The organism is Pyxidicoccus xibeiensis (genome assembly GCF_024198175.1).
In the GTDB taxonomy this organism is placed as follows: Bacteria; Myxococcota; Myxococcia; order Myxococcales; family Myxococcaceae; genus Myxococcus; species Myxococcus xibeiensis.
This window is the reverse complement of the sequence record NZ_JAJVKV010000001.1, coordinates 1-57,671: the sequence shown is the minus strand read 5'-3', so window position 1 is coordinate 57,671 and position 57,671 is coordinate 1. Positions and strand designations below refer to the sequence as shown.

43 protein-coding genes and 1 pseudogene (1 of these 44 running past the window's edge) are annotated in these 57,671 nt (G+C 71.2%); 24 read left to right on the top strand and 20 right to left on the bottom strand.

Translation table 11 applies throughout. The features are described 5' to 3' along the window. The 5 genes from LXT23_RS00215 to LXT23_RS00195 form a co-directional block, all read left to right on the top strand. On the top strand, positions 1–291 hold the 3' portion of the coding sequence (locus LXT23_RS00215; protein ID WP_253977998.1) for a cupredoxin domain-containing protein. The gene continues 849 nt to the left of window position 1, outside the view; 291 of the gene's 1,140 nt are visible here — the last part of the coding sequence; its start codon lies beyond the left edge, outside the window; its stop codon occupies positions 289–291. Continuing rightward, positions 288–863, top strand: coding sequence for an RNA polymerase sigma factor (locus LXT23_RS00210; RefSeq protein WP_253977997.1), 576 nt, complete (start codon positions 288–290; stop codon positions 861–863). Before LXT23_RS00215 ends, LXT23_RS00210 begins: the two co-directional genes overlap by 4 nt. A gap of 180 nt (positions 864–1,043) precedes the next feature. Further along, complete coding sequence (locus LXT23_RS00205) at positions 1,044–2,051, top strand: GIY-YIG nuclease family protein (protein WP_253977996.1); 1,008 nt, start codon at positions 1,044–1,046, stop codon at positions 2,049–2,051. Between the two features lie 123 nt (positions 2,052–2,174). Then, positions 2,175–4,661, top strand: coding sequence for a heavy metal translocating P-type ATPase (locus tag LXT23_RS00200; RefSeq protein WP_253977995.1), 2,487 nt, complete (start codon positions 2,175–2,177; stop codon positions 4,659–4,661). A 255-nt stretch (positions 4,662–4,916) separates the two neighbouring features. Next, positions 4,917–6,008 (top strand): aromatic ring-hydroxylating oxygenase subunit alpha, encoded by a 1,092-nt coding sequence (locus tag LXT23_RS00195; RefSeq protein ID WP_253977994.1) that lies wholly within the window; start codon positions 4,917–4,919, stop codon positions 6,006–6,008. 232 nt (positions 6,009–6,240) lie between these two features. Here the strand turns inward: LXT23_RS00195 and LXT23_RS00190 are convergent, their stop codons facing one another. The 7 genes from LXT23_RS00190 to LXT23_RS50590 all read right to left on the bottom strand — a co-directional run bounded on the left by LXT23_RS00190 (position 6,241) and on the right by LXT23_RS50590 (position 15,323). Continuing rightward, positions 6,241–8,274 (bottom strand): hypothetical protein, encoded by a 2,034-nt coding sequence (locus LXT23_RS00190; RefSeq protein ID WP_253977993.1) that lies wholly within the window; start codon positions 8,272–8,274, stop codon positions 6,241–6,243. After that, on the bottom strand, positions 8,261–9,232 hold the full coding sequence (locus LXT23_RS00185) for a hypothetical protein (protein ID WP_253977992.1): 972 nt from the start codon (positions 9,230–9,232) through the stop codon (positions 8,261–8,263). Before LXT23_RS00185 ends, LXT23_RS00190 begins: the two co-directional genes overlap by 14 nt. Before the next feature lie 32 nt (positions 9,233–9,264). Then, positions 9,265–10,707 carry an alpha/beta hydrolase gene (locus LXT23_RS00180; RefSeq protein WP_253977991.1) on the bottom strand — a complete coding sequence of 481 codons (1,443 nt, stop codon included), beginning with the start codon at positions 10,705–10,707 and terminating at the stop codon, positions 9,265–9,267. Positions 10,708–11,084: 377 nt separating this feature from the next. Then, the gene (locus LXT23_RS00175; RefSeq protein WP_253977990.1) at positions 11,085–11,861 is read right to left on the bottom strand and encodes an acetolactate decarboxylase; all 777 of its coding nucleotides are present in this window, start codon (positions 11,859–11,861) and stop codon (positions 11,085–11,087) included. Positions 11,862–11,936: 75 nt separating this feature from the next. Continuing rightward, positions 11,937–13,433 (bottom strand): multicopper oxidase family protein, encoded by a 1,497-nt coding sequence (locus LXT23_RS00170; protein ID WP_323378701.1) that lies wholly within the window; start codon positions 13,431–13,433, stop codon positions 11,937–11,939. Then, positions 13,414–14,886, bottom strand: coding sequence for a TolC family protein (locus LXT23_RS00165; RefSeq protein WP_253977989.1), 1,473 nt, complete (start codon positions 14,884–14,886; stop codon positions 13,414–13,416). Before LXT23_RS00165 ends, LXT23_RS00170 begins: the two co-directional genes overlap by 20 nt. Beyond that, positions 14,883–15,323, bottom strand: coding sequence for a heavy metal-binding domain-containing protein (locus LXT23_RS50590; RefSeq protein ID WP_407692859.1), 441 nt, complete (start codon positions 15,321–15,323; stop codon positions 14,883–14,885). The genes LXT23_RS00165 and LXT23_RS50590 overlap by 4 nt, the downstream gene beginning before the upstream one ends. A gap of 388 nt (positions 15,324–15,711) precedes the next feature. Here LXT23_RS50590 and LXT23_RS00155 point away from each other — a divergent pair, with 388 nt between their 5' ends. Beyond that, a complete protein-coding gene (locus tag LXT23_RS00155) occupies positions 15,712–16,602 on the top strand; it encodes a hypothetical protein (protein WP_253977988.1) in 891 nt (296 codons plus the stop codon). Between the two features lie 70 nt (positions 16,603–16,672). Here the strand turns inward: LXT23_RS00155 and LXT23_RS00150 are convergent, their stop codons facing one another. The 6 genes from LXT23_RS00150 to LXT23_RS00125 all read right to left on the bottom strand — a co-directional run bounded on the left by LXT23_RS00150 (position 16,673) and on the right by LXT23_RS00125 (position 24,683). Then, positions 16,673–19,801 (bottom strand): efflux RND transporter permease subunit, encoded by a 3,129-nt coding sequence (locus LXT23_RS00150; RefSeq protein ID WP_253977987.1) that lies wholly within the window; start codon positions 19,799–19,801, stop codon positions 16,673–16,675. After that, entirely contained in the window at positions 19,791–20,990 is a 1,200-nt protein-coding gene (locus LXT23_RS00145; RefSeq protein ID WP_253977986.1) for an efflux RND transporter periplasmic adaptor subunit, read from the bottom strand. Before LXT23_RS00145 ends, LXT23_RS00150 begins: the two co-directional genes overlap by 11 nt. Further along, complete coding sequence (locus LXT23_RS00140) at positions 20,987–22,216, bottom strand: TolC family protein (protein WP_253977985.1); 1,230 nt, start codon at positions 22,214–22,216, stop codon at positions 20,987–20,989. The genes LXT23_RS00145 and LXT23_RS00140 overlap by 4 nt, the downstream gene beginning before the upstream one ends. A gap of 111 nt (positions 22,217–22,327) precedes the next feature. Further along, positions 22,328–22,642, bottom strand: coding sequence for a hypothetical protein (locus LXT23_RS00135; protein WP_253977984.1), 315 nt, complete (start codon positions 22,640–22,642; stop codon positions 22,328–22,330). A 103-nt stretch (positions 22,643–22,745) separates the two neighbouring features. Next, on the bottom strand, positions 22,746–23,600 hold the full coding sequence (locus LXT23_RS00130) for a peptidoglycan recognition protein family protein (RefSeq protein WP_253977983.1): 855 nt from the start codon (positions 23,598–23,600) through the stop codon (positions 22,746–22,748). Between the two features lie 123 nt (positions 23,601–23,723). Continuing rightward, positions 23,724–24,683, bottom strand: coding sequence for a PLP-dependent cysteine synthase family protein (locus LXT23_RS00125; protein ID WP_253977982.1), 960 nt, complete (start codon positions 24,681–24,683; stop codon positions 23,724–23,726). 152 nt (positions 24,684–24,835) lie between these two features. Here LXT23_RS00125 and LXT23_RS00120 point away from each other — a divergent pair, with 152 nt between their 5' ends. Beyond that, positions 24,836–26,299: a hybrid sensor histidine kinase/response regulator gene (locus LXT23_RS00120; RefSeq protein ID WP_253977981.1), complete on the top strand. Its 1,464-nt coding sequence runs from the start codon at positions 24,836–24,838 to the stop codon at positions 26,297–26,299. A 66-nt stretch (positions 26,300–26,365) separates the two neighbouring features. Further along, on the top strand, positions 26,366–26,959 hold the full coding sequence (locus LXT23_RS00115; RefSeq protein ID WP_253977980.1) for a DUF2378 family protein: 594 nt from the start codon (positions 26,366–26,368) through the stop codon (positions 26,957–26,959). 72 nt (positions 26,960–27,031) lie between these two features. Here LXT23_RS00115 and LXT23_RS49495 read toward each other — a convergent pair whose 3' ends face one another. Then, complete coding sequence (locus LXT23_RS49495; RefSeq protein WP_256560472.1) at positions 27,032–27,157, bottom strand: hypothetical protein; 126 nt, start codon at positions 27,155–27,157, stop codon at positions 27,032–27,034. Positions 27,158–27,306: 149 nt separating this feature from the next. Here LXT23_RS49495 and LXT23_RS00110 point away from each other — a divergent pair, with 149 nt between their 5' ends. Further along, positions 27,307–31,653: a DEAD/DEAH box helicase gene (locus tag LXT23_RS00110; protein WP_253977979.1), complete on the top strand. Its 4,347-nt coding sequence runs from the start codon at positions 27,307–27,309 to the stop codon at positions 31,651–31,653. Between the two features lie 9 nt (positions 31,654–31,662). On the opposite strand, the gene sitI6 is transcribed toward LXT23_RS00110, so the two are convergent. Genes sitI6 through LXT23_RS00095 form a run of 3 tightly spaced genes read right to left on the bottom strand, consistent with a single transcriptional unit; the run spans position 31,663 to position 33,944 of the window. Beyond that, positions 31,663–32,391, bottom strand: a complete 729-nt coding sequence (gene sitI6, locus LXT23_RS00105; RefSeq protein WP_253977978.1) for a SitI6 family double-CXXCG motif immunity protein — start codon at positions 32,389–32,391, stop codon at positions 31,663–31,665. A gap of 17 nt (positions 32,392–32,408) precedes the next feature. After that, the gene (gene sitA6 / locus LXT23_RS00100) at positions 32,409–33,110 is read right to left on the bottom strand and encodes a SitA6 family polymorphic toxin lipoprotein (RefSeq protein WP_253977977.1); all 702 of its coding nucleotides are present in this window, start codon (positions 33,108–33,110) and stop codon (positions 32,409–32,411) included. Positions 33,111–33,131: 21 nt separating this feature from the next. Continuing rightward, positions 33,132–33,944 carry a metallophosphoesterase family protein gene (locus tag LXT23_RS00095; RefSeq protein WP_253977976.1) on the bottom strand — a complete coding sequence of 271 codons (813 nt, stop codon included), beginning with the start codon at positions 33,942–33,944 and terminating at the stop codon, positions 33,132–33,134. A gap of 132 nt (positions 33,945–34,076) precedes the next feature. On the opposite strand from LXT23_RS00095, the gene LXT23_RS00090 reads away from it, so the two are divergent. Genes LXT23_RS00090 through LXT23_RS00075 form a run of 4 tightly spaced genes read left to right on the top strand, consistent with a single transcriptional unit; the run spans position 34,077 to position 38,611 of the window. Continuing rightward, positions 34,077–34,715 (top strand): biliverdin-producing heme oxygenase, encoded by a 639-nt coding sequence (locus LXT23_RS00090; RefSeq protein ID WP_253977975.1) that lies wholly within the window; start codon positions 34,077–34,079, stop codon positions 34,713–34,715. Then, positions 34,696–36,978, top strand: coding sequence for an ATP-binding protein (locus LXT23_RS00085; protein WP_253977974.1), 2,283 nt, complete (start codon positions 34,696–34,698; stop codon positions 36,976–36,978). The genes LXT23_RS00090 and LXT23_RS00085 overlap by 20 nt, the downstream gene beginning before the upstream one ends. Next, entirely contained in the window at positions 36,975–37,424 is a 450-nt protein-coding gene (locus LXT23_RS00080) for a response regulator (RefSeq protein ID WP_253977973.1), read from the top strand. Before LXT23_RS00085 ends, LXT23_RS00080 begins: the two co-directional genes overlap by 4 nt. Beyond that, positions 37,421–38,611, top strand: a complete 1,191-nt coding sequence (locus LXT23_RS00075) for a hybrid sensor histidine kinase/response regulator (protein ID WP_253977972.1) — start codon at positions 37,421–37,423, stop codon at positions 38,609–38,611. Before LXT23_RS00080 ends, LXT23_RS00075 begins: the two co-directional genes overlap by 4 nt. Positions 38,612–38,614: 3 nt before the next feature. Here LXT23_RS00075 and LXT23_RS00070 read toward each other — a convergent pair whose 3' ends face one another. Then, positions 38,615–39,178, bottom strand: a complete 564-nt coding sequence (locus LXT23_RS00070; RefSeq protein ID WP_253977971.1) for a DUF420 domain-containing protein — start codon at positions 39,176–39,178, stop codon at positions 38,615–38,617. Positions 39,179–39,348: 170 nt separating this feature from the next. On the opposite strand from LXT23_RS00070, the gene LXT23_RS00065 reads away from it, so the two are divergent. From LXT23_RS00065 to LXT23_RS00040, 6 genes are all read left to right on the top strand, one after another. Next, on the top strand, positions 39,349–41,367 hold the full coding sequence (locus LXT23_RS00065; RefSeq protein WP_253977970.1) for a DUF1585 domain-containing protein: 2,019 nt from the start codon (positions 39,349–39,351) through the stop codon (positions 41,365–41,367). Further along, positions 41,367–42,062, top strand: coding sequence for a hypothetical protein (locus LXT23_RS00060; protein WP_253977969.1), 696 nt, complete (start codon positions 41,367–41,369; stop codon positions 42,060–42,062). Before LXT23_RS00065 ends, LXT23_RS00060 begins: the two co-directional genes overlap by 1 nt. Before the next feature lie 17 nt (positions 42,063–42,079). Further along, positions 42,080–43,483: a DUF1501 domain-containing protein gene (locus tag LXT23_RS00055; protein ID WP_253977968.1), complete on the top strand. Its 1,404-nt coding sequence runs from the start codon at positions 42,080–42,082 to the stop codon at positions 43,481–43,483. A gap of 13 nt (positions 43,484–43,496) precedes the next feature. Beyond that, positions 43,497–45,035 (top strand): hypothetical protein, encoded by a 1,539-nt coding sequence (locus tag LXT23_RS00050; protein WP_253977967.1) that lies wholly within the window; start codon positions 43,497–43,499, stop codon positions 45,033–45,035. A gap of 27 nt (positions 45,036–45,062) precedes the next feature. After that, a complete protein-coding gene (locus tag LXT23_RS00045) occupies positions 45,063–48,797 on the top strand; it encodes a VCBS repeat-containing protein (protein ID WP_253977966.1) in 3,735 nt (1,244 codons plus the stop codon). 76 nt (positions 48,798–48,873) lie between these two features. After that, positions 48,874–49,287 carry a hypothetical protein gene (locus LXT23_RS00040; RefSeq protein WP_253977965.1) on the top strand — a complete coding sequence of 138 codons (414 nt, stop codon included), beginning with the start codon at positions 48,874–48,876 and terminating at the stop codon, positions 49,285–49,287. Positions 49,288–49,289: 2 nt separating this feature from the next. On the opposite strand, the gene LXT23_RS00035 is transcribed toward LXT23_RS00040, so the two are convergent. Together LXT23_RS00035 and ligD are read right to left on the bottom strand one after the other, a co-directional pair. Then, positions 49,290–50,222 (bottom strand): DMT family transporter, encoded by a 933-nt coding sequence (locus LXT23_RS00035; RefSeq protein ID WP_253977964.1) that lies wholly within the window; start codon positions 50,220–50,222, stop codon positions 49,290–49,292. Between the two features lie 45 nt (positions 50,223–50,267). Beyond that, the gene (gene ligD / locus LXT23_RS00030; RefSeq protein WP_253977963.1) at positions 50,268–52,295 is read right to left on the bottom strand and encodes a DNA ligase D; all 2,028 of its coding nucleotides are present in this window, start codon (positions 52,293–52,295) and stop codon (positions 50,268–50,270) included. 290 nt (positions 52,296–52,585) lie between these two features. On the opposite strand from ligD, the gene LXT23_RS00025 reads away from it, so the two are divergent. The 5 genes and pseudogenes from LXT23_RS00025 to LXT23_RS00005 form a co-directional block, all read left to right on the top strand. After that, on the top strand, positions 52,586–52,912 hold the full coding sequence (locus tag LXT23_RS00025; RefSeq protein WP_253977962.1) for a PQ-loop repeat-containing protein: 327 nt from the start codon (positions 52,586–52,588) through the stop codon (positions 52,910–52,912). 117 nt (positions 52,913–53,029) lie between these two features. Next, positions 53,030–53,515, top strand: coding sequence for a ferritin-like domain-containing protein (locus LXT23_RS00020; protein WP_253977961.1), 486 nt, complete (start codon positions 53,030–53,032; stop codon positions 53,513–53,515). An 85-nt stretch (positions 53,516–53,600) separates the two neighbouring features. Then, on the top strand, positions 53,601–55,091 hold the full coding sequence (locus LXT23_RS00015) for a ChaN family lipoprotein (RefSeq protein WP_253977960.1): 1,491 nt from the start codon (positions 53,601–53,603) through the stop codon (positions 55,089–55,091). Positions 55,092–55,190: 99 nt separating this feature from the next. Further along, positions 55,191–56,654, top strand: a complete 1,464-nt coding sequence (locus LXT23_RS00010) for a ChaN family lipoprotein (protein ID WP_253977959.1) — start codon at positions 55,191–55,193, stop codon at positions 56,652–56,654. 95 nt (positions 56,655–56,749) lie between these two features. After that, positions 56,750–57,671: pseudogene (locus LXT23_RS00005) on the top strand (hypothetical protein); the annotation flags it as partial.

Sequence of the window (57,671 nt, the reverse complement as noted above, 5' to 3'; positions counted from 1 at the left end):
CCCACGACGGCGGCGGCGAAGGATGGCGCGGTGCAGGAGGTGACCATCACCGTGCAGGGGGGCTACCAGCCCAGCGAGGTGACGCTGAAGCAGGGCGTGCCCGCGCGCCTGCGCTTCGTGCGCAAGGACTCGGGCGGGTGCGGTGACGTGCTCCGCATCCCCGACTTCAGCATCCAGCAGCCGCTGCCCGGGCTGACGGAGACGGTGGTGGCGTTCGTCCCGGACAAGGTGGGCACGTTCACCTTCACCTGCGGCATGGAGATGATGAAGGGCACGCTGGTGGTGCGATGAGCACGGCGGAGGCCAGCGTGGAGTCGGCGACGGACGAGGCCGTGGTGCAGGCGCTGGTGGGCAATCACCGCCAGTTCCTCGGCTTCCTGGAGCGGCGCGTGGGGAGCCGGGCCGTAGCGGAGGAGTTGCTCCAGGCGGCCTTCGTGAAGACCCTGGAGAAGGGCGGGGCGCTGCACGACGGTGAGGGCGCGGTGACGTGGTTCTACCGGCTGCTGCGCAACGCGCTGGTGGACCACTACCGCAAGCAGGCCGCGGAAGGACGCGCGCTGGAGCGCGAGGCCCGTGAGGCCACGGAGGCCAGCGAGGACCCGGAGCTGAAGACCGCCGTGTGCGCCTGCGTGGGAGAGCTGCTGCCCACGCTGAAGCCCGAGTACGCGGAGCTGGTGCGCAAGGTGGACCTGGAGGAGCGCGGCGTGCCGGACGTGGCGCGGGAGGCGGGCATCACCGCCAACAACGCGGGCGTGCGACTGCACCGGGCCCGGCAGGCGCTGAAGAAGCAGCTGGAGCGGAGCTGTGGCACCTGTGCCTCGCACGGCTGCCTGGACTGCTCGTGCAAGAAGTCCCGCGCCTGAGCCGGGAGAAGGCCTTGCCGGCGGCCTCGGCCCCTCGTTATCCTTCGTGAAGGTGCCGAGGGGCGCCTGACCCGAAAAAGACGACGTCACCCTCCCGCTTCACCCCATAGCCCGACAGTTCTCGCTCAGTTCCTTCCGCGGCCCGTTTCTCGGGTAAGGGCCGCTCGTTAGGGACGTGCCATGGGAACCGTCGCACCGCTCTCCTTCCAGGAATGCAAGGTCCGCGCATCGCTCCTGCTCAAGGAGCTGTGCTCGCAGGACGCTGCGCGCTCCAGGCGGGCGGCCGAGCGGCTGCTCACGCTGCCCGTCTTCGCGTCCCTGTCGCCGGCCGAGCTGCTGTCCCGACGGGACTCGGTGCAGCGCAAGCATGTGCTGGCGCTCATCGCCCGGGAGCAGGGCTTCGCCTCCTGGGTGGACTTGAAGGCCGCGCGCGAGGCGGAGGCCGCGTCCAGCGTGGACTTCGAGGCGCTGCTGTCCCGCGTCGGCGGCGTCTTCCTCAACCGCTGGTTCAACACCTACGACGAAGCACTGGCCTCGCTGCGACGGGAGGGCGGCTACCTCGTCCCCTTCCGGCAGCAGTTCTTCGTCTGCGGGCCCGACGTGCTGACGGCACTGGGCGTGGACCTGGCGGACCCCGACTGGGCACTGGCGGGTCCCGACTGGCTGGCGCCGAAGAACGGGGCCGCCCATGACCGGCTCGCATCGCGCCTCACGCGTCTCGCCGAAGCCTCTCGCGCTTTGAAGCGCGCTCCCTCTCTCTCACGCAGGAAGGCACCCATGTCGTCGAATGAAGCGCCCATGTCCCCGCCGCCGCAGCCGGGCGGCGGCAAGCCCACGCGCGCCGAGCTGAAGCGCGCCTACAAGGAGAAGCCGCCCCCCATGGGAGTGTTCGCCGTGCGCAACCGCGCCAATGGCAAGGTCCTGGTGGGGACCAGCATGAACATCCCGGGCATGCTCAACCGCATCCGCTTCGAGCTGACCACCGGCATGGGGCGCTTCCCCGAGCTGCTGGAGGACTGGAGGCGCTACGGCGCCGACAGCTTCTCCTTCGACGTGCTCGATGTGCTGGAGCCCTCCGAGGAGCCCGGTGCGGACCCGAAGGAGGAGCTGAAGGTGCTGGAGGCGCTCTGGCTGGACCGGCTCAAGCCCTACGGTGACGCGGGCTACAACAAGCCCCCGCCAGCGTGAGTGGGCGGGACGGGGGCCTGGTCCTGCCGTCCTGGAGGATGACGATTACTTCTCCTGGAGGCTCCAGCTGTAAGAGCCGGAGAGGTGCCTCGTTTTCCCGGGCGAAAGGAGCACAGCAGCCCCATGTCCCACTCCCATTCGCACCCGCACCTGCACGGCGGTCCCACGCCGCCTCCCCCCACGAGCGAGGAGGCGCATGCCATCGACCCCATCTGCGGCATGAAGGTGGACCCACGTGCCCCGAAGGGCGGCAGCCTGGAGCACGAGGGCCGCACCTTCTACTTCTGCAACGCGAAGTGCCGGGAGCGCTTCCGCGCGGACCCGGCGCGCTACCTCACGCCCGCGCAGGCCGAGCCGCCCCCCGCGCCCGCGGCCCCCGGCACGCTGTACGTGTGCCCCATGGACCCGGAGGTGCGGCAGGACCACCCGGGGGCCTGCCCGAAGTGCGGCATGGCGCTGGAGCCCGAGTCCCCGCCCACGCTCGAGGCGCGCGTCGAGTACGTGTGCCCCATGCACCCGGAGGTGGTGCGCGAGGGGCCGGGGAGCTGCCCCATCTGCGGCATGGCGCTGGAGCCGCGCACCGTGCTGCCCGATCAGGCGCCGGACCCCGAGCTCCAGTCCATGCGGCTGCGCTTCCGCGTGGGCCTGGGGCTCACCGTGCCGCTGCTCGTGCTGGCCATGTCGGACATGATTCCCGGGCAGCCCGTGCAGCACGCGGTGCCCGCGTCGGTGCTGGCGTGGGCGCAATTGGTGCTGGCCACGCCGGTGGTGCTCTGGGGCGGCTGGCCCTTCTTCCAGCGTGGGTGGGCCTCGGTGCGCAACCGGCACCTCAACATGTTCACGCTCATCGCGCTGGGCACGGGCGCGGCGTACCTCTTCAGCGTCTTCGCCACGCTGCTGCCTGACGTGCTGCCGCACGGGCTGCGCACGGGGCATGGGGGCTCGGCGCCGCTCTACTTCGAGGCCGCCGCCGTCATCGTCACCCTGGTGGCGCTGGGACAGGTGCTGGAGCTGCGGGCCCGGCACGCCACCTCGGGAGCGCTGCGCGCGCTGCTGAGCCTGGCGCCCGCCGTGGCGCGCCGCGTGCGCGACGACGGGCACGAGGACGACGTGCCGCTCACGCACGTCCACGTGGGGGACCGGCTGCGCGTGCGCCCCGGTGAGAAGGTGCCGGTGGACGGCGTGGTGCTGGAGGGCGCCAGCGCGGTGGACGAGTCCATGGTGACGGGCGAGTCCCTCCCGGTGGAGAAGACGCCGGGCGAGAAGGTGACGGGCGGCACGGTGAATGGCACGGGCTCGCTGGTGATGCGGGCGGAGCGGGTGGGGAAGGACACGCTGCTGTCGCGCATCGTCCAGCGGGTGAGCGAGGCGCAGCGCACCCGTGCGCCGATTCAGCGGCTGGCGGACAAGGTGGCGGCGGTCTTCGTCCCGGTGGTCATCGTGGTGGCGGTGGTGACGGCGGTGGTGTGGGGCGTGTGGGGCCCGGAGCCCCGGCTGGCGCATGCGCTGGTCAACGCGGTGGCGGTGCTCATCATCGCCTGCCCGTGCGCGCTGGGCCTGGCCACGCCCATGTCCGTGATGGTGGGCACGGGGCGGGGTGCACAGGCGGGAGTCCTCATCCGCGACGCGGCGGCGCTGGAGCGACTGGAGGCGGTGGACACGCTGGTGGTGGACAAGACGGGCACGCTCACGGAGGGCAAGCCGAAGCTGGTGTCGGTGGTGCCGGCGGCGGGGCTCGACGAGGCACGCCTGCTGGCGTTGGCCGCGAGCCTGGAGCGCGGCAGCGAGCACCCGCTGGCGGCAGCCATCGTGGAGGGCGCGAAGGAGCGGGGCGTCCCGCTGTCGAAGGTGGAGGACTTCCGCTCGCACACGGGGCAGGGCGTCACGGGGCGGGTGGACGGTGCCGTGGTGGCGCTGGGGAACGCGGCGCTGATGACCACGCAGGGCGCGGGCGCGGGCGAGCTGGGGGCCCGTGCAGAGGCGCTGCGCGGCGAGGGCCAGACGGTGGTGCTGGTGGCGGTGGACGGGCGGATGGCGGGGCTGCTCGGCGTGGCGGACCCGGTGAAGGCGTCCACGCCGGAGGCGCTGGAGTTGCTGCGCGCGGAGGGCCTGCGCGTGGTGATGCTCACGGGGGACAGTGAGACGACGGCGCAGGCGGTGGCGCGGCGGCTGGGCATCTCCGACGTCATCGCCGGGGTGCTGCCGGAGGCGAAGGGCGACGTGGTGCGGAGGCTCCAGCGGGAGGGGCGGGTGGTGGCCATGGCGGGTGACGGCGTCAACGACGCGCCCGCGCTGGCGCAGGCGGACGTGGGCATCGCGATGGGGACGGGGACGGACATCGCGATGGAGAGCGCGGGCGTCACGCTGGTGAAGGGAGACCTGCGGGCCATCGCCCGGGCGCGGAGGCTGAGCCGGGGCACGCTGGGCAACATCCGGCAGAACCTCTTCTTCGCCTTCATCTACAACCTGCTGGGGGTGCCGCTGGCGGCGGGCGTGCTGTATCCGTTCTTCGGCCTGCTGCTCAGTCCCATCTTCGCCAGCGCGGCGATGAGCCTCTCGTCGGTGTCGGTCATCGCCAACGCGCTCCGGCTGCGGAAGCTGGGGCTGTAGCCCTACGAGGCGCGGCACCGGGTCCGGGCGAGGTCGTCTGCTCGTGGCCCGCCTCTTGAGGCGGCGAGCCTGGAACCCGTCCCCCGCCGCGGGCGCCTGGCCCGGTGGACGCCCGACGAGCCGCCAGCCTGCCGAGCTCGCTTCTGCTGGAGCCACACCTGTGTAGGGGCTCCGAGGGTCTCCCGGGGCCGAGGCCGCTTCCGGACGTACATCGGCAGGCGTGCATCGGCCGTCCGCCCCATTAGACTGCCCCGTATGACTTCTCGCGAGGAGGCGCGCACCCCCGGTGCGCCCGCCGGTCACGTCTCCGTCGTCCACCTGCCGAACGCCTGGTTCATCCTCTGCGCCTCGAGCGAGCTGGGAAGCAAACCCCTGGCGCGCACGCTCCAGGGCACGCCCCTGGTCCTCTTCCGGGGCGAGGGCGGCAAGCCCGCGGCCCTGGTGGACCGCTGCCCGCACCGCAACGTGCCCCTGTCCCTGGGCCGCGTGAAGGAAGGCCAGCTCCAGTGCGGCTACCACGGCTGGCGCTTCGACGGGGCAGGGCAGTGCCGCGCCATCCCCGGCTTCCTCGGCGAGCCCGGCGCGCGAGCCCGCTGCGCCACCGCGCATGCCACCCGTGAGCAGGACGGCTTCGTCTGGGTCTACTCCACCGCCGGAGTGGAGCCGACGACGGAGCCCTACCGCTTCCCGCTGCTGGACGCGCGCGAGTACACCACGGTGCGCCGCATCCTCCGCGCCCCGGGCTCGCTGCACTCCACGCTGGAGAACACGCTGGACGTGCCACACACCGCGTACCTCCACGGCGGCCTGTTCCGCACGGAGGAGAAGCGGAACGAGATTGACGTGGTGGTACGCCGGAGCGCCGACAAGGTGGAGGCCGAGTACATCGGCGAGCCGCGCCCCAGCGGCATCGTGGGCAAGCTGCTGGCGCCGGGCGGCGGGGTGGTGCAGCACTGGGACCGCTTCTTGATGCCGTCCATCGCGCAGGTGGAGTACCGCATCGGCGACGGCAGCCACATCATCGTCACCTCGGCGATGACGCCCGTGTCGGACTGGGACACGCTGGTCTACGCGGTGGTGACGTTCCGCCTGCCGCTGCCTCGCTGGCTGACGCGCGCGGTGCTCCCGCTGGCCATGCCGGTGGCGCTCCACATCTTCAGCCAGGACGTGCGCATCCTGAAGCTCCAGACGGAGACCATCCGCCGCTTCGGCACGGAGACGTACGCGTCCACCGAGATTGACGTGCTCGGGCCGGGCATCCTCCGCCTGCTGCGCGCCGCGGAGAAGGAGAAGCCCGGCGCGGTGGGCGACGCCGTCCACGAGACGCGCTTGAAGATGCGGACCTGAGGCCGAAAATCCTCCGGAGCGGGAACTGTCGAAACACTTCCCCGCATCTGGGGGCGTGGAAGCGCGCGCACCGTGGAAGCGGGAGAAATGCCATTGGGCCTTGGGCTCGATGCGCTGGCGCTTCCCCAGGCGGGCCGACTGCTCGAAGTCGCCAGGCGGCATGTCGCGATACACCCTCTGGACGGACGGTGTTGTCAGGGGTCCAGGGTTTCTCTTGGGCACCGGGGCCCAGCTACTCCTCGGTCAGCGTCCGTGGGCCACCAAGCAGCCCAGAGATGTCGCGCAGCGATGCGGAGGCAGCGCGGTAGACCGTCCCTGAGCGGTCTATCGACCAGAGCGCTGCGGACATGGCCGAGAGGGCGCCAACGGCGCTACTGGCGAGTGAGACGCTCGAAACCCGCAAGCGCTTCTTGGGGTGGCGCGACCAGTCGAGAGTGCTCTCGACGGAATGGCGATGATTGGCCAGAGCGCGCATGACAATCCCCTGTGCCTGCTCAAGTGGCAGCGGTGGGTGCTCTCCGAGCGCCTTTGCGAAAGGTCTGAGTGTAGCTACCACCTGCCGCTTGGCGACGACCCATGCTCCAAGCATCTCCTCAATCTCGTGTGCCGTAGAGCTGTAGGGCTCGGTCCAGGGCACGCTCCACTCCTGCATGAGCGCCTCCGCCCTTCGCAGGACAGCGTCGTCGGTCAGCGTAGCCCAGACGTAGCTCTCGAGCCGAAGCATCTCCTGCCGCACCTCAGGCTTGTCTGCGGTCCGGCTGTAGAGCAGCGCGCGCGTGCGGAGCGTGTGAAGCTCCTTCTGGAGCTGTCGTCCCAATCTGGGCACGGGGGCGGACAGACGGCGATCCTGCGTGGTGAGCGTCACCTGCCGTGGACGGCTGCGAGGCTGTTCCTTCGGCGATGTGCGACGCTCAGGCGTCACGAGTCCCTGGAAGAGTGCCCGGGCAGTGACATTGAACGCCCGCATCGTCTCGGCCACCTTGAGCCGGGAGTGCTGGATGACCTTTCGGCTCACGCCGAGCTGAACTGCCAGGTCGCGCGTCGTGCCTTCCCCTGAGGCTTCGGCTTCAAGCACTGCCATGTCGACCCAATTGGTCAGCCCCGTCTTGGGTAGAGCTTCCTGCGGGCTCTGCAATGACAAGGCAAGGGACGCCATGACCTCCTTTGTTTCCCAGGTCGTCCATGGCGAATCACGACGGACATGGCTCGCTAGGTCGAGAAGGTCATCGTGGAGAAGATCCTCGTTGATGGTTGCCCATTGCTGGAGGGCATCGAAGCCCCGGCGCAGCATCGGGAACTCCCTCAAGGGGGGGCCCTCCCTGGGCACTCTCTGGAACTTGAGGGCCGCACGAACCTCCAGCGCGCGTACGTCGGGGCAGTCCCCGATGAGCTCGCGCAGATGCTGGATGGCTCCATCAATGGGTCGCTCGCGCTCGAATGAGAGCGTCAGGTGCGCACCGACGAGGCCCAGCAGCGGGTTCTCGAACTTCTCCGAGAGGAGGACGTCACGCACCCTGTGCGGAATCTCTCCTGCCTCACGGAGCGAGCTCAGCCCGAGGTCGACCGCGCGCGCGGTCTCATCCGAAGGGTCGAAGGCCTTGCCACGGGGCGCAAGGAACACGGTCGCGCGCTCCAGTTCGGGTTCCTCGTCAACGGCCAGAAACACCTGTGTGCACCACCCCCGGAACACCTGGACGGGCATCGTCCTCTGCTCGGTCGTGCCGACACTCAGGCGATAGGCTGCGGCGGGAGTCGCCGTGGAGAAGGCGACCCAACGCCTGCCGTCGGTCCGCGTCAGCGTCGGGTCATCGAGGCGCAAAAGTCGGCCATCGGGAGACTGAAGCGTGACATCCCCGCCGAGCCTTCCGTTCACGCTCGCGCGAGCTCCCTTCCGCCACACGAAGATGAAGAGGTCGGGAATCGCGCTGGCTCCCGGCGCGTCTCCCGTGGTGCTGCCGCTCCACTGCACCGCTGCGGCCCTGCACTCGTCCGGAGCATCCGCATTCCCATGAAGGGGTGCTGAGGAGGTGTAGGGCGGAGGCTCGATGGGAAGCCGCGTCTCGCCCTCGTGTCTTACGAGCGTGTCCCGGACACGCGAGCCCAGGCTCGCGCGCACCTGGTAGACCCCGCGTGGAAGGTGCAACGTCTGTGGCTCCGAGCCACTCCAACGGAGATCCCCGCGGCCATCGAAAACCTCGACCCAGGAGTCACCGAGAGAGCCCTCGATGATGAGGGGGTGCGTCGCGCCCCGGCTAGAATCGGACACGTTGCCCCTCCCGCGTTGGACGGAACGAGAAGGTATGCTGGACGCCGGTCGACAACTCCCGGAGCGTATACCGGTCACGTCGGAGGCTGACGCGCCATGGGCCAGTGGCAGCTAGACCTCGTTTGAGCACGTTCAAGGAACTGTCCTCCAAAACCACCTCTCCACTGCGCTCTTTCTGGAAGACGATCTCGACCTCTGACTCGATGCCCGCAGTGCCGAAGAGACGGCTCCCGTTCAAGCCATCGATGACCTCGGGAATCTGGCCTGACCTTTTCGCCTCTTGGGCAATGAGTGGGGTCTCCTTCTGCAGGTACTCCTTGAGCCCCGCTGGACTGACTCCCCGGCCGTCCTTGACCGCGCCTCCCCAGAGGCCGGCGAGGAGCGCCTGGGTGAAGTGTCCGCGTACTACCGATGCATCTCCCTCCACCGCGGACTCCCCGGCCGGGTTGAGGAACGACGTGGCGTGAGCCAGGAAGGACCGAGAGCGCCTGGCATCCGGAGAAGCCGATGGTGGAGCGTTCCATGGCCCTTGCCCCTCGCCTCCGATTTCAGACGTGCGGCAGCAGTCGAGCCAGAAGACGATCTCGTCGAAGAGCCCGTAGTTCACGAGTGCACTCGTGTACTTGCTGCTGCTGAGCGCACAGCCACGGTACACCTTCGACCAGCGCACCATGCACAGAGCGACATCCGAGTGCATGTTCGCGAATCCGTGGCCGCCGAAGTAGAAGTAGAATCTCCGCTCGGCAGCGCCGTCGACTCGCGCCGCGTCGATGATCCGCTGAATCGCCGTGTCGATGTCAGCGTTCAGCGGCTTTTCCGGAGGGGGTTCTTTACTTGAGAGAATCAGCTCACACTGAGTCACTGCTCCGCCGCGCTCTTTGTCCACGAGCCACTCGCGGACGCGCAGGGCATCCTCGATAGCCCCCCTGAGCGGCCGGAACCAGGGATAGTGGTTCACGCCCACTACGACTGCATAGTCAAGTTGGGAGCTCATTGCGCGAGGTGCTTCAGGCTCTCCATCGTCATGACATCCTCATCGAAGGTGCCATGGTCTGCTGCATGGCACCGAAGGCCCAGGGTCGCGTCGTCACCTGTTTTCGCCAGGACGAGCCGCCCAGGCTCATCCATGAATGCCTTGACGTCGTCGAACGCGTGTCCGTCAAACGGCTTCTGACCCTTGAGAAACCGCGTCATCCCGAGCAGGGGCGTGTCCGCCTCGGCCTCGAACGCTCCAGAGACGAGGTAGAGGAGCGACCGAGGGTAGAGGAAAGGCACGTCATCGACCAGGGCGTCCGCAGCCTCGAGCTCGTCAAGCATGGTGAACATGCGGAACGACTTCCATCGGTCCTGGTGCCGAATGATGGTGTTCCGGAAGAGGTCATGGCGACACGCAGGCGCGAGCAGCACGACGTTGCGCACCTTCAGGTCGAGCTTCTCTCGGTCCAGCGCTTCGAACATATGACAAATGGCAATGGAGCCGGCGGAGTGGCCAATCACGTCGATTCTTGGCTTGGGGTCCATCGCCGAGAGCTTCCGAAGCAAGGTGAGCCCCGCACCCTCGGAGGCCTTGGGGAATGTGACCGCCGGGTTCGCCCACATCAGCTGGGCGGACCGCTTCATGCGGCCCCAGGCCCACTCGCCGACCTTTGCGAGGAACACCTGGCGGAGCACCTCCTCGAAGACCGTGGGGTAGAAGCCGTGGTCACGCGCACCCACGTAGCGTTTGATGACCCTGAACGCGACGCCGACGGTCAGCTTGAGCAAGACCGTGAGCACCACACCTCGCTGTCCCTCGGTGTCCATGGGCTGTCGGAGCTCATCATTGAGGAGGTCCTCTGGAAGTTTCTGCTGGGCCTCCTGAAGCGCCTCTTCCCACTCAGCGGGATCTTGTCCCGAGAGCTCGGCATCCAACTCCCCTTGCAGCTCGGCACGGAGAATGGGCTCGCCGGTCTGCGCGACGACCTCTGGTGCGCTCCCTCGTGCTCCATCATCGAAGGTCGAGCTTGTCTTCGCTCCGCGGATGATGGCGTCGATGTCCGCATCCGTCAGTCCCGCAGTCCCTCCACGGCCCTCGACGTCGATGCTCAGCTTGCCGGAGACCCGCTTCATGACCACCCGGACAAGCTTCTGGAAGAGCTTCGTGTTCGAGATGTCCCGAATGCTCGCGCGGATGACATCGAGCAACCCCGAATTCCAGACGAAGCTCACCGCGTAGCTCGTCTCGCCGAAGTGCTCAGTCATTGCTCGAGCTACGCGTATGCCGGAGGCCTCGGCCACAAGGCCTCCGTGGAAGTAGAGCAGCAGCCGGCGCTGTGCGTCCCCGTTGAGAGCGGCGAAAAGCGCGTCGACATCTCCGGGCGTCGTGGCGTAGTCGCTCGTAGCCGCGAACGTGCCGTCCGGAGCGATGTTGATGAAGAACGGTCGTACCCCCATGGCGCCTCCCCTCAAGCAGAGCCCACGTTTGGCGCGTGCACTGCTTTGACAGCGTGCGCGCAGCCGTCTCACCGCCAGACGAACGGAGCCTGCCGAATCACGCAGGCTACTTCAAGGCGCGTTGCCGGTTGGGTTTCGCCTTTTGGGTGCACTAGCTAACTATTTTCAGGACTGGGGCCCTTGCCGTTGTCAAGCCACTCCATGGGCAGACATTCACTCCAGCAGTGGCCGTTGCCGCCTTCGCCGGTGCGGTCCTGCCAGGACTGGCCCGGGACGATGTAAGCGGTCTGGATGCCGATTGCAGCCAGGTAAAGGAGACGCCCGGCGTGGTGGGCGAGGCCGTCCGCGAGACGCGGCTGAAGGTACGGATCTGGGTCCTACGGCCCGGCAGGGGCCGAAGGCGCCGGCAGCCGCACGCGAGCGCCCCTGCCCACGGTGACGCCGTCCACGTGCCCGGAGGCGTTCTCCTCCGCGAGCACGACGTGCACGTGGGCGTCGCTGTCGTGGTGCGTGAAGATGCCGTGGTGCTGGGTGGAGTAGAAGCCGACCAGCACACCGGTGGCGCTGTCCTTCCGGCTCTGGACTCCGGCGGTCATGTGCTCCTGGTGTGACGCGCCCTCGCGCAGCTTGCTCCCATCGACGACGTGCCACGCGAGCTCCCGGAGCGTCCCCTCCACGGTGAACGGGAAGGGACGGGTGACGTCCACGCCCCGGGCCTGCGCGAGCGCGGAGATGCGGTCCGCCAGCGCCGTGAGCGGCACGTCCTCCTCCAGCGTCACCCACTGCGCGTTCGGAAGTCGCCCCATCACCAGCAGCGTGGCGCTGTCGGACGGCGTCTTCGTGCGCACGGTGCGAGCCATCCCATCCGCCTCCGCGTAGGACAGCCACGCCTCGCCATCCAGCACGGTGACCTCACCCGTGAGCCCGGCCAGCGCTCCCACGGCGACCGAGTCCGGAGACTCCGTGGCACGAGCCACCTCCACCACGGGACCGGTGCGCCCTTCGTGCATCATCTCCCGCAGGGCACCGTGAATCTCCACGGGGGGATTCACGGATGCGCGGTGGACCTTGGGGCTCGCGGTCGCCGCGCCACCCGTGCGACATCCCACCAGGAAGACCGTCGCCACCACGAGGGGCAGGAGCCCGTCTCTCATCGTCATTGCCTCCGTTGGGCCAGGATGGTCCGCGTGGCCCCCAGCGGCAATGGTGACGTGACGGGGCTCCGGGTTTCATCCTCGCCGACGATTCTCCGGAGCGCCGGGCTCCACCTGGGGTGGAGCATTCACATCGACTCCATCCCGCCGCAGCTCGTCGCCAGTGGCCGCCACCGCGAGCGTGCCCAGCGGATTCTCGTACCAGCCCGGGTCGCCGTACCCGTCCAGCTGGTCGCGCACCTTGAGCACGGTGAACATGCCGCCCATGGTGATGGAGTCGTGCTTGCCCTTGCCGCCCACCATGGGAATGGAGTTGGGAGGCACCGCCATCCCCATGTCGCCCATGTCGGCCATGCCCGTCTGGCCCATGGTCATGTAGCCCGGCAGCAGCGTGCGCACCTTCGCGTCCAGCCCGCCCGGCTTCACGCCGACCATGTTCGGGAAGTCATGGCCCATCTGGTTCATCACGTGGTGGGTCATGTGGCAGTGGAAGGCCCAGTCCCCGGGCTCGTCCGCCACGAACTCAATCGTGCGCGTGCTGCCCACCGGCACCAGCACCGTCGTCTCCGGCCACTGCCCGGCCTCGGGGATGCGTCCGCCGTCCGTCTCGGTGATGCGGAACTGGTAGCCGTGCAGGTGGATGGGGTGGTGGTCCTGCGGGCTCATGTTGCCCAGCCGGATGCGCACCCGCTCGCCCTTGCGCACCACGAGCGGCTCGGTGCCCGGAAACGCCCGCGCGTTCATGGTGAGCAGGTTGAAGTCCGTCATCTCGTTCGGGTTCGGACGGCGGGTGCCCACGTCGATGCGCCACTCGTGCAGCATGATGGCGAAGTCGCGGTCGATGCGCGGCCCCACGGGGCGGCGCGGGTGGATGACGAACATCCCCCCCAGGCCGAGCGCAATCTGCGTCATCTCGTCATGGTGCGAGTGGTACATCGCCGTGCCCGCCTGCCGGATGGTGAACTCGTACCGGAACGTCTCGCCGGGAGCGATTGCCTTCTGGTTGAGCCCGCCCACGCCGTCCATGCCATTGGGCAGCAGGATGCCGTGCCAGTGCACCGTGGTGGGCGCGGGCAGGCGGTTGGTGACGTAGCAGCGGAACCGGTCTCCCTCCACCACCTCGATGGTGGGGCCGTGCACGCGCCCGTTGTAGCCCCAGCACAGGGCCTTCAGGCCCGGCGCGAGCTCGTGCTCCACCTCCTCGGCCACCAGGTGGAAGACCTTCACGCCGTCCACCACCTTCCACGGCAGCTTCGTGCCGTTGGGCACCACGACGGGCCGGTAGTCCCGGTTTGGCATTCCCGGGGCCTGCCAGTCCTGCTTCGCGTAACGCCGGCCCGTGTCCGCGGCGGAGCCCTCGCGCGGCCTGCGGGCACCCGGGACGTCCGCCTGCGCCTGGGCCGAAGCACCCCCGAGCAGCAGCGCGCCGCCCGCGAGCGTGGCTCCCGTCCTGGCCAGCATGCTCCGCCGCGTCAGCGTGCCCTCCGGCTGCACGCCCGAGTCCGCTGGCTCTCCCGAGAGGGCGTCCGAGGAAGGGGAGTCGGGGCCGGTGTCAGTCTTGCGTGTGCTCATGGGGACTCTCCGTTCCGTCGTCTCGGTGCTGGCCGTGTCCGGGCTGTGTCTCGGGGGGCGCGGGCTGTGCGGGGACCTGGGGTTGCTCCGCTCCGCCAGCGCTGCTGCCGGGGAGTCGGCCACCGACGAGCCGCTCCAGCTCGGCATGGGCCATCCAGTAGTCGCGGACCGCTTCGAGATACGCGCGGTACGCCTCCACCTGCTCCCGCCTCGCGGCGAGCAGCTGGAAGAGGCCCAACTGCATGGCGTTGTACTGGAGCTGTGATTGCTCGACGACCTTCTCGCGCAGCGGCAGCACCACGCGCCGGTAGCGCTCCGCCACCAGGCGCAGCGACAGCAGCCGCGCCCGCGCCGCGCGGACCTCCGAGCGCGCGTTGATGGACAGCTCCTGGAGTCGCCGCTCGCCCTGTCGGTGCTGGGCCTCCAGCCGGGCGATGAGGGACTGGCGCTGGTCGAAGATGGGCAGCTCCAGCGACAGGGTGGGGCCGAAGAGCCGGGGCCCGTCCGCGTCCCGGTGCGTGTGGACGCCCACCTCCACGCGGCCGAAGAAGCGCGTGCTGCGCGCCAGCTCCAGTGCATTCCACAGGAGCGCGGACTGCTTCCGGGCCGCGTCGATGTCCAGCCGCTGCCGGATGGCGAGCGACTCCAGCTTCTCCAGCGCGGCCTCCTCCTCGGGCACGGCCGGCAGCTTCGCGGAGAGCGTCCACTGCGTGCGCGGGCCCCAGAGGCCCAGCAGCCGGTTGAGGTGCTCGCGGTCCTCGACGAGCGCCAGCTCCTCCTGAGCCAGGTCGAGCCGGGCCTGCTCGGCGGCGGCACGCTCCGTGGCCAGGTCCAGCTCGGTGATGTTGCCCGCCTCATGCAGCCGGGTGGTCAGCTCCGCCGCCGCCTCCGCCGCCTGGAGCACCATGCGGCGCAGCTCCACGAGCTGCTGGCGCGCCTGCACCTCGCTGAACGTCTTGCGCACCTCGGCCGCGGTGGCCAGCGTCTCGTGGGCCACGCGCAGCGTGTCGGCCACGAACTGCTCCTGCGCGACGCGCTTTCGCAGCGGCAGCGTGAACAGGTCCAGGAACGACTGGACCAGCGAGAACTCGTGCTCGGAGACGCCGCGCCCGGAGATGGGAAAGCCGATGCTCCCTTCGAGCGTCGGATTGCTCAGCAGCCCGGCCTGCACCATGTCCGCCTGGGACACGCCCAGGTCCTCGTAGGTGCCCTGGAGCGCGGGGTTGTTGAGCAGGGCCACCTCCACGGCGCGGTCGGAGGTGAGGTCCTCCGCCAGCAGCGTGTCCAGGTGCCGGGCCACCTCCGCGTCCTCGGGCCTCCCCTGGTTCCACCGCGTCTTGCGGCCCAGCCGCTCCTCGACGAGCGAGGTCACCTCGGCATGGCCGCGCTCCTTCTGGATGGAGGCGCAGCCGCTCGCGAGCAGCGCCGCGAGGCCGAGGGCATGCACCCTCACGGCTGAGCTCCGTGGCCGTGCTCATGCCCTCCGGTGCCGGGCTCCTGCGCGCCCCCGTCCCGCGGCGTCTCCGGCACCAGCTTCATTCCGCACTTGGGGCAGGTGCCGGGCTTGTCGGAGCGGACCTCCGGGTGCATCGGACAGACGTACATGGCGGTGCCCGCGTCGCGGCCTCGCGCCGGAGCCGCGCTGCCAGGCTGTCCGTGTCCCGCATGCCCCGTGCTCGAAGGCTCGGAGCGCGTGCCCGCATCCTGCTGCGTCGCGAGCGGACGGGGAGGGGGAGGAGGGGGCGCCGCGAGCGTGCCCGGCAGGGCGGCAAGGGGCGCCTCGGGCGCATCGGGGCTGGACGGGTCCACTGCCGAGGGCAGCCGCTTCGGCTCGGAGACGCAGGCCGCGAGCGTGACAAGGCTCGCGAGGAAGGAGACGGTTCGGCGCATGACGGACCTCGGAGGGGAGCGTGCCGCGACGGCAGTCCGGAACGACCCCGTGTCGAGCAAGCCCCAGGCCAGGGTGTCCTCCGCTGCAACTCCACGAATCGACGAGGTGATGGAGGTCTCGACTCCCCGGTGGACGCCAGCCGCATGTAACCCGAGCCATCACACTGTGACGGAGCGGGCCGCGAGCAGGTGTTCAGCCGCTCACGGGCGCGGCGCGCCAGCGAACAGTTCACTGCGCTCGCGGTCTGACGCCTGCCGGGGCGGACTGGACCCACGGGGTTGGGCAGCTGACACCAGACCCCCGAGAGGCGGTGCCAATCGTGAGCTGCTACCGTGGCTGTCACCTCGCATCCCGAGCGAGCCCCCTCGCAATCTCCCTGGAGTCGTCATGCAGCTCTTCGTCCGCGCGGCGCTCGTCGTCTCGGCTGCCGTCACCCTCCTCGCGGCCCCCTCCGCGCAGGCCACCAACTACACGCTGTGGATTCACGGGAAGAACTCCGGTGGAACGCAGGCCGGCAACTACGCCGACTTCTCCAACTGGGGACCCAGCTCCATGGCGGCTGGCATCAACAAGAAGGCCGTCAACTGGGATGGGCGGCAGCGGATTGGCGGCCAGAACTACCGCGTGCGTGACGCGCTCGACTGCTTCTGCACCGGCACCAACTGGTGCTACGTCGCCGTGCACAGCGCGGGGGACCTCCAGATTGGCTACGCGCTGTCGCTGTACGGCGGCTCGGCGCGCTACAAGAAGAACGCGGTGCCCAACGCCAGCGGTGTGTGCGGCAACACGGACGGCACCACGCAGGTGGGCTGGAACATCAAGTGGGTGGACGTGGCGTCCGGTGCCGGCGGTGGCAGCGAGCTGGCGGACAACGGCGAGTGGGCCACGAGCGACCCCATCGTGGGCGACCTGGTGACCACCACGGCGCGCAGCCTGTACAACCACAACACCACGCGCGGCATCTGGTTCTACATGTTCGCCGGCTCCAAGGGCACGTTCTACTCGGGCATCCTCCCGGGCCAGGATGACGACGCGGTCTCCTACCACTCCACGGGCGGCGTCGCGGGCAGCGCGGGCGGGGCGTACTGCAACCCGTCCGACTGGTTCTGCAACGACCTGACCACGGGCTCTGGCGTGTGCGAGGGCAACTTCGCCAAGTGGAGCTACCACACGGTGTCGTTCCGCGATGACGGCGAGGCCTTCGGCCACGGCGCCAATGGCAACTGGGAGGGCATTGTCAGCAAGGTGCGCGCGGACGTCGTCACCTACGCGAAGTAGCTCCGCCTCCGAGCCGAGGCCCGGGCGCGGAATGGAACGTCCATTCCGCGCCGCCGGGCCCGGAGGACGCTCAGGACTCGGCCTTCCGCGCCGCCATCCGCTGGCCGAAGCGCTCCTGCAGGCCGTGCACGAGCCCGTAGAAGGTGGGCAGCACCAGCAGCGTGAAGAGGGTGGAGGTGACGAGCCCGCCCACCATCACCACGGCGAGAGGGCGCTCCACCTCCGTGCCGTGCAGCGGCAGCACCAGCAGGGGCAGCAGGCCGAGGATGGCGGTGCCCGCCGTCATCAGCTTGGGCCGGACGCGGCCGATGCTCGCCTCGCGCACGGCCTCCGCGAAGGGCTTGCCCCGCTCCATCAGCTGCTTCGTCTGCGCCACCAGCACCAGCCCGTTCTGCACGGCGATGCCGAACAGGCCGATGAGGCCCACCAGGCTGGACACGTTCCACGTCTCGCCGGCGATGAGCAGCGCGAGGATGCCGCCCACGAAGGCATCCGGCAGGGTGGCCAGGATGATGAGTGCCTCCGCGATGGAGTCGAGCGCCAGGTAGAGCAGGATGAACACCGCGAGCAGGGCCACGGCGATGGCGACCTTCATCGACTGCGCGGCGCGCTCCTGGCTCTCCACCCGGCCGCCCACGTCGAAGAAATACCCGGTGGGCAGCTTCAGCTCCGCCGCCAGTCGCTCACGCACCTCGGACGCGGTGCTGCCCAGGTCCCTCCCCGCGACGCTGGCCTCCACGGCGATGCGCCGGCTGCCGGCCTCGCGGCGGATGCTGCCCGCGCCGAACGTCTCCTCGATGTCGGCCAGCTGGCTGAGGGGAATCCGCGTGCCGTCATGTCCGTCCACCAGGAGGTTGCGGATGGCGGTGGCGTCCCCGCGACGGTGGTCGGCCAGCCGCAGCACCAGGTCATAGCGCCGCTGGCCCTTCCACACCTGGGAAGACTCCTGTCCCACCAGCCCCACCCGCACGGCGCGGATGACGTCGCCGGGCGTCAGTCCCACGCGGGCCACGGCGGCGCGATTCACCGTGATGCGCAGCTGCGGCAGGCCGGTGAGCGGCTCCGCCCGCAGGTCCTCCACACCCTCCACCTTCGCCATGACGCCGCGGGCGCGCTCCGCCAACCCGGACAGCACGTCCAGCTCCGGGCCGAAGATGCGCACGGAGATATCCGCGGGGCTGCCGCCCAGGCCCTCGTCGATGCGCATGCCCAGCGGCGTGGTGAACAGGGCCATGACCCCTGGCACCTTCGCCACCGCCTCGCGCATGGCGTGCTCCAGCTCCTCCAGGGAGCGCCCGCGCTCCGGCTTGAGGACGATGAGCACGTCCGAAATCGTGTGCGGCATCGGGTCCTCGGTGCGCTCGGCGCGGCCCGTGCGGCGCACCACGTCGTCCACCTCGGGGAACGTGAGCAGCACGTCCTCCACCAGGTGGTTGAGCCGGTCCACCTCCTCCAGTGAGGCCTCGGGAGGCAGCACCGTCTGGAGGAGGAACGCGCCTTCGTCCAGCCGGGGCATGAAGTCGCTGCCCACGACGAAGGACAGGCCCAGCGCCGGCACGGTGATGGCGAGCGCCACCAGTCGCACGAGCCCCGCCCTGCGCATGCACGCGTCCAGCAGCGGCGCGTACACGACCTTCACCTTGCGGATGAGCCACACATCCTCCGGCTGGTCCGGCCGGGGCGCGCGGAGGAAGAGGCCGGAGGCCACCGGCACCAGCGTGAGGGCCAGCCCCAGCGACGCGGCCAGGCACGCCACCACGGCGGCGGCCAGGGGCTGGTACATGCGCCCTTCGATGCCCGTCATCGCGAACAGCGGGATGAAGACGGACACGACGATGAGGGTGGCGAAGGCGATGGGCCGCCCCACCTCCAGCGAGGCCGCGAGCGCCTCCTCGCGGCGCGGACGCCGCCCCGCGCCCTCGCGCAAATCGTGGACGATGTTCTCCGTGACGATGATGGCCGCGTCCACCAGCAGGCCCACGGCGATGGCGAGCCCGCCCAGCGTCATGGTGTTGATGCCGATGCCCGAAATCTTGAGGAGCACGCCGGCGATGGCCAGCGACAGGGGCAGGGTGAGCGTGACGATGAGCGCCGCGCGCCAGTCCCCCAGCAGCAGGAAGAGGACGAGCACCACCAGCAGCGCGCCCAGGAGGATGGCCCGGCTGACGCCGCCCAGGGCGGAGTCCACCAGCTCCGACTGGTCATACACGACGCGCAGCTGCACGCCCTTGGGGAGGCTCTGGCTCAGCTCCGCAATCGCCTCGCGCACGCCCTCGGCCACCCGCTGCGTGTCCGCGCCGAACTGCTTGATGACCCGGCAGCTCACCACCTCGCCCTTGAGCCGGTGGGCGATGCCGCGCCGCACGGCGGGGGCCTCGCGCACGTCGGCCACGTCGCCCAGCAGCACGGGCGTGCCGGCGCGCAGGGCCACCACCGTGCCGTGCAGGTCCTCCACCGTCTGCGCGCGGCCCACGGCGCGCACCGTCCACTCCATGGGGCCCTGCACCACGAAGCCGCCCGACGCGTTGAGGTTCGCCCCCTCCAGCGCGTGCTCCACGTCGTTGAGGCTCACGCCGCGAGCCACCATCTGGTCCGGGTCCAGCTGCACCTGGAACTGCCGCAGGTAGCCGCCCAGCCGCTCCACGCCCGCGACGCCGGGGACGGCGAGCAGCCGGTTCTTCACCTCGAACTCGGCCAGATCCCTCAGCGTCATCAGGTCGACCGCGCCGGGCTCCGCCTCCAGGGTGAACTCGAACACCTCGTTGAGGCGCCCGGTGAGGCTGGAGACGAGCGGCGCGTCCGTGCCGGGAGGCAGCTCGGCCTGGGCCTGGGCCACGCGCTCGGCGACGTACTGGCGGCTGCGGAAGTAGTCGGCGTCCGGCTCGAACTCCACCGTGACTTGCGTCACGCCCAGCTGCGACGTGGAGCGGATGCGGCGCACGTCCGGCAGGCCCGCGAGCGCCACCTCCATGGGGATGGCGACGGCCGTCTCCAGCTCCTCCGCGCCCATGGCCGGGTTCTGCACGATGACGTTGAAGATGGGCGCGGACAGGTCCGGGAACACGTCGCGGCGCAGGCCCTGGAGCGCCACCGCGCCGAACGCGGACAGCGCCAGCGCCAGCACCACCGTGAGTCCCGGCCGGGCGAAGGACGCGCGCAGCACGCGCCCCACCCACGAGCCGCTGTCCTCAGTGCGCATGATGGCCTTCTCCTCCGCCGGTGGACTTCTCCACCTCGGCCTTGAGGAGGAAGGCACCCTCCACCACCACCATCTCTCCGGCCTTGAGGCCCGACAGCACCTCCACCTCGCCGCCGAGCGTGCGGCCCCGGCCCACCTCGCGCCGCTCGAACACGCCGCGCGTATTGGTGGGCAGGAAGGCCACCCAGCCGCCCTCCAGCCGCTGGAGCGCCGCCGCCGGCACGGTGGTGATGGCGGCGCCCGGGCCGCCCAGGGGCAGAGAGGCCGACGCGGACATGCCCGGACGCAGCAGCCCCTCCGAGTTGTCCAGCTCCAGCCGCACGGGGATGGTGCGCGAGGCGGCGTCCACGCGCTGTCCCACGTGGCCCACCCGGGCGGTGATTTCCTTGCCCGGGAAGGCGGCGAAGGTGATGCGCGCGGTGGAGCCGCGCTGGATGCGCACGGCGTCGCGCTCGAAGGCGTGGACGATGAGCCACAGCGACGTGAGGTCGCCGATGCGGAACAGCGTCTGCGAGGGGTCCGCCATCTGCCCCATCCGCGCCTCGCGCTCCACCACGGTGCCGGACAGGGGCGCGCGCAGCACGAAGCCCGGCGTGCCCTCGTCGCTGGCGCCCAGGGCCGTCAGCTCCGCGCGGGCCGCGGCGACCTCGGACTCGACGGCGGCGGCGTCGGCCTCGGCGGCCTGCACGTCCTTCTGCGCGACGATGCGCTCCTCCGCGAGGGCGCGCTTGCGCTCGGCGGCCTGGCGCGCGGCGGTGGCGCGGGCCTGGGCGCCCTGGAGGGCGGCGCGCGCCTTGCCCAGCTCGGGGCTGCGCAGCTCGGCGAGCTTGTCTCCCTCCTTCACCTGCTGGCCGGTGGTGACGAAGACGGTGCCCACGCGCGCGGAGATGGGCGACGCCACCTCGGCATAGGCATTCTCGCTGAAGGTCAGCTCACCCAGGATGGTGACGCTCTCCCCACCGGGGCGCACGCCCACGCGGGCGGTGGTGACGCGCAAGTCGCGCAGCATCTCGGAGGCGATGTGGACGGCGCGCTCGTCATGGCCGTCGCCGGAGGCCTCGTGCCCCGCACCCTCCTCGTGCGAGTGGTCGTCCGTGTGTGCCACCGGCTCCGACTTGCAGCCCGCCAGCATCAGCAACAGGCAGGCGGCCAGCAGCAGGATGAGCAGGAGTGCATGGATGGGCTTCATGGCAGGGCTCCAGTCTCCACGGCGAGCTGCACACGGGCGAGGGCAGCCTCGAGCAGGCTGTCCAGGTAGTCACTTCGGGCTTCGAGCGTGTCACGGCGGACGAGGAGGAACTCGGCGAGCCCCATCTCCCCGGCATCATAGGACCTGCGTGCGAGCGACTCATTGTCGGCCAGCAGCGGCAGGGCCTCTCGCTCCAGCAGCTCCAGCGCTTCCACCCGCTTGTGGTGCTGGACACGTGCGGCTTCCACGTAGACCTCCAGCGTGGCCCGGGCCGCGTCCAGCGCGGCCTGCAGGCGGCGCACGCGGGCCTCGCCCGTCACGCGCGCTTCCTCTCCCCGAGAGAAGAGGGGCAGCGGCACGCCGAGGGTGCCCAGGATGGCGGACTCGTCCACCTCGCGCTGGTAGCGCACGCCCACCTCGACGTCGGGCCAGGCGGCGCTTCGGCCCAGGCGCAGCTCGGCGCGGGCCTGGGCCAGCTCCGCCTCCAGCGCCTGGAGGTCCGGGCGCACCGTACCGTCCGCCGGCGGCGTCACCGGCGGGACGGCCAGGGTCCGCAGCTCGCCGCGCACGTCCAGGGGCCGCGCCAGGCCGAGTCCCAGCAGCGCGCGCAGGAGGTGCAGCAGGGACGCCGCGTCTGCCTCCGCGCCGGCCACCGCCGCGCGGGCGCGGGCGAGCGCCACGCGCGCCACGTTGACGTCCACCACGGGCACGTCTCCCGCCTCGAAGCGCCGCTGCGTGGACTGCGAGGTGCTCAGCGCGGACGCCTCGGCCTCGCGCGCCAGCGCCAGCCGCGCCCGGGCATGCAGCGCGCGCAGGAAGATGGAGGCCACCTCGCCCAGCACGCGGCGCTCCGTGTCCTTCCGCTGGGACGTCTCGTGGGCCAGGCCCGCGCGCGCGGACGCTCTGCGGGCGCCCTGCTTGCCGCCCAGCTCCAGCGGCTGGACGAGCCCCACGGACAGGTCCAGGCCGCGCGAGCCGTCCGACAGCCTTCGCGGCCCGGCCTCCAGCTCGACGGTGGGGTTGTCGCGCAGCAGGGACGCCGCGCCCGCCACGGGCCCGGCGGCCTCTTCGACGCGGCCCGCGGCGTCTACCAACGCGGGGGCGCGCTGGCGGGCCAGGGCCAGCGCATCTTCGAGTGTGAGCTCAGGTGACTGCGCCGCGCCGGAGCGCGGCAGGAGCAGGGCGGCGGCGAGCCCGAGGGCTGCCGTCGCGAGACGACGGGACATGGGAGGAGACCTCGCGGAAGTCGGCGAGCGAGCATCAGGCGTGGGCATGCCCGGAGCAGAAAGGGCACACCGGTCCTGGCGGACGCGTTCGGACGGAAGGCGGAAGAGGGCCTACGCGAGGACGGCTATGGGGACGTGCAGGATGTCGCCCACGTGGGCGGACGGCGGCTCCTTCTCTTCGTGGGCGAAGAGGGGCGGCCTGTCCGCGCGCGGCGTGAGCGAGGGCATGGGAACCGGCGCGGCCACGGAGCGCACGTGGCCACAGCAGGTGCAGTCGGTGCAGTCCGGCGCGCACTGGCCCTGCGCGTCGTCATCCGGACAGCGCTGCGAGCACACCTCCGCGGCCATGCCCGACACGGTGGCCAGCAGGCCTCCGACGCTCGGAGCGAACAGCAGCAGGCAGAGGCAGAGCCAGATTCGAAGCACGCGGGGCCCGTCCTACCACGCTTCAGGACGGAACGCGCGGGGAGGCGTCACGGTGGGTGCGACTCCCCGCCCGCGCGCCTCCCTGCCCTACGGGTGACTCAACTCAGGAGACGCCCTTGCGCAGCCGGTTCCAGTCGAAGTTGGGCGCCGGGTCGTTCTTGCGGCCCTTGGGCACGGCGACGTCGGCGTGGCCGACGATGTTCTTCAGGGGCACCTCGTACTTCTGCTTCAGGTGGCCGGTCAGCTGGGTGAGGGCCTTGTACTGCGCCTCGGTGAAGGCCGTCTTGCCGCTGCCGTCGTTCACCAGCTCGATGCCGATGGAGCGCGAGTTGATGTCGGAGGGCACGCCGTGCAGCTCGCCCTTGCCCGCGTGCCACGCGCGCTTGTCGTCCCCGACGAGCTGGTAGATCTTCCCGTCGCGGTCCACCATGTAGTGCGCGGACACCTTGCTCTTCGGGTTGCGCATCCACGCCATGTCGGCCTTGCCGTCGTTGGACGCCGTGTGGTGCAGGACGATGGTGTCGATGTCCGTGCCGCCACGCGAGTCCTGGTTGGGCGAGGGCGCGCTGATGACGGGCGGCTTGGCGAAGGTGCCCGGCTTGGGGGGCGTGGTGGTGGGCGGCTTCACCGGCCCGGCCGCGTCGGCCAGCGCCTTCTTCAGCGCCGCGGCCGTCTGCTCACCGTAGAAGCCGGTGGTGGGCAGCTTCTTGTCGGCCTGGAACTTCTTCACGGCCGCTTCCGTCTTGAGGCCGAAGCTGCCGGGGCCCGTGGCCGCCTGGGCCTTCGTCAGGTAGCCCAGCTTCACCAGGGCGTCCTGGAGCTGCTTCACCTTGGGCCCCTCGTCGCCCTTGCGCAGGCCCGCGGCGGGCGCGGTGACGGTGGTGGCCGCAGCGGCGGTCGTCTTGGTGGTCTGGGTGGTGCGGGACGTCGTGGAAGCCGGGGGGAGACGGACGCTCATGGGGACCGAGGGCGTAAGGGTGGGGAGTCTTGTCGTAATTATCGCCCCACACCGTTCCGAAGTTGCGTGCCCTGGAGGATGAGGCTCCCGGCGCTCCCCGGGTCCGTCCCGCTCCAGGCGGCTTCAGGAGGCCTGGGCGGGCTTCGGCTGCTGGATGAGCTCGGTGGAGAAGTAGCGCTCCATCCGGTCCGGGAACACCGTCACCACCTGCGAGCCCGGGCCCAGGCGCTTCGCCGCCTCCACGGCGGCGACGTAGTTGAGGCCGGAGGATGGGCCCACCGGGAAGCCCCGGCGGATGAGGGCGCGCGCGGTGCGCATGGCCAGCTCGTCCGACACGTCCAGCTCCACCCGCCCGGGCATGTCCGCGTCGCGGTACAGCTTGGACATGCCGTCCACCACGCCCGGCACCCGCGGGCTGAAGCTGCAGCACTCGATGTCGCAGCCCAGCCCGGCGATGGGCCGCGCCACGAAGGGCGTCACCGGGCAGCCGGCCTCCGCGAAGGCCTGGTACAGGCCCACCACGGTGCCGCCCGTGCCCACGCCGCTCACCACGCCGTGCACCAGCCCGCCTGGAATCTGCGAGAGGATTTCCTGCCCCGTCCACACCCGGTGCGCCTCGGCGTTGTCGGGGTTCTCGAACTGGCGCGGGGCAAATGCCTTGCGCTCGCGGGCAAGCTCCTCCGCCCGGACAATCGCGCCGCGCACGCCCGTCTCGCGCGGCACCAGCTCCACCTCGCCGCCGTAGGCGCGGATGGTGAGCACGCGCTCGCCGGTGACACCCTCCGGCATCACCGCGGTGAAGCGCAGCCCCATCTGCGCGCAGGCCAGCGCCAGGGCGATGCTCGTCGAGCCGCTGGAGGCCTCCACCACCTCGCCCCCGGGGCTCAGCTCGCCCAGGCGCCACGCCTTCTCCAGCATGTAGCGGGCGATGCGGTCCTTCGTGGAGCCGCTGGGGTTGAGGAACTCCAGCTTGCACCAGATGGTGGGGCCTTCCGGGTCCAACCGGACGGGCACCAGCGGCGTGGGACCCACGGCCTGGAGGAAACGGCCATCCGCGGGGAGCGGGCGACAGGGAGGGCGCATACGGCCTTCACTACCCCGAAACGGCCCCTTCTGGGAGCTTGGACAAGGCTTCGACGCACACTTTGCGTGCCCCCGGGCGCCCGACAGCCCGCCTGCCCTGCGAACGGACCGTTCCCCATGGGGATACGCCATGCGTTAGATAGGGCTCGCGAATGACTTCCAAGCCCGCGGTCATCCTGAACGTCAATGACGACGTCGCCAGCCGGTACGTGACTTCCCGCGTGCTGGGACTGGCCGGCTTCCGTGTGGTGGAGGCGGGCACCGGGCGCGAGGCGCTCGCGCTGGTGGACGAGCACACGGACCTCGTCATCCTCGACGTGCGCCTGCCGGACATCAGCGGGCTGGAGGTGTGTCGGCGGATGAAGGCGGCGCCGCGCACCCACAACGTGCTGGTGCTGCACCTGTCCGCGCAGGCGGTGGGGCCGGGAGACCGGGCCATGGGCCTGGAGCATGGCGCGGACGGCTACCTGGTGGCCCCGGTGGACCCGGAGGAGCTGGTGGCCCAGGTCCACGCGCTCTTGCGGCTGCGCAAGGCGGAGCGCGAGGTGCGCGCGCTGTCGCAGGAGGTGGAGCACCAGCGCCGGCTGCTGGAGATGGCCATCTCCAACGCGGCGGAGCCCATCATCCTCTATGACGGCACCGGCCGCGTCGTCTTCGCCAACCAGGCCCTGTACGCGGCGCGCGGCGCCCACTCCGTGCACGGCCCCGGCAAGACGCTGGACGGGATGCTCGCCGAGGACCCCTCGCTGGAGTCGTACACCCGGCTCGTGCGCGAGGCGCTGCGCACGGGGCAGGTGCAGCGCGGCTCCATCGTCGTGACGTCGTCGAACCAGGGCCTGCGGCACTACGACTTCGTGATTTCGCCCTCGGTGGGCCCTGGCGGCGAGGTGGTGGCGGTGATGTCCTCCTCGCGCGACGTCACCGAGGAGCGCAGCGCGGAGGAGTTCCGCGAGCAGTTCATCGGCATGCTCGGGCACGACCTGCGCAACCCGCTCAACGCCCTGTCCATGTCCGCGCAGCAGCTGCAGCGCCGGGGCGGGCTGGACGAGCGCCAGGCCATGCTCACCAGCCGCATCCTCACCAGCGCGGACCGGATGGACCGGATGATCCGCCAGCTGCTGGACTTCGCCCGGGCGCGGCTGGGCGGCGGCATCCCCGTGGTGCGCGTGCCGGGGGACATCTTCGACGTGGTGCGCCGCACGCTGGACGAGCTGCGCGCCAGCCACCCCGGCCGGGTGCTGCTCCTGGAGGTGAAGGGGGACGGCCGGGGCGAGTGGGACACGGACCGGCTGGAGCAGGCCCTGGGCAACCTGGTGGCCAACGCGCTGAAGTACAGCCCGGCGGACGGCCCCGTGCAGGTGCAGGTGGACGCGGACGAACAGGCCGCGGTGGTCCGCGTCCACAACGGGGGCCCTCCCATCCCCACCGAGGAGCTGCCGCACGTCTTCAGCGCCTGGCGCCGGGGCAAGCGCGCCCGCTCGGAGGCCGGCACGGCCGGTGGCCTGGGGCTCGGACTGTACATCACCTCACAGATTGTCCGTGGCCATGGGGGGGACGTGCAGGTCTCTTCCAGTGCGGAGGGTGGGACGACCTTCACGGTCCGTCTGCCCCGATGATGACCAGCTGACGAATGCGGTGCGTTGACCCTCGCCGCAGGGCAGGGTCGCTGCCACCTTCCGGTCATGCCGGCCGAGAAGCTCATCTTCGCGCAATCCGTGGAAGCCCTCTTCGTGCGAGCGTTGGGTCCCCACCTCACGCGGGAGGGTCGTCAGAATCTGAAGGCGGTGGGACTGGATTTGTCCGAGCCGCTGCGCCCCCACTACACGGTGGAGCAGTGGCGGGGCTTCCTCCGCGTGGCCGCGCGGGATGTGTACCCCGCGCTGCCGCCGCACGAGGCCTGCTTCGAGCTGGGCGCGCGCTACCTGCAGGGTTTCCGGCAGACGGCGGTGGGCCGGGCGAGCATGTCGCTCGTCACGCAGCTGGGGCCGCTGCGCACGCTGGAGCGGGTGCCCTACAACGTGCGCGCCGGCAACAACTTCAACGAGGTGCGGGTGGAGGAGTCCACGCAGGACTCCGCCACGCTGTGGATGAAGGACGTCACGGCGGACAACCCGTACTTCGCCGCCGGCTTCCTCGCGGAGACGCTGCGGTGCGCGGGCGCGGGGCAGGTGCAGGTGGAGCCCATCGCCTTCGACGGCACGGCCGCCACCTTCCGTCTCACCTGGGCGCGCGTCGCCGCGCGCCGCACGCCGGCCGTGTACCGCCCGGGGGCGTGAGCCTCACTCCGGAAGCCTCGGCACCAGCACCCGTCGGGGCCTCTGCGCGCCGCCCGGGCGCGTCCGCGTGCTTCACGCGGCCTGGATGACGCCGGTGGCTGTGGGTTGCTGGTGGGTGATGTCCGCCAGCACGCCCAGCACCCGGCCGATGCGTCCGTCCTCCGCGCGGGCGCGCGCTCGCAGCGTCTGCCGCGCCACGTCGCCGCACCTGGAGCGCAGGTGACAGCGCCCCGGCGGTTGCGTCCGCGGCGGAACGCGCGTTCAGGGTTTGCCCTGGCCTTGGAGCAGGTTTCCCCGCGTTGACGGCGGGCTGCACCTGTGTTCAGGCTGCTGCTGGAGAGGTGTGCATGGCCCCGCAGATCAGCCTCGACTTCGCCGCCGAGTGCGCGGCGCATCCCGCGCTGGCCCCGTTCCACCCCGTGGTGCGGCGCTGGTTCGCCGAGCGCCTGGGCGAGCCCACCCGGCCCCAGATAGAGGGCTGGCCGCTCATCCGCGCCGGGGAGGACGTGCTCATCGCCGCGCCCACCGGCAGCGGCAAGACGCTCACGGCCTTCCTCGCCGCGCTGGACTCGCTGTTCCGGCTGGCGGTGGAGGGCACGCTGCCGGACTGCACGCAGGTGCTCTACGTGTCGCCGCTCAAGGCGCTGGGCAACGACGTGCAGAAGAACCTGCTCCAGCCGCTGGAGGAGCTGCTCGCCCGGGCCCGCGCGGAGGGCTTCACGCCCCAGGAGCTGCGGGTGCAGGTGCGCAGCGGGGACACGTCCGCGTCCGAGCGCGCGCAGATGGTGCGCCGCCCGCCGCACATCCTCATCACCACGCCGGAGTCCTTCTACCTCTACCTCACCGCGGACCGCGCCCGCGCCACGCTGCGCAAGGTGCGCACCGTCATCGTGGACGAAATCCACGCCCTGGCGCGCGACAAGCGGGGCAGCCACTTCGCGCTGTCGCTGGAGCGGCTCAAGGCGCTGACAGAAGTCCGCCCGCAGCTCATCGGCCTGTCCGCCACGCAGAAGCCGCTGGACGCCATCTCCGGCTTCCTCACCGGCGCCTCCCACCGCGAGTGCCGCCGGGTGGAGGTGGGCCACCTGCGCCCGTGGGACCTCACGCTGGAGATTCCGGACGCGGAGCTGTCGTCGCTGGCCACGCACGAGATGTGGGGGCAGGTCTACGACAGGCTGGTGGAGCTGACGGGCCAGCACCGCACCACGCTCATCTTCGTCAACACGCGGAAGATGGCGGAGCGCGTGGCGCACGATTTGGGCGAGCGGTTGGGCGAGGGGACGGTGGCGGCCCACCACGGCAGCATGTCGCGCGAGATTCGCCTCGCGGCCGAGGAGAAGCTGAAGGCCGGGCAGCTGCGCGCCATGGTGGCCACCGCGTCGCTGGAGCTGGGCATCGACGTGGGCAACGTGGACCTGGTGGTGCAGCTGGGCAGCACGCGCGCCATCTCCGTGCTGCTGCAGCGCGTGGGCCGCGCCGGCCACCACAAGGCCGCCATCTCCAAGGGCATCGTCTTCGCGATGACGCGCGACGAGCTGATGGAGTGCGCCGCGCTCCTCAACGCCGTGCGCGAGGGCGACCTGGACACGGTGCTCATCCCCCAGAAGCCGCTGGACGTGCTGGCCCAGCAGATTGTCGCCGCGTGCGCCTGTGAGGAGTGGGACGAGCGCGCCCTCTTCAGCCTCTACAAGCGCGCGTACCCGTACCGCGACCTCACCTGGGAGGAGTACCAGGGCGTGCTGGAGGTGCTCTCGGAGGGCATCGCCGCCGCGAGGGGCCGCGCGGGCATCCACCTGCACCGGGACAGGGTGAACCAGCGCCTCAAGGGCCGGCGGGGCGTGCGAATCACGGCGCTCACCAACGGCGGCGCCATTCCGGACACCTTCACCTTCAGCGTCACCGCCGAGCCCGAGGGCAAGGTGGTGGGCACGCTGGACGAGGACTTCGCGGTGGAGTCCTCGCCCGGAGACATCTTCCTGCTGGGCAGCACCGCGTGGCGGATTCAGCGGGTGATGGGCAGCACGGTGGTGGTGGAGGACGCGCGAGGCGCTCCGCCCAACGTGCCCTTCTGGCGCGGCGAGGCGCCGGGCCGCACGGACGAGCTGTCGCACCAGGTGGGCCGGCTTCGCGAGGAGCTGCTGTCGCGCGAGGACGCGCCGGCGTTCCTGCAGAAGGAGCTGCGCATGCCGCCGCCCGCGGTGGACGCGCTGCTGGGCTACCTGCGGCTGGGCAAGAAGATGCTGGACGCGGTGCCCAGCCACACCACGGTGGTGGCCGAGCGCTTCTTCGACGAAGCCGGCGGCATGCAGCTCATCATCCACGCGCCCTTCGGCAGCCGCATCAACCGCGCGTGGGGCATGGCGCTGCGCAAGCGCTTCTGCCGCTCGTTCGACTTCGAGTTGCAGGCGGCGGCCACCGAGGACGGCATCCTCCTGTCCCTGGGCGAGCAGCACTCCTTCCCGCTGGCGGACATCTTCGACTTCCTCCACCCGGACGGCGTGGAGGAGGTGCTGGTGCAGGCGGTGCTGCAGGCCCCCATCTTCGGCACGCGCTTCCGCTGGGTGGCCACGCGGGCGCTGGCGCTGCACCGGTTCATGTCGGGCAAGCGCGTGGCGCCCAACCTCCAGCGCGCGCGCAGCGAGGATCTGCTGGCCGCCGTGTTCCCCGCGCAGGTGGGCTGCCAGGACAACCACGGGGGCGGCGACATCGAGCTGCCGGACCACCCGCTGGTGAAGCAGACGATGGACGACTGCCTGCGCGAGGCCATGGACATCGAAGGCCTGCGCGAGGTGCTGCGGCGCATGAAGGACGGCCGCATCCGCCTGGAGGCGCGCGACGTGCCGGAGCCGAGCGTCTTCGCGCACGCGATGATTCACAGCCAGCCGTACACCTTCCTGGACGACGCGCCGGCCGAGGAGCGCCGCGTGCGCAACGTGGCCCTGCGCCGCGCGCTGCCGGCGGAGGACGCGGCGGCGTTCGGCGCGCTGGACGCCTCGGCGATTGCGCAGGTGGTGGAGGACGCCGCGCCGCCGATGCGCGACGAGGACGAGCTGCACGACGCGCTCCTGCAGCTCATCCTGCTGCGCGCGCCGGAGGTGCCGCGCGGGCTGGAGGTGGGGCTGTTCAAGCAGGGGCGGGTGGCGTGGCTGGAGCTGCCGGCGGGCCGCTTCCTGGTGTCCGCGGAGCGGGGCAACGCGGTGCGGGCGCTCTTCCCGGGCGTGGTGACGCAGCCTGTGCTGCCGGTGCTGGAGTACGACCGGCCGGTGGAGCGTGACGCCGCCATCTTCCAGGTGGTGCGCGGGCGCATGGAGATGCTGGGGCCCACCACGGTGGCGGAGCTGGCGCGGCTCACCGTGCTGAGCGAGGACGAGGTGAACGTGGCCCTGCACGCGCTGGAGGCGCAGGGCTCCGTGCTGCGCGGCCGCTTCCGTCCGCTGGAGGCGCCGCTCGCGCCTGGCGAGACTCCGCCGCTGGAGTGGTGCGATAGGCGGCTGCTCCAGCGCATCCACCGGATGACGGTGGGGCGGCTGCGCAAGGAAATCGAGCCGCTGAGCGCGCAGGACTTCATGCGCTTCCTCTTCCGGTGGCACCACCTGGAGGACGTGGACGCGCTGCGCGGCTCCACGGGTCTGCTCAAGGCGGTGCGGCTGCTCCAGGGCTACGAGGCCCCGGCCTCCGCGTGGGAGCGCTTCCTGCTTCCGGCGCGCATGCGCGGCTACACGCCGGACATGCTGGAGCGGGCCTGCTACGCGGGCGAGGTGGCCTGGGGCCGGCTGACGATGAAGGACGCGAAGCCGCCGCCGGGCCCTCGCCGGGGTGCACCGGTGACGGTGGAGCCCGAGCCGCCGCCGGCGCGCTCACGGGCGTCACCTACGCGCAACGCGCCGCTGACCTTCACGCTGCGCGAGGACCTGGAGTGGATGCTCACCGCGGCGCGGCCCCATGCTGTGCTGGCGGACGGGGACGTGTGGACGCCTGCGGACCTGAGCGTGGCCGCGAAGGACATCGTGGCGGTGCTCGAGCGGCGCGGTGCGTGCTTCTTCCAGGACCTGGTGTCGCGTGCGCGGCGGCTGCCCGCGGAGGTGGAGGACGCGCTGTGGGAGTTGGTGGCGCGCGGGCTGGTGACGGCGGACGCGGTGCAGAACCTGCGCATCCTCCAGAGCCCGGCGCACCGCAAGCGGCAGAAGCTGCTGCAGCGCGGAGGCCCGGGACGCTGGAGCCTGCTGGCCCCGGCCGAGCCGAAGCCCGCGGACGAGGTGATGGACTCGCTGGCGCGCCTGTTCCTCCAGCGCTACGGCATCGTCTGGCGCGACCTGGTGATGCGCGAGGCGCTGGCACCCACGTGGCGCGAGCTGTTGTTCGTGTACCGGCGCATGGAGGCGCGCGGCGAGGTGCGCGGCGGGCGCTTCGTGGCGGGCTTCGTGGGTGAGCAGTTCGCGCTGCCGGAGGCGGTGGACATGGCGCGTGCGGTGCGCCGGCAGGCGCCCTCGGGTGTGCGCGTGCAGCTCTCCGGGGTGGACCCGCTCAACCTCACGGGCGTGGTGACACCGGGGCCTCGAGTGCCCGCGATGCCGGGCAACGTCGTCACCTATGTGGACGGCGTGCCACGAGGCGTCGACGCGGTGGAGGACGAGCCCGAGGGCAACATCGGAGAGGACACGGAGGGCGGCGGAGGCCAGGTGCTGGCGAGCTGAGCAGGGCGCTCAGCGGGCCTCCCGCTCCTGGAACTTCACCCCAACGAGGCCCAGTCCTGACACGGCGTCCACGAAGCGCTCGGTGACGAAGATGTAGCCGGGGATTTCCTCCAGGCGGAACACGTCCACGCCCGTAGGCAGCGTCGCGGCGTCGAGGATGATGGGGTCGGGGAGTCTCTTGTCCCGGGGGTTGCCACACGTCGGGCAGGGCGGCTTGAGGTCCGGCGGGAAGCAGGCTGTATGGAGCCGGCCGTACAGCCTCAGTTGGAGGTCCAGCAACTCCGGCGGGTTCTTGCCGCGGAAGCTCACCTGGATGGGACAGCCCTGGAGGCCGCGCAGGCCCGAGGACTGCAATTGCTCCAAGGCTTCCCGACGGAGCAGAAGCGTCCACGGTGTCTGCATGAAGAGGTCGCCAACGCGGTTGATTCCCTTCCCGGTGATGGGGCCGAATGCTGCCCCCGGTTTCAGCACGGCCCACGAAGGCACGAACGGACGTACCAGCTCGGTCAGACGAGCGAGTTCCTCGGCTGGCACCGGCCATGGGTCGGAGAGCTTCTTGAGCTCGTGTTCGGGAAGGCTCGACAGGTCCACGCACGGGTATTGAAGGCCCGTGATGCCTCCTCCGGCGCGGCAGGTAGGGCAGGGCTGCGCGCCCGGCAGGCTCCACTTATGGACCGCATCGTCCAGGTTGCCCGTGTAGCCCAGGGAGGTGTCCTCGGTGGCTTCGTAGAACTTCACTCTTTGCCTCCAGGCGTTCAGGGCGCCTTCAGCGAAGGGAGTGACTGAAACGGACCCATGGGGGCGTTATACGGCACGACCGGGCCTGTCAGCTCGAAGCGGAAGATGAGCTCAACTGCTTTCCGGTGAAGCTCCTCGGGCGTCACGGTGCGGCCACGGATGGACGCGTGGTAGTCGCGCCAGGCCTGGTTCCACAGGCCACCACGTCCCGTGCCGCTGTGAATCTGCCGGTGGATGTGCTCCGGGATGAGGATGGTGAACTTGTGGATGTCCACGCCACAGCGCAGGAACCACCGCGCCAGCAGCGGCTGCTGCGGAAACAGGTGGTGATGCACCAGCTTGCCCGGCTCGCGGGGTAGGGCGGGGAGGAAGCCCTGGCGGTAGCGGAAGTGGAATGTCATCCGAGGGCGTGCGCCGGCCCGGATGCCCGTGTTCCGCCAGTTGCGGAAGGCCGGCGCACGATGGGGAGGACGGGAGTACCCCTGAGCCAGCTCCACCGGAGCTTCCGCCAGCGCCTCCAAGTCCACATCGGCGCAGTCGAAGAGGCCGCAGTCTTCGCCTTCACAGGCAACAACGACACACTGCTCCACCTCGGCGGAGTCGCACGCCTCCGCGCGCTCCGCGTCCTCCCAGGCGCGCCCGCCGGGAAACGACGAAGCACAGGCGCAGAGCAACACAGCGAACAGCACCCCAGGACGGACTCGCGGAAGCGTCGTCATCGTGCCCCGGACGATACCGGCTCACCCTCCCCGCCGGAGGAGCACGGCCCGGCTGTCCACGTTGAGCACCTGGGTCCCCCCGCGCAGCGTGGCGAGCGGCTCCTCCCAGTGCGCGTGGCCGCACACCACCAACAGCCCCTCCCGTCCTTCGAGCACCTCCCGGATGGGCGCGCTCCCATGCACGCGCATTCCCGGCAGGTCCGGGCCCGCATGCAGCACGAGCAGCTCCGGCGCATCGCGCAGCACCTCGCGTATCAACCCGAGGTGCTCCTCTTCCTCCCTCCGTCCCAGCTTGTCGGGCCGGCCGATGATGCCGCCCACCCCCGCCACCCGCAGCCCCTCCAGCTCCACCGTCTCGCCGTCGAGCAGGCAGACTCCCGGCTCGCGCTTGAAGCGCTCCTGCTCGCGCGCACTCCCGAAGGTGTCGTGATTGCCGGCCACGCCCGCCACCCAGCGGTAGTGCGCCGCGAAGGCACGCCACACCTCCCGCACGTCCCCCGACGCCCCACGCACCGTCGCGGAGTCCTCCGAGTACAGGTCCCCCGCGAGCACCACGCCCGTGTTTCCCGCGAGCGGCAACTCACCCAGCTCGCCCAGCTCCGCCAGCGTATCGGCCAGCACCTCTCCCAGCAGCGCCACCGCCCCATCCCGCGCTGCATGGGGCGCCACGCCCTGCAGGTCCGACAGCACCAGCAGTGCATCCAGCCCCTCCGGCAGCGCGTCCACCGTGCCATGCAGCAACGGGAAGTGACGGAGCTCCGCCCCGCCGCGCGGTGCCGCGGACTGATAGGGCCAGGTCTGTGACGGCACCGCGTCGAGTGTCAGGATTCGCATGCGCGGCAGGGTCGGATGAGGCCCGGTGTTCCTGACGGCCCGCCTCCTGTCCATGCATGCGCCGGGGCGCTACCGAGACCCGGGAGCAGAGGTAACCCGGTGGACACTCCCGGAAAAACCCCGGTTCCCTCCATGCGAGGTTGGGGCCATCTTTTCGCCACCGTGTCCCTGCTGCAGCGATTGAAGACCGAGACGCGCCCTCACCATGAGCGCACCGAGGCCGCGGTCCGGCTGATGGAGCCGGGGCTGACTCCCGGCGACTACCGGCGTCACCTGGAAGCACTCCATGGGTTCTACGTCCCGCTGGAGGCGGCGCTCGCCGCCCGGCTGGAAGCGGCGGAGCCCGCCCTGCGAGCCCACGAGCGCTGGAAGGTGTCGCTGCTGGAGGAGGACCTCCGCGCGCTCGGCCATGACGCCGCCTCGCTCGCCAGGCTGCCCCGCTGCGAGCAGCTGCCCGCCCTGCCCGGAGTCCCGGAGGCGCTGGGCTGCTTCTACGTCCTCGAGGGCTCCACCCTGGGAGGTCAGCTCATCCTCCGCCACCTACGCCGCCACTTCGCCGGTGTCCCCGTCGGTGACTTCGCCTTCTTCCGCGCGTACGGCGAGGACGTGGGCCCCATGTGGCGGGCCTTCGGTGAGGCCCTCACGCACACGGCGGCCCGGGCGGCCTCCGGTGACTTCGACACCCGGGTGGTGAAGGGAGCCCAAGACACCTTCGATGCATTCGGAGCCTGGCTCACGCGGGAGACAGGCCATGCGTCCGTCCGCCCCTGAGCTGGACCTGACCCGATGTGACAGGGAGCCCATCCACCTGCTGGGGGGCATCCAGCCGCATGGCGTGCTGCTGGCCTTCCGCGAGCCGGACCTCACCGTGGCCGTGGTCAGCGCCAACGCGGAGGCGCTGCTCGGCGTGTCACCCCAGGCCCTGCGCGGACAGCCCGTCACCCGCGTGCTGGACGCGGACACCCTGCGCCGCGTGCGCGCCGGCACGGCCTCCGGGCCCGTGCGCGTGAAGGTGGGCGGCCGCGCCTGCTCCGCGCTGCTGCACGACAGCGACGGGCTCGCGGTGCTGGAGCTGGAGCCCCTCTCGGACTCGACGGCCGAGGAGGACGCCCTCGCCGCGCTGCACCGGCTCGTCTCCTCGCTGTCACGCGCCCACGGAACACCCGCGCTCCTCCAGGCCGCCGCGGACGCAGTGCGCGCGCTCACCGGCTTCGACCGCGTCATGGTGTACCGCTTCCACGCGGACTGGCACGGCGAGGTGCTGGCGGAGAGCCGGGGAGGGGGCGTGGACTCCTTCCTGGGGCTGCACTTCCCCGCCTCGGACATCCCCGTCCAGGCCCGTGCCCTCTACACGCGCAACCCGTTGCGCCTCATCGCGGACGTCAACGCCCGCACCGTGCCCCTGGAGCCGCCCGCGCTGCCGGACACGGGCCGCCCGCTGGACCTCTCCGGCGCGGCCCTGCGCAGCGTGTCCGAGGTGCACCTGGAGTACCTGCGCAACATGGGCGTGGGGGCCTCCTTCTCCGTGTCGCTGCTGAAGGACGGCGCGCTGTGGGGCCTCATCGCGTGTCACCACCTGAAGCCGCACGCCGTCTCCGCCGCCCGGCGCCAGGCGTGTGAAGTCCTCGCGCGGCTGCTGTCCCTGCAGCTCTCCGCCGAGGAGCGCGGCGCCGAGGCCGCCTCGCGCGCCCGCCGCGCCGAGCTCCAGCGCCGGCTCGTCACCCAGCTGGGCGAAGGCCCCGCGCTCCCCGCCGCGCTCGAGAGCCACGGCGGGCTGCTGCTGGAGCTCACCGGCGCCAGCGGCGCGGCGCTCCTGCTCGGCGGCGCCCTCGACGCGAAGGGCGAGGACCCCGAGCACGGCGACGCGCCCCTGCTCTTCGGGAAGACGCCCTCCGCGGACGAGGTGCGGGCCCTGGCCGCGTGGCTCACCCTGGAGGCGGGGCAGGGCACCACCTTCCACACCGAGCGGCTGGGCGCGCTCTTCCCGCCGCTGGCCGGCCGCGCGGACGTGGCCGCCGGCCTGCTGGCGGTGCGGTTGGACCCGGAGGCCCCGCGCTTCGTCCTCTGGTTCCGTCCGGAGGTGGAGCGCACCGTCACCTGGGCGGGCAACCCGCACAAGCCCGCGCAGGCGGAGCCGGGCCACGCGCGGCTGCACCCCCGGGGCTCCTTCGCCGCCTGGCGCGAGGAGGTGCGGGGGGTGAGCGCACCCTGGACGCCCGAGGACGTGGAAGCGGCGGATGCGTTTCGCGGCGGGCTGGCGGGGGTGGTGCTGCGCCACGCGGCGGAGCTGGCCCGGCTGTCGCGCGCGCTGGCCCGCTCCAACGCGGAGCTGGAGTCCTTCAGCGGCACCGTGGGGCACGACCTCCAGGAGCCGCTGCGCGGCATCCAGCAGTACACCGCCTTCTTCCTCGAAGACTACGGCGACTCGCTGCAGCCCGAGGGACGCGAGCAGCTCCAGGCCGTGGGGGGACTGGCCCGGCGCACCCAGGGGATGCTGAAGAACCTCTTCGAGTACAGCCGCGTCGGCTACGTGGAGCTGGCGTGGGGCGAGGTGGACATGCAGGAGGTGGTGGACGAGGCGCTCGCCATGATTTCCACGCGCCTGGAGGAGGGCCGTGTCGAGGTGCGCCTGCCCCGCCGCCTGCCCCGCATCGCGTGTGACGCCGTGCGCATCCGCCAGGTGTGGGCCAACCTCCTATCCAACGCGGCCAAGTACCAGGCAGCCGAGCCGCGCTGGGTGGAGCCGGGCTTCTTCGGCCCGGGGGAGCCGCGTCCGGCAGCGGCGGACCGCTTCCGAGCGCCCTACGTTTTCTTCGTGAGAGACCCGGGCATCGGCATCCCCCCGCAGTTCCACGAGAGCATCTTCGAGATGTTCCGGCGGCTGCACCCGGCCCAGGCGTATGGCGGCGGCTCCGGGGCGGGGCTCGCCATCGCCCGCCGGCTGGTGCGGCTGCACGGAGGCGAGCTGTGGGTGGACTCCGCGCCCCACCAGGGCGCCACCTTCTACTTCACGCTGGGCCGGGGGCCGCGATGACGACGGCCCGACGCCCCCTGCTGCTGGTGGAGGACAGCGACGCGGACGCGGTGGCGCTGGAGCGCATCGCCCGCCGGCTCCCCATGCCCGTCCCCGTGGTGCGCGTGCGTGACGGAGAGAGCGCGCTGGACTACCTCTACCAGCGCGGCGACCACGCGGACGCCCCCCGGCCGGCGCTGGTGCTGCTGGACCTGCACATGCCGGGCATGAGCGGCCGAGAGGTGCTGTCGCGCCTCAAGGCGGACCCGGCGCTGCGCGGCATCCCCGTCATCATCTTCTCCAGCTCGGAGGCGGTGGGGGACGTGGAGGGCGCCTACGCGGACGGGGCCAACTGCTACCTCTTCAAGCCGGAGCCCGGCGAGCCGCTCGAGGCCACCGCGCGGGCCCTCCAGGCCTTCTGGTTCACCGCGGCCCGCCTGCCGGGGGAAAGGCAGTCGCCCCCATGAGCCTGCGCGTGCTGCTGGTGGATGACAGCCCCGCGGACCGGCTCGCGGTGCGCCGTGCCCTGGAGCGCGACGCGGACGGCGCCTGGCACGTGGAGGCCGTCTCGACGGCGGAGGAGGCCCTGGCGCGCATCCACGCCACGCCGCTGGACGTCGTCCTCGTGGACTACCACCTGCCGGGGATGAACGGGCTGGGCCTGGTGCGTGAGCTCCACTCGCGCGCCCTGGACGCAGTCCCCGCGGTGGTGATGCTCACCGGCAGCGGCAGCGAGCGCGTGGCGGTGGACGCGATGAAGGCGGGCGCCCAGGACTACCTCGTCAAGGACACCTTCAGCGCGGAGCGCCTGCGCCGCAGCCTCCGGAGCGCGGTGGACCGGGTGCGCATGGCGCGCGAGCTGGAAGCGCGCCGTGTACAGGCCGAGCGCGCGGAGCAGGCCGCCCGTGAGGCCCTGGCCGTGCGCGACAAGCTCTTCGCCCTGGCCACGCACGACCTCAAGGGGCCGCTGCAAATCATGGCCCTCAATGCCCAGCTCCTCAGCCGTCAGCTCGCCCCCAGCGTGCTCACCCCCACACAGGCGTCGCGGCTGGAGCACATCGTCCGCGCCGCGCACCGCATGGGCGAGCTCATCGACCACTTCCTGGAGGTGACGCGCGGCGAGGAGCAGCCGCTGCGCCGCGAGCCCATGGACCTGCGCGCCCTGGTGGGCTCCAAGCTGCACGCGCTGGAGGCCGCCGCCCGGCACCGCTTCGTCCTGCACGAGCGGGGCAAGGACTTCACCGGCAGCTGGGACGTGCGGGGCCTGGAGCGCGTGCTGGAGAACCTGCTGGGCAACGCGGTGAAGTACAGCGCGCCGGGCACCACCGTCACGGTGCGGCTGGCCGAGGAGCCCGGCGAGCCGGTGGGCCGGGTGCGGCTGGAGGTGTCGGACGAGGGCATCGGCATCCCCACCGACGACCTGCCCTTCGTCTTCGAGCGCTTCCGCCGCGGGCGCAACGTGACGAGCGACATCGCCGGCAGCGGGGTGGGGCTGGCCAGCGCGCGCCACATGGTGGAGCTGCACGGGGGCACCATCCAGGTGGAGAGCCAGGAGGGCCGCGGCACCACCTTCACCGTGCGCCTGCCCCGGACGGACTCCGCCAGCGTGGGCGCCTCCGGCGGAGGACCGACGCCCTCCGCCCCCCTGTCGTGAGCGCTACGGCACCGCGGGCATGCTGCCGCGCAGCATGAAGAAGATGACCACGCCCGTCACCGACACGTAGACCCAGATGGGCGCCAGCCACCGCGTCACCTTCCGGTGCCGGGTGAACTCCTGCTTCCACGCGAAGTAGAAGGCCACCAGCGCCAGCGGCACCACCGACATGGACAGCAGCACGTGGCTGGCCAGGATGCTCAGGTACAGCCCGCGCCAGTCGCCCACGTAGCGCGTGTTGCCGTGCACGTAGTGGTACGCCAGGTAGCACACCAGGAAGAGCGCGGACGCCGCGAAGGCCGCCACCATCAGGTACTGGTGCGCCTTGCGCGCACCCCGCTTCACCGCCACCCACCCGGCGATGAGCAGCGCCGCCGCCGTGGCGTTGAGGCCCGCGTTGACTGCCGGCAGGAAGCGCAGATCCACGCCGTCCACCGGCCCGCCCCGCCGCACCATCAGAATCCACGCCAGGAACGACAGCGCGGCCGCGGAGACCACGGCGGTAAACACGTAGAAGGCCCGGTCACTGACTCGGGCCCGAGGCGACGCGGGGAGGGCGTTCGACATGTCTTCCTATCTCTCCCGGCCTGCAATGCGTTGCAACCACGGCTCACTCGGGGAAACCACCCGGGCGCACATGTCGGATGAGGTTTTGTTTACCCATCGTTTGATCTTCAACAGGTAATTCTTGCATACTGGGAATTGGTCACCCCCGACCCCCCTCTCGGAGGTCCCCTTTGGACCGTGTGCGTTGCCTTGCCGCCCTGGCCGGCGCCGCCTTCGTTCTGGCCACACCTGCTTCCGCCGAGGAAGCCGTCTGTGCGCCCGTCGCGAAGGTGCCCCTGGAGCGGCACCTCCGGCAGTTGTCGTTGGACCTGTTGGGCCGTCCCCCGACCTATGAGGAGTACCGGGCCATCCAGGCCAAGGGCGCCATCGGCTCGGACGACATCCGCGCCATGATGGAGAAGGACGAGTTCCACGGCCGCATGCGGGCGTACCACCGCGCGCTGCTGCGAGCGAACCTGTCCGCCAGCGTCTTCGACAACGGCAACTCGCGCATGAGCGGTTCCGGCGCGGAGACCAGCCCCCTCTACCTGGGCAACAACAGCGCCAGCGCGCTGCGCGGCGTCAATGGCGCTGGCTGCGAGTCCACCATCGAGCAGTCCGCCTGCCTCACGGCGGTGAACCCGGACGCCCACGCGGCCCCCCTGCGCGAGCGCGTGCTGACGTGCCGGGACGAGCGCCAGGTGCCGATGCCCGTCACGTTCGACTACGACGAGAACCTCTACCAGTGCACGCCGCTGGCCACCTTCACCGCCGGCGCAAACCAGGTGACCACGTGCGCCCAGGTCCGGGACCACGCCGTCTGGGGCAAGTACGTCTACTTCTGTGACGTGCAGGGGGCGAACAAGGACTCGTTCATGTGCCTTCCGGACCCGGGCCGGACGGCCACCGCGGCGCTGACGGTGGAGAAGCTGGAGGCCGGCCGCATCGTCGCCTTCGAGCACCCCAACCCCGCCTCGCGCCCGTCGCTGACGGAGCTGAAGCGCTGCACGCTGGACCTGGAGTGGCGCGACGGCGTGAAGGGCAACTACACGCCCCGCCGCGGCTGCATCCAGCGCGAGGGCTTCGTGATGGCGCCCCAGCCCTTCTGGGCCACCGCCGGCACGCCCGCCACCGTGAAGGTGTGCGCCATCGAAGCGCAGAACAACAGCGTCAACCCGTGGACCCTGGCCTCCTGCGAGGCGGCGCGCTTCACCGGCGACCGCACCTGCGGCTGCGGCGACAAGCTGCGCCGCTGCGAGGTGGGCAACCTCGGCCAGCCCCAGAACGTGCGCAGCGTGCACGACATGCGCGTGGTCGCCTTCAACGAGGAGCCGCTGCGCATCGCCGAGTCCGTGGTGAAGCGGGACGAGCCCTACTTCAACATCCTCACCACGCGCCGCTCCTTCGTGAACGGCACCCTGTCGGAGTACTACCGGCAGCGGCAGGGCGCGGGCATCTTCAACGTCTCCGCGCCCACGGACCTGGCCGCGGTGCCCGCCATCCCCTACGAGGAGAACGGCGCCTGGGCGGAGTACACGCGCGACGCGGCGCACTCCGGCGTGCTCACCACGCCCGCCTTCCTCTACCGCTTCCCCACCCAGCGCGCGCGGGTGAACCACTTCTACGAGGCCTTCCTCTGCAAGACGTTCTCCCCGCCCGCGGAGGGCTCGCTGCCCGCGCCCGAGGACTCCTGCAACCGGGAGAACAACCTCGCGGTGCGCTGCGGCTGCAACTACTGCCACGCGACGATTGAGCCCACCGGCGCCCACTGGGGCCGCTACGCCGAGCGCGGCGCGCAGTTCCTCCCGCCGGACCAGTTCCCTCGCTTCGACCCGAAGTGCCGCGACTGCGCCCTCAACGGCGACACCAGCTGCGGCGGCGAGTGCAACCAGTACGTCATGCAGGCCTATGACGGCGACGGCGCCAGCAGCCTGGGCATGCTCAAGACGTACCTCTACCGCACGCCCGACGAGGAGCAGAACATCGAGGCCGGCCCCCAGCTGCTCGTCCAGCGCATGCTGCAGACGGGTGATTTGGAGCGCTGCACGGTGAAGCGCATCTGGAACGAGTTCCTCGGCCGGCCGATGTCGGCGGAGGAGCAGCGCATGTACCTGACGCCGCTCTCCCAGGACTTCGCCAGGAGCGGCCACAAGCTGAAGTCGCTCATCGAGCGGGTCGTGACGACCGACGCCTACCGGAGGATCGACTGATGCGCCGCCTTGTCCTGACCGCCGCGCTGCTCGCGCTGGCCTCCGGCTGCACGAAGTCCGAGGAGAACACCGTCCCGCCTCCGCTCGACGGCCAGCTGGAGCCCGTCCCCAACCCCCACCAGCCCGGTGACTTCGAGCCCCTGCCGGACCCCGAGGCCCAGAACGGCAGCGTGGGCCGCGCTCCGCGCCGGCTCACCGTGGCCCAGCTGGACGCGGCCATCTTCCACGCCGTCGGCCGCCGGTGGATTACCGACGACGGCCGCGACGGCATCGACGCGCGCGCCACCTCCCTGGGCCGCGCGGACTACGCCCTCGTCGTCAACGAGAACACCGAGCCCAACCTCGTGTTCGCCAAGTTCCTCGAGGACGGCGCCCGCTACACCTGCCTCAAGCAGGCGGATGCCGAGGTGAAGCTGACGGACCCCTCGCTGCGCACGCTCAGCCGCACGCTGCCCGGCGCCTGGGGTGACCTGCGCAAGCTGACCGACGCGCAGGTGCGCGAGTACCTCGTCTACAACTCCACGCGCTTCTGGGGTGCTCCCCTGGAAGGCGAGGAGCTGACGAAGTGGGTCACCCTCTTCACCCAGGCCGCGGCCCGGGTGGAGTCCCTCAACACGAATCCCAAGCGGCGGGACCAGGTGCTGGCGGTGGTGTGCATCGCCATGCTGACCGACCCGCGCTTCATCACCTACTGAGCCTCGGAGTGACTGCGATGAAGAACAACCGCCACGACGAGAACCACCGTCCCGAGCGCCGCACCTTCCTCAAGGCCGCCGCCGGCTTCATGGGCTCCACGCTGCTGGGCGGCGTGCCCTTCCGCGCCTTCGCCCAGGCCGCGGAGCTGGCCCCCGCGGACCGCTGCTTCGTCTTCGTCTATTTCTCCGGAGGCTGGGACCAGCTGCTCGCCTTCGACCCGAGAGACCCGGACGAGTTCACCCCGGACCGCGCCGCCGAGACGAAGATTCTGCCCGGCTACAACCTCATCAACGACTCGCGCTTCCAGTCGCGCCCCATCATCCCCAACGAGCGCCCCGGCGCGGGCCGGCCGAACATCGACTTCGGACCGGCGGTGGGCCGGCTCGCGGACCACTACGACTTGATGACCGTGATTCGCGGCATCAACATGAACACGCTGGGCCACGAGGTGGGCTACCGCTACTTCCTCACCGGCAAGATTCCCATCGGCAGCGCCGCGCGCGGCTCCTCCACGGCGACGGAAATCGTCGGCCAGATGAAGCCGCGGGTGCCCATCGCCTCCATCTCCTACAACGTGGAGTCGTACAACGACCGCTACGGGGGCTACGCCAACGCGCTGCGCGTCAGCCGCCGGGACGACCTGCTGCTCACGCTGCGGCCGGCCAGCCAGCAGCTGGACAGCGAAATCGAGAAGCAGCTGCTCGACTTCCGCGGCCAGCCCGTCAACTGCGAGCAGGCCGCGTACGGCACCCGCGGCGTGGGCACCACCTACGCCAACAGCCAGGACCAGATGCGGCTGGTGCAGTCGCAGGGGCTGGAGAAGGCCTTCCAGTTCCTCGACACCACGCTGCCGGAGATGGCGGCGGTGCGCAGCCGCTACGGCCTCAACAGCCAGGCGGACGTGGACAGCGAGAAGGGCCGCGCGGCCACGGTGGCCACCGCGCTCAAGCGCGGCATCGCCCAGTGCGTCACCATCAACCTCACGGGCGGCCTGGACACGCACTTCGGCAGCCAGCTCACCCACGCCAACAACCAGCGCCGCGGCTTCGACGCGCTGGCCAGCCTGGTGGAGGACCTGCGCTCCAGCGCCCACCCGTCCGGCGGCAACTTCATGGACCACACCACCATCATGGTGTTCTCCGAGTTCTCCCGCACGCCGCTCATCAACGCCTCCGGCGGCCGCGACCACCACCTGTGCAGCTCCGCGCTGCTGATGGGCGCGGGCTTCAAGCACAACACCGTCTTCGGCAAGAGCGGCGACATCGGCATGTCGCCGGGCCGGTTCGATTTGCGCACCGGCGCGGCGGACCCGAACGGGGAGAACATCTTCCCCGAGCACGTCATCGCCTCCGTCCTCGCCTCGGCGAAGCTGGACTACAGCATCACCCGCGTGGAGCCCCTGCGCACCATCCTCGCCTGAGCCGTCGACCGTCATGAGCACCCATCCGAGGACGTCCTCCTCCGTCGTCTCCCTGTCGCTCCTGGTCTTCACCGCCGTGCTGTCCGGCGCGTGCGGTGAAGACGCCAACCCGCTGGACCGGCCCAAGCCGGCGCCCTTCCGCCCGGCCCAGGTCCAGGCCAGCGTGGCGCTCGCGGCGGCGCCGGGCTTCGCGGACCAGTCCGGCGGCGGCGTCTTCGCCAGCGCCGCGGGAGGGCTCGTCCGGCTGCGGCTGGACGGCTCTCGCGGCGCGCTGGAGCCGCACCCGGGCAACACCGTGGAGGCGGGCCCGGTGACGGGCGTCTTCCGGCTGGGGCCCCACAGCGCGCTGGTGGAGGCGCAGAATGGCCTGTTCCTCGCCGAGTCGGGCTGGCTCATCGCCCCGCCCTGGCGCACCGCGCTGGCGCCGGGTGTCACCGCCACCGCGCAGTCGGCCGACGGCGCGGTGTGGCTGGCGCACACCAGCGGCCTGTACCGGCTGCAGGAGGGCACGCTGTCCGCGCTGAAGGTGGGCGGCGAGCCGCTGACGGGCATCACCGCGATGGCGGCGGCCCCAGCGGCGGATGGCTCGCCGGGCGTGTGGTTCCTGCGCGACGGGAAGCTGAGCGTGGCGGTGGCCACCGGCGCCACCAGCTACCAGGTGCGCGACGCGAGCGCGCCGCTGGACAAGGGCGAGGTCGTCGAGTCGCTGGCGGGCCTGGGCCCGGCGGTGGGCACGGCGGGAGAGCTGTGGCTGCTCACCAACCAGGGCCTGCTGCGCCGCACGCGCGAGGCCTGGCACCGGGTGGACCTGGGGGAGCAGCCGGTGCAGCTGCTCGCGGCGGGCCGCTTCATGTGGGTGAAGTCGAGCGACGCGCTGTTCCTGTACGACGCGGACGCCGCCACGGGCGCGTGGGGCGAGGTGTCGGACCTGGACACGCGAGAGCTGCGCTTCCTCGCCGTGGACGAGGCCGGCACCGCGTGGGTGCAGCTCGGCGGTGCGACGGTGGCCCTCAGCCGCTCGCCGGCGCCGCGCGTGACGGGGCTGCACCAGGGAATGCAGGTGGTGGAGGACGGCCTGGTCGTCCGCGCGGTGCCGCCGCCGGGCACGCCGCCCGAGCGCATCTTCTTCCGGCTGAGCGGAGTGGAGGTGCCGGCCACCGGGCCCGAGTACAGCCTGGGTGGCGCGGAGGCGGATGGCACGCTCAAGGCGTACTCCTTCGCGGGCCTGGACGCCGGGCGTCACGCGCTCGACGTGGTGGCGCGCTTCGCGGACGGCAGCGAGGCGCGGCGCTCCGTGCCCTTCGACTACCAGCCGGTGTCCTCCGGGCCGGTGAGCTGGGCGGTGGACATCCGTCCCGTCCACGAGTCACGCTGCGCGAAGTGCCACACCACCAGTCCGGGCCGGCCGCTCAACACCTACGAGCTTTGGCAGGCCAACGCGGCCTCCATCACCGCCGCCGTCCGGGAGAAGCGCATGCCCGCTGACGGGCCGTTGGATCCGCAGCTCATCACCCTCATCCAGCGCTGGGCCGCGTCCGGCGCGAAGCCCTGAAGCAGCCGTCCCCCCGAGGCACCCGACATGATTCGACTGACCCGCGCGGCCCCCCTCCTCGCGCTCCTCGCCGCCGCCTGCTCGGACGAGCCGGACCAGGCGCGCGTGGTGCCGTTGCCGCCCACGGTGGACTTCTGCACGGGCCTGCCGCCGCTGGCCCTCACGGTGGAGCCCGCGCGCGTGCGCGTGGCCGGCCCGGTGGCGCTGGCGGCCACCGGCGGGAGCGGCCAGTACCGCTTCCTGCTGGAGCCGGGCGGCTCCTCGGGAGAGCTCATCGGCAACCGCTTCGTCGCGGGGCGCACGCCCGCCACCGACACGCTCATCGTGGAGGACGCGAAGTGCCCCGGGGACGCCCGCGCCAGCGTGTCGGTGGTGGCCGCCTTCGACGTGGCCCCCGCGCGCGCGGAGCTGCCGCCGGGCACCTCCTTCCAGATTGCCTCGGCCGGGCTGTTGGGCTCGGCCTCGTACACCCTGACGCGCAGCGAGTCCGGTGCCACCCTCACGCCCGGAGGCGTCTACACGGCGGGCGCGCGGGACGGGCTGGACATCCTCACCGTGCGCGACTCGAGCACGGGCGACGAGGCGCAGCTGCAGTACCAGGTGCGCACGGGCGCGAAGCTGACGGGCGACCCGGCCTTCCTCGCGGTGCCCTCCGGCGGCTCCGTGCCGCTGGCCACGCGCGGCGGCGGGGACCGCATCACCTGGGCCAAGGTGTCGGGCCCCGGGACGCTGGCGGACGGGCGGCTGTCCTTCGCGCCCGGCGACACCGGCGTCACGGTGCTGACGGCGACGGACCCCTTCATCAAGCAGACGGCGCAGGTGTCGGTGCGCGTGCTGGCCGAGCTGACGCGGCCGGGCCAGGCGCACGGCCGCCTCACGGACGCGGCCACCATGGTGACGGCGGACTTCGACGGCGACGGGACGCAGGACCTGGCGGTGGGCCAGCGCGAGAGCGACCTGGGCAGGCCCAACGGCGGCGCCGTCTTCATCTTCAAGGGCGGCACGGACGGCCTGCCCGCCCAGCCCACGTGGGTGCTCACCGGCAGCACGGACACGGCCAACTTCGGTGACGCGCTGGCCGCGGGCGACCTGGACGCGGACGGGCGCGCGGAGCTGGTGGTGTCCTCGCCCGGCGCGGACGTGGCCGTCAACAACGCGGGCGCGGTGTACCTCTATACCTTCAAGGGCGGCACGCCGGCCCCGCTGCGACTGCAGCTCGCGGGCCTGCTGCGCGACGCCGCGTTCGGCGCGGGCATGGCCGTCGCGGACCTGGATGGCGACGGCGACCCGGACCTCGCCGTGGGCGCGCCGCTGGGAGACCTGGCGCCCACGCAGGCCATCAACCGGCGCGGCACGGTGGACCTCTACCTCTCGGAGAGCAGCAGCCCGGTGCCGGACCTGCCGGCGGTGCGGCTGGGCGGCTCGGACCTGACGCGCGAGGGCGCGCTGGTGGCGCGCAGCAGCTCGGACCTGGGGCGCGCCGTGCTGGCGGCGGACCTCAACGCGGACGGGCGCGTGGACCTCGCGGCGCTCGGCCGCATCTCCCGCTACAACGCGGAGGGCGCGGTGTCCGGCTCCCAGGTGGCCATCTCCGTCTTCTTCGCGCGGGCCGAGGGCTCGCGCTTCCGGGCCTCGCCGGACGTGTACGTGCTGCCCTCCAACACCGCGGACGGCACCGAGGGCACGTGGCGGCTGGGCGCCGTCCCGGGCGAGGGCTCTCGGCCCCCGCTGCTGCTGGCCGTCGCGGACCAGCTCGACTCGCCGGACCTGCGCTCCAGCGGCGGCGTCCAGTCCGGCGGCGACGCAGGCGGCGCGCTCCTGTTCGACCTCAGCGAGCGCACGCCCGCGGGCGACCCGGCCGCCACGCCTCCGCAGGTGAAGCGCGAGGAGGCCTTCGCCCGCATCTACGGCGACGCGGGCGGCATCCTCGCGGGCCGCAGCTGGGCGGTGCTGGACGTGGACGGCGCGCCGGGGCCGGAGCTGCTGCTGGGCGCGCCCCGCGCGTCCGCGCCCGCCCCCGGCAACACCACGCTGCGCTGGAGCGGCAAGGTGCTGGTGTACCCGCTGGCGACCCTCACGAAGGGCGCCGTCCTCAACAAGCCGGTGGCCACGCTCAACGGCACGGCGAAGTCGGACACGCTGGGCTCCGGCCTGGCGTCGTGGAGCCTGCCGTCGGGCAACGTGCTGGTGGCCTTCTCCGGGCGGGCCTCGTCGGACACGGGCGCCTTCACGGGCCGGGTGGAGCTGTACCAGCGCACGGGTGCGTCGCTGGCCGAGTGGCCCCGCACCGGCGTCATGGTGCCGGTGAAGCCGAGCGTGGAGCGCTACGGCGAGACGGTGGCCATCGCTCGCGGCGTGCAGAACCGGGTGATGACGGCGGTGGGCGCGCCGGGCTGGTCCGGTGCGGGCTCCAACGGGGACGGTGACGCGCTGTCCATCGGCCGGGCCTACGCGCATGACGTGAGCCAGCCGGCGGCCGCGAGGATTGCGGAGGAGGGCGCCCCCTCTCCCAGCAAGGCGGGCCGCGGCGTGGGGCAGGACGTGGCCTTCACCGACTTCAACGGTGACGGGCGGCAGGACCTGGTGGTGGCGGCCACGGGCTTCTACGTGCCGGGCACGGGCACCACGGCGTCGAATGCCGAGCTGACCAGCACCTACGCCAGCGTGGATGCGGCGTGTGTCACCACCGGCACCCTGTCGGTGGGCGGCCTGCTGGTGTCGCTGGGGCAGGCGGACGGCACCTTCAAGCCGGCCTTCCGGCTGTGGGCGCCCACGCAGATTGCCGGCTGCACGCCGGACACGGACGCCCGGTGCAGGCGCTCCTCCATCGGCCGCGGCGTCGTCGGCGGCTTCGACTTCAACAACGACGGCAAGGAGGACCTCGGCGTCCTGCGTGACAAGGGCCTCGAGGTGTTCCTCGGCCGCGCGCCGGAAGACGCCTCGCTGGCGAAGCTGACCATGGGCTGCGACCCCGTCTACTCGTGGCCGTCGCTGAACCTCCAGACGTCCGTGCCGACGACGCTGGAGGACCTGAACGGCGACAGCTGCGACGAGCTGGCCTGGCGCTACGCGGAAGGCACGCGCTCCGGCGTGGCCATCCTCTTCGGCTACGACACCGGTGGCACGCGCTGCGGCACGCGCACCACGCCCACCGTGCTGCGCATCGCCGGCGACAGCGAGGTGAGCCTCGCCAACCAGGGCCTGGGCGTGGGCATTGCCCGGGCCGGCAGGTTCCTGAACGACACGCGCGACTTCGTGGCCATCAGCGCCTCCAGCCTCCCCTTCAACGGGGTGACGCAGCCGGTGGTGCTCCTCTTCGACAAGGCGGACCTCATCAGGGAGATGGACGAGCGGCGCACCGCGGGCCTCCCGCTGGTGATTGGCTCGCTGGGGGATGGCGTGACGCCGGTGACGCTGGTGCACCGCACCCGCGCGGTGAGCTTCGGCGCCGCGCTGGCCGGCGGCAGGGACGTCACCGGTGACTCCGTGCCGGACCTGCTGGTGGGCGCGCCGGGGGCCTCGGAGGCCTCGGATGGCGGCGGCGCCGTGTTCCTCTACGCGGGCGGCCGGGGCCAGGAAGGCGCCCTCTCCCCCTACCTCATGGTGGTGGGTGACGGCTCGGAGCGCAGCGCGCTGGGGCAGGACCTGGCGCTGATGCCGGGCAGTGGGACGGTGCCGCACACTGTCGTCATCGGTGCGCCACGCAGCTACCGCACGGGGACCCAGAACGGCACGGCCTTCGCCCTGCCGCTCGCCTTCTGAACTGCCAGGCCTCGAGGCCGTTGGTCTCCAGGTGGAAACGGGCCTATTCTGTGTCCGTTCTCACTGTAGGAGTTTCATGTCACGGCAACAAGAGTGGATTCAGGGCGAGCAGCGGGCGTGGTTGGAGCCACCGGACATCCTCTGGGCGCACTTCCGGGGAGCCATCTCCGTGGAGACGTCGCAGTGGTCCTGCGCCGTCTACCGGGAAGTGGGGACGGTGCAGCGCTTCTACCTGGCCGCGGACATCTCCGGCTCGCAGCTGAGCTCGGAGTCGCGCCGCTACCTCGTGGACCACGCGAAGGCGGAGTGGTTCCTGGGCCTCGTCTACATCGGCGCCGGGCTGGACCAGAAGGCCACCACGAAGAGCCTGATGGTGGGCTCCATCCTCAGCGGCGGCAGGCCGCTGGACCTGGTGTACGTGGACACGCCGGAGCAGGCGCGCGCGTGGATTGAGCAGCACCGCGCGGCGGCCACGGCCCACGCGGGCTGACGTCAGCGCGAGGGCGCCTCTTCCGGAGGGATGAGGTTGGCGAGCGCGGCGCCACCGAGGATGAGCCCTCCGCCCACCAGCAGCGACAGGGTGAGGGGCTCGTCGAGGAACACCACGCCCAGCACCACCGCCACCAGCGTGTCCAGCAGGGCCATGGCGCCGAGCGCCGCCAGGGAGATGCGCGGCAGCAGCCAGTAGAGGCACTGGTAGGTGAGCACCGTGCCACACAGCGCCAGGTAGAGGACGGCGAGCACCGAGCGGGACGTCCAGTTCACCGGCTGGCCGGCCTCGAACAGGAAGGACAGCGCGAGCAGCGGCAGGGCGCTGCTGAACGTCTGGCCGAACACGAGCACGTGCGCAGGCACGTGGCCCATGTGCTTCTTGGCCAGCACGTTGGCCACGGCGATGACCGCCACCGAGCCCAGGCACAGCAGGCACCCGAGCAGCACGTTGCCCGTCACCTCCAGCGCGCCCAGCCCGGAGTGCTGGAGCACCACCACGCCCGCCACGCCCAGCCCCGCGGCCAGCAGCTTGCGCACGGTGAGGTGCTGCTCCGGCATCATCACCCGGCCCACCAGCAGCAGCCACACGGGGAAGGTGGAGAACAGCAGCGCCGCCCAGCTGGACGGAATCCACTGCTGCCCGACGAAGAGCAGGCCGAAGGGAATACCAATCTGCAGCAGGCCCAGCCCGGCGATGCGCCAGCCCGTGCGCGCGCCCAGTGACGCGCCCCGCGCGCGGGCGAAGGGCAGCAGGGCCAGGCCCGCCACCAGCATGCGGATGCCCACGAAGCGCAGCGGGGGCAAATCCTCCAGGCCCACCTTCACCACCGACCACGTGGAACCCCAAAGCAGGAAGCAGGCGCAGTAGGCGAGGGCGACCTTCAGCGGGCCGCCAGGCTTCACGGCGCCGGTGACGGTGGGGGCGGAGGACATGGGCGCGTCGGACTACCACGGCCGGCGGCCCGGGTGCGCGCCGCGTCACTCCGGCAGTGTCTGCGGGTCCTTCACCGCCTCGGCGAAGAGGTCTCCCACCGCGTCCAGCCGCTTGCGCAGCGTCTGGACGTTGAAGCGCGCGGGGTTCAGCCGCCGGGTCACCTCGCTCCACTTCACGGGCGCGGAGAAGGTGCCGGGCTCCTTCGCGCGCAGCGAGTAGGGCGCCACTACCGTCTTGCCGCGCGCATTCTGTCCCGCGTCCAGGTACAGCCGTCCCTTGCGCTTCTTGATGGCGCGCTCGGTGGTGGCGATGTCCCCCAGGTCGGCCTCCAGCTCCGCGACCAGCGCGTCCGCGAAGGCCTGGGTCCGCGCGTAGGTGTGGCCCGGGGCCAGCGGCACCAGCACGTGCAGGCCCCGCTTGCCGGACGTCTTGGGGTAGCCCCTGAGTCCCCGCGCCTCCAGCTTCTCGCGCAGCGCGCGCGCCACCGTCACCACGTCCGCCCAGCCGCCGTCGCCCGGGTCCAGGTCCAGCACCAGGAAGTCCGGCTGCGCCAGCCTGGGGGCCCGGCTGGGCCACATGTGCAGCGTGAGCGCGGACTGGTTCGCCAGCCACAGCAGCGGCTCCTCGCTCTTCACATTCACGTGGCGCAGCGTCTTGTCCTCGTGGCGCACCGTCAGCGTGGGCACCCACGGGGGGATGCCGGACGGCTCGTGACGGAAGAAGCCCGGCGCCTGGATGCCCGCGGGCCACTGCTCGAGCGCGATGGGCCGGTCCGTCAGCACGGGCACCAGCAGCGGCGCCACCTCGCGGTAGTACGCGAAGACGTCCGCCTTCGTCAGCCCGCTCTCGGGGAAGAGCACGCGGTCGCCGTGCGTCAGCTTCGCGCGGCCGACCTGGGCGTCTCCCTCGGGCTTCCGCACCGCCGCCGTGCGCGCGGCCAGCGCGGCGGGCGCGCGCCGTGTGCCCGTGGCGGCCCGCTGCTTCCGGACGGGCGCGGCCTTGCGCACCGGCCGCGTGCTGGCACGGGCCTCCTGCGCTCGCGCCCCGCGAGCCACCGGGGCCGGCAGCTCGCGCACGACCTCGATGGGGCGCTTGTCGGTGCGCAGGCCCTCGTAGACGGGGTGGCGCAGCCGGCCGTCCTCCGTCCACTCGGTGAAGTGGACCTGGGCCACGTGGCGCGGCCTCACCCACACCGCGCCCTTGCGAGGCTTCGCGTCCACGGCCATGGGCGCGCTCACGCGGTCCTTGTCGAGCAGCTGGCGCAGCGCGCTCCGGTCCTTCGAGGAGAAGCCCGTGCCCACCTTGCCCACGTCGTGGAAGCCGTTCTCGTCGTGGACGCCCACCAGCAGCGCGCCCAGCTCCGTCTTCGCGCGCTCGTTCTGGATGGGCAGGTAGCCCAGGATGACCACCTCCTGGCCCGCCACCACCTTCAGCTTCAGCCAGTCCCCGGAGCGGGTGCCCACATACGCCGAGCCCCGGCGCTTGGCGATGAGCCCCTCCCACCCGCGCCGCTGCGCCGCGCCCATCGCGCGCTCCAGCGGCAGGTCCAGCCGCTCCGACACCTGGAGCGGGAGCTTCACGTCCCGCAGCAGCCGCTCCAGCCGCTCGCGGCGCTCCTCCAGTGGCAGCCCCCGCAGGTCCTCGCCCTCCAGCCACAGCACGTCGAAGATGACGAAGCGCTGCTCCACGCCGGCCTGGTTCTGCAAGAGCTGGAAGCGCGAGCGGCCCTTCGGGTCCAGCGCCACGATTTCGCCGTCCAGCACCGCGTCCTTCACGTCCAGGGCGCGCAGCGCCGCCGCCAGCTCCGGGAAGCGCGCTGACAAGTCATTGCCCCGCCGGCTCTGGAGGGCCAGCTTCCCGCCCAGCAGCCCCGCTACCGCGCGGAAGCCGTCGTACTTCACCTCGTAGACGTGCGTGTCGTCGCTGGCCTCCTCGGGCACCGACAGCCGCGCCAGCATGGGAGGCCAGACGCGCTCCAGCAGCGTCTCCGGTGTGCGGGCCGCCGGCTCGGGCGTCAGGCTGAAGTCGCGCTTGCTGCGGTAGGTCTCGAGACGGGCGTTTGGGCGTTTCACGCCTGAACCTTTGGCATCCAGCGTGCCACCGGCAAATCCCGTGGAGGAAGGGAAGGGAGAGGAGCACGCGCCCCGGGCCCCCACCCACTGTCCGGAGGGCCGCCAGCCAACCGGGCCCCGCTGAGACCGGGCTCGGGACGCGTGGACTGCGTACTGCTCACCCCTCACTTCAAAAGGTAGGGGCTCCCGCGCGCGCGGCACGCGAGGCGCGTGGGACTGGCCGGAGGGGAAGGAGGCACCTGCACCTGCCCCGGGGCCCGGGCGTGCGCATCTCTGTTCCCGGAGGGTACATGGGGTCCGAAGCCATCGGCTGGTTCAGCTCGTTCATCCTGGTGCTGACCATCGGCAAGCAGGTCTACAAACAGTGGAAGTCCGGCTCCAGCGAGGGCGTGTCCAAGTGGCTCTTCGTGGGGCAGATAACAGCCTCCGTCGGCTTCACCATCTACAGCCTCATGGTGCGCAACTGGGTCTTCGTGGTGACGAACGCCCTGCTCCTGCTGAGCGCCCTGCTGGGCATCGTCATCGTCTTCAAGCACCGCCATGCGGAGCGTCGGCGCGGGACCCAGGGTGGCCAGCCCGCGGGGGGGCGTGAGTCCACCCGTCCCGTCCACGCCTGAACTCCGGACGAGGCCTGCCCGCCTGCCCTCCAGGCCTGATGGGAGGCGGACCTCGGGGACAGGTTGGCTGATGGGAAGAGTCAGCCCACATTGCCCCAGTCCCGTTGAGGAGGTCCCATGGCCGAGAATTCCGAAGTAGCCCGGCTGCGCAGCCTGGCCCAGCTCGACGCGGATGCGGTGGGTGCGTACGACGCGGCACTCGCGCGCATCCCGGAGCAGCTGGTCCGTGAGCGGCTGAACGATTTCCGCATTGACCACATGCGACACGTGCAGGACCTCAATGCCCTCATCAGCCAGTTCGGAGGAACGCCGGTGGACCTGCGGCCGGACTTCAAGGGCGCGGCGATGAAGAGCCTGACCGCGATGACGAGCATGATGGGCACCGAGGCCGCGCTGGTGGCCATGCTCGGCAACGAGGAGTTCACCAACCGCACCTACGACCTGGCCCTGCGGTTCGACTGGAGCCCCGAGGTGCGCTCGCTCATCGAGAAGCACCGCGAGGACGAGCGCCGCCATGTGCTTTGGGTCCGGGAGGCCGTCAGGACCCGTCCCTGGGAGCGCCAGCGCGCCGCCGTCCACGACGGCTCCGAAGCCCAGGCCTGAGGCGGGCGGCGGCTCCCATTCCGTCGATATGCCAGGGCCAGGCCCGCGTTCCCCCTCCGAGCTGACACTCGAGAAGGGGTAGCGGATGCGCTTGGTAACGTACGCGGCGGTGCTGCTGGCATGCATGGTGGCGGGCTGCTCGGCCCGCCAGGGTGGCCTGGACATTCCCGACCGGGAGGCCATCTACGACCGTCCGCTGGAAGAGATGTGGCCGGAAGTGCGCCAGTTCTTCACGGAGAACAACCTGCCCTTCCGCGAGGACAAGGGCAGCATGGTCCTCCAGACCGAGTGGCGCGAGGAGTTCGGCGGCTCGAAGGTGGCGGGCTTCTGGCACCGCTACCTGGTGCTAGGCAAGCGCGAGTCCCCCACGCAGAGCAAGCTCTGGGTCATCCGCGTCACCAAGAGCGCCAACAAGGCGCTGTCGCAGCCCGGCAAGGAGCTGGACTGGAGCTCCAGCCGGGTCGGGCACGGTCCCACCGGCGACAAGGATGCCGCCCGGACGGGCAGCGAGTTCAGCGAGCCCACCACGAGCCCCGAGGACTGGGAGGAGATGCTGGACGAGCCGATGGGGGAGAACTCGCACTTCGCGGAGTCTGGGCAGGGCTCGCGAGACCTGGTGATGGAGTGGCGCGTGTTCAACGCGGTGGCTCCGAAGCTGGCGAAGGAAGAGAACGCGCCCAAGCCGGTGCAGGTGGCCCGGGCCCCCAATGCCAAGGACGCGCCGAGCGCCATCGCCATGGAGTGCGGGCTGCCCATCATCGGCCTGGGCAAGCAGGTGAAGCAGGGCGGAGTGCTGCTGCTGGGCGAGATGCACGGCACGCAGGAGGTGCCGCGCTTCGTGGCGCAGGCGGCCTGCCAGGCGACGGTGGCCGGTACGCCGGTGACGGTGGGGCTGGAGCTGCCGCTGGAGAACCAGACGCGGGTGGACGCGTTCCTGGAGAGCGCGGGCACGGAGGACGACTGGCTGAAGCTGATGGAGGCGCCCTTCTGGCGCAGCCCGTACCCGGACGGGCGCAGCAGCGAGGCGGTAGCGAACATGCTGGAGCAGCTGCGCCAGCTGCGCTCGCAGGGGCTGGACGTGGACGTCTTCGTCTTCGACCACCCGAAGGCGCAGGGCCAGGCGCGTGAGACGGCGATGGCCGCCACGGTGAAGCACCAGGTGGAGTCGGCGAAGGGGCGCTTCTACATGGTGCTCACCGGCAACATCCACTCGCGCACGAAGCAGGGCCTGCCGTGGGACAAGAAGTTCCAGCCCATGGGGATGCTGCTGAAGGAAGAGCTCGACGACGTGGTGGCGCTGGACATGGCGTACGACAGCGGCTCGGCGTGGATCTGCGCGGTGAACAACAAGCTGGACTGCGGGATTCGGGAGGCGAAGGGGAAGGACAACGGGGACCGCTTCTTCATGCACCAGTGGGCCGGGGTGAACGACGACGGGTACCACGGCGTCTTCTACGTGGGCCCGGTCAATGCGTCCGCGCCCGCGGTGCACCGGGGGCTGGGGCGTCCTGGGGCGGACGACAACTCGGTCCACCCGGCGAGGGACCAGGGCTCGTCGCTCGCGTCCATCCACTGAGAGTGGGGGGCGCGGGTGGGATGATCCTCGCGGCCGATATGCCAGAGCCGTGCCTGTCGTTTACGCTCCCGGGGATTCGCTTCCGAGGAGGGGCTTCAGATGCGCGTGATGGCATACGCGGCGGTGCTGCTGGCATGCATAGGGGTGGGCTGCGCGGCCCGGATGAGTGAGCTGGACATCCCGGACCGGGAAGCCATCTACGACCGGCCGCTGGAAGAGATGTGGCCGGAGGTCCGCCAGTTCTTCACGGAGAACAGCCTGCCCTTCCGCGAGGACAAGGGCAGCATGGTGCTGCAGACGGAGTGGCGCCAGGAGTTTGGCGGCTCGAAGGTCGCGGGCTTCTGGCACCGCTACATGGTGCTGGGCAAGCGCGAGTCCCCCACCCAGAGCAAGCTTTGGATCATCCGCATCACGAAGAGCGCCAACAAGGCGCTGTCCAAGCCCGGCAAGGAAATCGACTGGGGTGTCAGCCGCGCCCTGGGTGCCAATGGCGGGGATGGGGAGATCAGCGTCGAGGACATGGAGGCGTACTTCGACGCGCCGCAGGGGGAGAACTCCCACTTCGCGGAGTCCGGGCAGGGCTCGCGAGACCTGGTGATGGAGTGGCGGGTGTTCCGCTCGGTGGCGCCGAAGCTGGAGAAGGAGAAAGCGCAGCCGGTGCAGGTGGCCCGGGCGCCCGACGCGAAGGCCGCTCCCAACGCCATGGCCATCGAATGCGGGCTGCCCATCATCGGCCTGGGCAAGCAGGTGAAGCAGGGTGGGGTGCTGCTGCTGGGCGAGATGCACGGCACGCAGGAGGTGCCGCGCTTCGTGGCGCAGACCGCCTGTCAGGTGATGGTGGCGGGAACGCCGGTGACGGTGGGGCTGGAGCTGCCACTGGAGAACCAGACGCGAGTGGACGCGTTCCTGGAGAGCGCGGGCGGCGAGGACGACTGGCTGAAGCTGATGGAGGCGCCCTTCTGGCGCAGCCCCTACCCGGACGGCCGTAGCAGCGAGGCGGTGGCGAACATGCTGGAGCAGCTGCGCCAGCTGCGCTCGCGCGGGCTGGACGTGGAGGTCTTCGTCTTCGACCACCCGATGGCCCAGGGGCAGGCGCGCGAGACGGCGATGGCCGCCACGGTGAAGCATCAGGTGGAGTCGGCGAAGAATCGCTTCTATGTGGTGCTCTCCGGCAACGTCCACTCGCGCACCAGGCAGGGGCTGCCGTGGGACAAGAAGTTCCGTCCGATGGGCCTGCTGCTGCAGGAGGCCCTCGACGATGTGGTGGCGCTGGACATGGCGTATGACAGCGGCTCGGCGTGGATCTGCGCGGTGGACAGCAAGGGCGTGAAGGACAGGCTGGACTGCGGCATCCGCAACGCGAAGGGGAAGGACAACGGAGACCGCTTCTTCGTGCACCGCTGGGCCGGGGTGAACGAGTCGGGCTACCACGGCGTCTTCTACGTGGGCCCGGTGAACGCGTCGGTGCCGGCGGTGCAGCGGGGGCTGGGCCGTCCGGGCGCGGACGAGAACTCGGCCCGCTCCGCGAGCGAGCAGGACGCGTCGTCCGCGGCCTCTCACTGACGGGCGCCTCACCCGGCCGCGAGGGCTCTCGCGGCCGATATGCCAGGGACTCCGTCGCGTTCCCTCCCCGGGTCGTTCTCGAGGAGGGGTATCGAATGCGCGCGATGGCATACGCGGCTGTAGCACTGGCATGCATGGTGGCGGGCTGTGCGTCCCGCCAGGGTGCCCTGGACATTCCGGACCGGGAGGCTATCTACGACCGGCCCCTGGAAGAGGTTTGGCCGGAGGTGCGCCAGTTCTTCACGGACAACCAGCTGTCCTTCCGTGAGGACAAGGGCAGCATGGTGCTCCAGACGGAGTGGCGCGAGGAGTTCGGTGGCTCGAAGGTCGCGGGCTACTGGCACCGCTATCTCGTCCTGGGCAAGCGTGAGTCTCCCACGCAGAGCAAGCTCTGGGTCATCCGCATCACCAAGAGCGCGAACAAGGCGCTGTCCCAGGCGGGCAAGGAGCTGGACTGGAGCGTCAACCGCTCGGTGGGCATGTCGCACAACGGGGATGCGCCTGAGGCGGTGATGGCCAACCCGGAAGGGTTCGACACCATGTTCAGCGCCGAGGACCTGGAGGACCGGTTCGATGCGCCGCGCGGAGAGAACTCGCACTTCGCGGAGTCTGGGCAGGGCTCGCGAGACCTGGTGATGGAGTGGCGCGTGTTCAACGAGGTGGCCCCGAAGCTGGCGAAGGAGGAGAACGCGCCCAAGCCGGTGCAGGTGGCCCGGGCCCCCAATGCCAAGGAAGCCCCGAGTGCCATCACCATGGAGTGCGGCCTGCCCATCATCGGGCTGGGCAAGCAGGTGAAGCAGGGCGGAGTGCTGCTGCTGGGCGAGATGCACGGTACGCAGGAGGTGCCGCGCTTTGTGGCGCAGGCGGCCTGCCAGGCGACGGTGGCCGGTACGCCGGTGACGGTGGGCCTGGAACTGCCGCTGGAGAACCAGACGCGGGTGGACGCGTTCCTGGAGAGCGCGGGTGGCGAGGACGACTGGCTGAAGCTGATGGAGGCGCCCTTCTGGCGCAGTCCCT

Coding starts and splice junctions, on each gene's coding strand:
- LXT23_RS00125 (WP_253977982.1), bottom strand. CDS start 24,683: ATGCGCCCTCCCTGTCGCCCGCTCCCCGCGGATGGCCGTTTCCTCCAG.
- LXT23_RS00015 (WP_253977960.1), top strand. CDS start 53,601: ATGCGCTTGGTAACGTACGCGGCGGTGCTGCTGGCATGCATGGTGGCG.
- LXT23_RS00020 (WP_253977961.1), top strand. CDS start 53,030: ATGGCCGAGAATTCCGAAGTAGCCCGGCTGCGCAGCCTGGCCCAGCTC.
- LXT23_RS00150 (WP_253977987.1), bottom strand. CDS start 19,801: ATGCGCACTGAGGACAGCGGCTCGTGGGTGGGGCGCGTGCTGCGCGCG.
- LXT23_RS00070 (WP_253977971.1), bottom strand. CDS start 39,178: ATGTCGAACGCCCTCCCCGCGTCGCCTCGGGCCCGAGTCAGTGACCGG.
- LXT23_RS00035 (WP_253977964.1), bottom strand. CDS start 50,222: ATGTCCTCCGCCCCCACCGTCACCGGCGCCGTGAAGCCTGGCGGCCCG.
- LXT23_RS00120 (WP_253977981.1), top strand. CDS start 24,836: ATGACTTCCAAGCCCGCGGTCATCCTGAACGTCAATGACGACGTCGCC.
- LXT23_RS00085 (WP_253977974.1), top strand. CDS start 34,696: ATGCGTCCGTCCGCCCCTGAGCTGGACCTGACCCGATGTGACAGGGAG.
- LXT23_RS00075 (WP_253977972.1), top strand. CDS start 37,421: ATGAGCCTGCGCGTGCTGCTGGTGGATGACAGCCCCGCGGACCGGCTC.
- LXT23_RS00110 (WP_253977979.1), top strand. CDS start 27,307: ATGGCCCCGCAGATCAGCCTCGACTTCGCCGCCGAGTGCGCGGCGCAT.
- LXT23_RS00090 (WP_253977975.1), top strand. CDS start 34,077: ATGCGAGGTTGGGGCCATCTTTTCGCCACCGTGTCCCTGCTGCAGCGA.
- LXT23_RS00200 (WP_253977995.1), top strand. CDS start 2,175: ATGTCCCACTCCCATTCGCACCCGCACCTGCACGGCGGTCCCACGCCG.
- LXT23_RS00095 (WP_253977976.1), bottom strand. CDS start 33,944: ATGCGAATCCTGACACTCGACGCGGTGCCGTCACAGACCTGGCCCTAT.
- LXT23_RS00115 (WP_253977980.1), top strand. CDS start 26,366: ATGCCGGCCGAGAAGCTCATCTTCGCGCAATCCGTGGAAGCCCTCTTC.
- sitA6 (WP_253977977.1), bottom strand. CDS start 33,110: ATGACGACGCTTCCGCGAGTCCGTCCTGGGGTGCTGTTCGCTGTGTTG.
- LXT23_RS00010 (WP_253977959.1), top strand. CDS start 55,191: ATGCGCGTGATGGCATACGCGGCGGTGCTGCTGGCATGCATAGGGGTG.
- LXT23_RS00040 (WP_253977965.1), top strand. CDS start 48,874: ATGTCACGGCAACAAGAGTGGATTCAGGGCGAGCAGCGGGCGTGGTTG.
- LXT23_RS00060 (WP_253977969.1), top strand. CDS start 41,367: ATGCGCCGCCTTGTCCTGACCGCCGCGCTGCTCGCGCTGGCCTCCGGC.
- LXT23_RS00155 (WP_253977988.1), top strand. CDS start 15,712: ATGCAGCTCTTCGTCCGCGCGGCGCTCGTCGTCTCGGCTGCCGTCACC.
- LXT23_RS00170 (WP_323378701.1), bottom strand. CDS start 13,433: ATGAGCACACGCAAGACTGACACCGGCCCCGACTCCCCTTCCTCGGAC.
- LXT23_RS00045 (WP_253977966.1), top strand. CDS start 45,063: ATGATTCGACTGACCCGCGCGGCCCCCCTCCTCGCGCTCCTCGCCGCC.
- LXT23_RS50590 (WP_407692859.1), bottom strand. CDS start 15,323: ATGCGCCGAACCGTCTCCTTCCTCGCGAGCCTTGTCACGCTCGCGGCC.
- LXT23_RS00175 (WP_253977990.1), bottom strand. CDS start 11,861: ATGAGAGACGGGCTCCTGCCCCTCGTGGTGGCGACGGTCTTCCTGGTG.
- LXT23_RS00145 (WP_253977986.1), bottom strand. CDS start 20,990: ATGAAGCCCATCCATGCACTCCTGCTCATCCTGCTGCTGGCCGCCTGC.
- LXT23_RS00205 (WP_253977996.1), top strand. CDS start 1,044: ATGGGAACCGTCGCACCGCTCTCCTTCCAGGAATGCAAGGTCCGCGCA.
- LXT23_RS00130 (WP_253977983.1), bottom strand. CDS start 23,600: ATGAGCGTCCGTCTCCCCCCGGCTTCCACGACGTCCCGCACCACCCAG.
- LXT23_RS00080 (WP_253977973.1), top strand. CDS start 36,975: ATGACGACGGCCCGACGCCCCCTGCTGCTGGTGGAGGACAGCGACGCG.
- LXT23_RS00195 (WP_253977994.1), top strand. CDS start 4,917: ATGACTTCTCGCGAGGAGGCGCGCACCCCCGGTGCGCCCGCCGGTCAC.
- LXT23_RS00055 (WP_253977968.1), top strand. CDS start 42,080: ATGAAGAACAACCGCCACGACGAGAACCACCGTCCCGAGCGCCGCACC.
- LXT23_RS00025 (WP_253977962.1), top strand. CDS start 52,586: ATGGGGTCCGAAGCCATCGGCTGGTTCAGCTCGTTCATCCTGGTGCTG.
- LXT23_RS00180 (WP_253977991.1), bottom strand. CDS start 10,707: ATGGGGGTACGACCGTTCTTCATCAACATCGCTCCGGACGGCACGTTC.
- LXT23_RS00140 (WP_253977985.1), bottom strand. CDS start 22,216: ATGTCCCGTCGTCTCGCGACGGCAGCCCTCGGGCTCGCCGCCGCCCTG.
- LXT23_RS00050 (WP_253977967.1), top strand. CDS start 43,497: ATGAGCACCCATCCGAGGACGTCCTCCTCCGTCGTCTCCCTGTCGCTC.
- LXT23_RS00210 (WP_253977997.1), top strand. CDS start 288: ATGAGCACGGCGGAGGCCAGCGTGGAGTCGGCGACGGACGAGGCCGTG.